The sequence below is a fragment of the Runella sp. R0.1_18 genome (assembly GCF_057652155.1).
Window position 1 is genome coordinate 263,918 of the sequence record NZ_JBYFCK010000004.1, and the last position, 57,671, is coordinate 321,588.

The 57,671-nt window shown below is 45.1% G+C and carries 54 protein-coding genes and 1 tRNA gene (1 of these 55 cut by a window edge); 19 read left to right on the forward strand and 36 right to left on the reverse strand.

The window, feature by feature from the left end; genetic code table 11:
- Positions 1–33: 33 nt before the first annotated feature.
- Positions 34–891, reverse strand: a complete 858-nt coding sequence (locus tag AC23P2_RS08950; RefSeq protein ID WP_487772876.1) for an alpha/beta hydrolase fold domain-containing protein — start codon at positions 889–891, stop codon at positions 34–36.
- A gap of 204 nt (positions 892–1,095) precedes the next feature.
- On the opposite strand from AC23P2_RS08950, the gene AC23P2_RS08955 reads away from it, so the two are divergent.
- The 6 genes from AC23P2_RS08955 (at position 1,096) to AC23P2_RS08980 (ending at position 9,800) form a co-directional block, all read left to right on the forward strand.
- Positions 1,096–1,749: an RNA polymerase sigma-70 factor gene (locus AC23P2_RS08955; protein ID WP_487772877.1), complete on the forward strand. Its 654-nt coding sequence runs from the start codon at positions 1,096–1,098 to the stop codon at positions 1,747–1,749.
- Positions 1,750–1,803: 54 nt separating this feature from the next.
- Positions 1,804–2,811 carry a FecR family protein gene (locus AC23P2_RS08960; RefSeq protein ID WP_487772878.1) on the forward strand — a complete coding sequence of 336 codons (1,008 nt, stop codon included), beginning with the start codon at positions 1,804–1,806 and terminating at the stop codon, positions 2,809–2,811.
- A gap of 123 nt (positions 2,812–2,934) precedes the next feature.
- On the forward strand, positions 2,935–6,408 hold the full coding sequence (locus AC23P2_RS08965) for a SusC/RagA family TonB-linked outer membrane protein (protein ID WP_487772879.1): 3,474 nt from the start codon (positions 2,935–2,937) through the stop codon (positions 6,406–6,408).
- A gap of 21 nt (positions 6,409–6,429) precedes the next feature.
- Complete coding sequence (locus tag AC23P2_RS08970) at positions 6,430–7,866, forward strand: RagB/SusD family nutrient uptake outer membrane protein (RefSeq protein ID WP_487772880.1); 1,437 nt, start codon at positions 6,430–6,432, stop codon at positions 7,864–7,866.
- A gap of 57 nt (positions 7,867–7,923) precedes the next feature.
- Entirely contained in the window at positions 7,924–9,603 is a 1,680-nt protein-coding gene (locus tag AC23P2_RS08975; RefSeq protein ID WP_487772881.1) for an FAD-dependent oxidoreductase, read from the forward strand.
- Positions 9,600–9,800, forward strand: a complete 201-nt coding sequence (locus tag AC23P2_RS08980; protein WP_487772882.1) for a hypothetical protein — start codon at positions 9,600–9,602, stop codon at positions 9,798–9,800. Before AC23P2_RS08975 ends, AC23P2_RS08980 begins: the two co-directional genes overlap by 4 nt.
- Before the next feature lie 11 nt (positions 9,801–9,811).
- Here the strand turns inward: AC23P2_RS08980 and AC23P2_RS08985 are convergent, their stop codons facing one another.
- Complete coding sequence (locus AC23P2_RS08985) at positions 9,812–10,342, reverse strand: DUF2911 domain-containing protein (protein ID WP_487772883.1); 531 nt, start codon at positions 10,340–10,342, stop codon at positions 9,812–9,814.
- A 244-nt stretch (positions 10,343–10,586) separates the two neighbouring features.
- On the opposite strand from AC23P2_RS08985, the gene AC23P2_RS08990 reads away from it, so the two are divergent.
- From AC23P2_RS08990 to AC23P2_RS09010, 5 genes are all read left to right on the forward strand, one after another.
- Positions 10,587–11,987, forward strand: a complete 1,401-nt coding sequence (locus tag AC23P2_RS08990; RefSeq protein WP_487772884.1) for a glycosyl hydrolase — start codon at positions 10,587–10,589, stop codon at positions 11,985–11,987.
- 642 nt (positions 11,988–12,629) lie between these two features.
- Positions 12,630–14,078: an oxidoreductase gene (locus tag AC23P2_RS08995; RefSeq protein WP_487772885.1), complete on the forward strand. Its 1,449-nt coding sequence runs from the start codon at positions 12,630–12,632 to the stop codon at positions 14,076–14,078.
- Between the two features lie 89 nt (positions 14,079–14,167).
- Entirely contained in the window at positions 14,168–14,482 is a 315-nt protein-coding gene (locus AC23P2_RS09000; RefSeq protein WP_487772886.1) for a type II toxin-antitoxin system HigB family toxin, read from the forward strand.
- Positions 14,470–14,829: a helix-turn-helix domain-containing protein gene (locus tag AC23P2_RS09005; RefSeq protein ID WP_487772887.1), complete on the forward strand. Its 360-nt coding sequence runs from the start codon at positions 14,470–14,472 to the stop codon at positions 14,827–14,829. The genes AC23P2_RS09000 and AC23P2_RS09005 overlap by 13 nt, the downstream gene beginning before the upstream one ends.
- A gap of 3 nt (positions 14,830–14,832) precedes the next feature.
- On the forward strand, positions 14,833–15,603 hold the full coding sequence (locus AC23P2_RS09010; protein ID WP_487772888.1) for a 3-ketoacyl-ACP reductase: 771 nt from the start codon (positions 14,833–14,835) through the stop codon (positions 15,601–15,603).
- A gap of 8 nt (positions 15,604–15,611) precedes the next feature.
- Here AC23P2_RS09010 and AC23P2_RS09015 read toward each other — a convergent pair whose 3' ends face one another.
- From AC23P2_RS09015 to AC23P2_RS09070, 12 genes are all read right to left on the reverse strand, one after another.
- Entirely contained in the window at positions 15,612–16,442 is an 831-nt protein-coding gene (locus AC23P2_RS09015; RefSeq protein WP_487772889.1) for a hypothetical protein, read from the reverse strand.
- A gap of 354 nt (positions 16,443–16,796) precedes the next feature.
- Positions 16,797–17,330, reverse strand: coding sequence for a collagen-like triple helix repeat-containing protein (locus AC23P2_RS09020; protein ID WP_487772890.1), 534 nt, complete (start codon positions 17,328–17,330; stop codon positions 16,797–16,799).
- A 19-nt stretch (positions 17,331–17,349) separates the two neighbouring features.
- Positions 17,350–17,748: a hypothetical protein gene (locus AC23P2_RS09025; protein ID WP_487772891.1), complete on the reverse strand. Its 399-nt coding sequence runs from the start codon at positions 17,746–17,748 to the stop codon at positions 17,350–17,352.
- A 4-nt stretch (positions 17,749–17,752) separates the two neighbouring features.
- Complete coding sequence (locus AC23P2_RS09030) at positions 17,753–18,106, reverse strand: hypothetical protein (RefSeq protein WP_487772892.1); 354 nt, start codon at positions 18,104–18,106, stop codon at positions 17,753–17,755.
- A gap of 29 nt (positions 18,107–18,135) precedes the next feature.
- Positions 18,136–18,330 (reverse strand): hypothetical protein, encoded by a 195-nt coding sequence (locus AC23P2_RS09035; protein ID WP_487772893.1) that lies wholly within the window; start codon positions 18,328–18,330, stop codon positions 18,136–18,138.
- A gap of 71 nt (positions 18,331–18,401) precedes the next feature.
- Positions 18,402–19,991 (reverse strand): DUF6345 domain-containing protein, encoded by a 1,590-nt coding sequence (locus AC23P2_RS09040; protein ID WP_487772894.1) that lies wholly within the window; start codon positions 19,989–19,991, stop codon positions 18,402–18,404.
- Between the two features lie 48 nt (positions 19,992–20,039).
- Positions 20,040–20,447 carry a hypothetical protein gene (locus AC23P2_RS09045; protein ID WP_487772895.1) on the reverse strand — a complete coding sequence of 136 codons (408 nt, stop codon included), beginning with the start codon at positions 20,445–20,447 and terminating at the stop codon, positions 20,040–20,042.
- A 68-nt stretch (positions 20,448–20,515) separates the two neighbouring features.
- Complete coding sequence (locus tag AC23P2_RS09050; RefSeq protein WP_487772896.1) at positions 20,516–20,977, reverse strand: hypothetical protein; 462 nt, start codon at positions 20,975–20,977, stop codon at positions 20,516–20,518.
- 58 nt (positions 20,978–21,035) lie between these two features.
- Positions 21,036–23,783 carry a CHAT domain-containing protein gene (locus AC23P2_RS09055; protein WP_487772897.1) on the reverse strand — a complete coding sequence of 916 codons (2,748 nt, stop codon included), beginning with the start codon at positions 23,781–23,783 and terminating at the stop codon, positions 21,036–21,038.
- Positions 23,784–23,786: 3 nt separating this feature from the next.
- Entirely contained in the window at positions 23,787–25,613 is a 1,827-nt protein-coding gene (locus tag AC23P2_RS09060; RefSeq protein WP_487772898.1) for a S8/S53 family peptidase, read from the reverse strand.
- 24 nt (positions 25,614–25,637) lie between these two features.
- Complete coding sequence (locus AC23P2_RS09065) at positions 25,638–26,351, reverse strand: tetratricopeptide repeat protein (protein ID WP_487772899.1); 714 nt, start codon at positions 26,349–26,351, stop codon at positions 25,638–25,640.
- Positions 26,352–26,364: 13 nt separating this feature from the next.
- Positions 26,365–26,964 carry an RNA polymerase sigma factor gene (locus AC23P2_RS09070; RefSeq protein ID WP_487772900.1) on the reverse strand — a complete coding sequence of 200 codons (600 nt, stop codon included), beginning with the start codon at positions 26,962–26,964 and terminating at the stop codon, positions 26,365–26,367.
- Positions 26,965–27,113: 149 nt separating this feature from the next.
- On the opposite strand from AC23P2_RS09070, the gene AC23P2_RS09075 reads away from it, so the two are divergent.
- Entirely contained in the window at positions 27,114–28,415 is a 1,302-nt protein-coding gene (locus AC23P2_RS09075; protein WP_487772901.1) for a Gfo/Idh/MocA family protein, read from the forward strand.
- A gap of 52 nt (positions 28,416–28,467) precedes the next feature.
- Here AC23P2_RS09075 and AC23P2_RS09080 read toward each other — a convergent pair whose 3' ends face one another.
- From AC23P2_RS09080 to AC23P2_RS09135, 12 genes are all read right to left on the reverse strand, one after another.
- Positions 28,468–29,286, reverse strand: a complete 819-nt coding sequence (locus AC23P2_RS09080) for a DUF6597 domain-containing transcriptional factor (protein WP_487772902.1) — start codon at positions 29,284–29,286, stop codon at positions 28,468–28,470.
- Positions 29,287–29,364: 78 nt separating this feature from the next.
- The gene (locus AC23P2_RS09085; protein WP_028525085.1) at positions 29,365–29,811 is read right to left on the reverse strand and encodes an ester cyclase; all 447 of its coding nucleotides are present in this window, start codon (positions 29,809–29,811) and stop codon (positions 29,365–29,367) included.
- Positions 29,812–29,838: 27 nt separating this feature from the next.
- Positions 29,839–30,453 (reverse strand): DinB family protein, encoded by a 615-nt coding sequence (locus AC23P2_RS09090; RefSeq protein ID WP_487772903.1) that lies wholly within the window; start codon positions 30,451–30,453, stop codon positions 29,839–29,841.
- A 17-nt stretch (positions 30,454–30,470) separates the two neighbouring features.
- Positions 30,471–31,244 (reverse strand): hypothetical protein, encoded by a 774-nt coding sequence (locus AC23P2_RS09095; RefSeq protein ID WP_487772904.1) that lies wholly within the window; start codon positions 31,242–31,244, stop codon positions 30,471–30,473.
- Between the two features lie 80 nt (positions 31,245–31,324).
- On the reverse strand, positions 31,325–31,843 hold the full coding sequence (locus AC23P2_RS09100; protein ID WP_487772905.1) for a DinB family protein: 519 nt from the start codon (positions 31,841–31,843) through the stop codon (positions 31,325–31,327).
- Between the two features lie 172 nt (positions 31,844–32,015).
- Positions 32,016–32,351, reverse strand: coding sequence for a DUF2853 family protein (locus AC23P2_RS09105; RefSeq protein WP_122933751.1), 336 nt, complete (start codon positions 32,349–32,351; stop codon positions 32,016–32,018).
- 86 nt (positions 32,352–32,437) lie between these two features.
- The gene (locus AC23P2_RS09110) at positions 32,438–33,151 is read right to left on the reverse strand and encodes a hypothetical protein (RefSeq protein WP_487772906.1); all 714 of its coding nucleotides are present in this window, start codon (positions 33,149–33,151) and stop codon (positions 32,438–32,440) included.
- A gap of 39 nt (positions 33,152–33,190) precedes the next feature.
- The gene (locus tag AC23P2_RS09115; protein ID WP_487772907.1) at positions 33,191–33,616 is read right to left on the reverse strand and encodes a gamma-glutamylcyclotransferase family protein; all 426 of its coding nucleotides are present in this window, start codon (positions 33,614–33,616) and stop codon (positions 33,191–33,193) included.
- 14 nt (positions 33,617–33,630) lie between these two features.
- Positions 33,631–34,464, reverse strand: coding sequence for a DUF481 domain-containing protein (locus tag AC23P2_RS09120; protein ID WP_487772908.1), 834 nt, complete (start codon positions 34,462–34,464; stop codon positions 33,631–33,633).
- A gap of 213 nt (positions 34,465–34,677) precedes the next feature.
- Positions 34,678–35,769, reverse strand: a complete 1,092-nt coding sequence (locus tag AC23P2_RS09125; RefSeq protein ID WP_487772909.1) for a hypothetical protein — start codon at positions 35,767–35,769, stop codon at positions 34,678–34,680.
- Between the two features lie 89 nt (positions 35,770–35,858).
- Positions 35,859–36,695, reverse strand: coding sequence for a nucleoside triphosphate pyrophosphohydrolase (gene mazG, locus AC23P2_RS09130; RefSeq protein ID WP_487772910.1), 837 nt, complete (start codon positions 36,693–36,695; stop codon positions 35,859–35,861).
- An 11-nt stretch (positions 36,696–36,706) separates the two neighbouring features.
- Complete coding sequence (locus AC23P2_RS09135) at positions 36,707–37,792, reverse strand: M20 family metallo-hydrolase (RefSeq protein ID WP_487772911.1); 1,086 nt, start codon at positions 37,790–37,792, stop codon at positions 36,707–36,709.
- Positions 37,793–37,989: 197 nt separating this feature from the next.
- Here AC23P2_RS09135 and AC23P2_RS09140 point away from each other — a divergent pair, with 197 nt between their 5' ends.
- Complete coding sequence (locus tag AC23P2_RS09140; RefSeq protein WP_487772912.1) at positions 37,990–38,322, forward strand: glyoxalase; 333 nt, start codon at positions 37,990–37,992, stop codon at positions 38,320–38,322.
- On the opposite strand, the gene AC23P2_RS09145 is transcribed toward AC23P2_RS09140, so the two are convergent.
- From AC23P2_RS09145 to AC23P2_RS09155, 3 genes are all read right to left on the reverse strand, one after another.
- A complete protein-coding gene (locus AC23P2_RS09145) occupies positions 38,319–38,525 on the reverse strand; it encodes a helix-turn-helix domain-containing protein (protein ID WP_028525096.1) in 207 nt (68 codons plus the stop codon). The genes AC23P2_RS09140 and AC23P2_RS09145 overlap by 4 nt on opposite strands.
- 2 nt (positions 38,526–38,527) lie before the next feature.
- On the reverse strand, positions 38,528–39,478 hold the full coding sequence (locus AC23P2_RS09150) for a DUF2975 domain-containing protein (RefSeq protein ID WP_487772913.1): 951 nt from the start codon (positions 39,476–39,478) through the stop codon (positions 38,528–38,530).
- Positions 39,479–39,556: 78 nt separating this feature from the next.
- Complete coding sequence (locus AC23P2_RS09155) at positions 39,557–40,363, reverse strand: alpha/beta hydrolase (protein ID WP_487772914.1); 807 nt, start codon at positions 40,361–40,363, stop codon at positions 39,557–39,559.
- A gap of 193 nt (positions 40,364–40,556) precedes the next feature.
- On the opposite strand from AC23P2_RS09155, the gene hflX reads away from it, so the two are divergent.
- Positions 40,557–41,792: a GTPase HflX gene (hflX, locus tag AC23P2_RS09160; RefSeq protein ID WP_487772915.1), complete on the forward strand. Its 1,236-nt coding sequence runs from the start codon at positions 40,557–40,559 to the stop codon at positions 41,790–41,792.
- Between the two features lie 115 nt (positions 41,793–41,907).
- Positions 41,908–41,979, forward strand: a tRNA-Arg gene (locus AC23P2_RS09165).
- Between the two features lie 393 nt (positions 41,980–42,372).
- On the opposite strand, the gene AC23P2_RS09170 is transcribed toward AC23P2_RS09165, so the two are convergent.
- Together AC23P2_RS09170 and AC23P2_RS09175 are read right to left on the reverse strand one after the other, a co-directional pair.
- The gene (locus tag AC23P2_RS09170; RefSeq protein WP_487772916.1) at positions 42,373–43,671 is read right to left on the reverse strand and encodes a serine hydrolase domain-containing protein; all 1,299 of its coding nucleotides are present in this window, start codon (positions 43,669–43,671) and stop codon (positions 42,373–42,375) included.
- A 74-nt stretch (positions 43,672–43,745) separates the two neighbouring features.
- Positions 43,746–45,299 (reverse strand): S10 family peptidase, encoded by a 1,554-nt coding sequence (locus AC23P2_RS09175; protein WP_487772917.1) that lies wholly within the window; start codon positions 45,297–45,299, stop codon positions 43,746–43,748.
- A gap of 197 nt (positions 45,300–45,496) precedes the next feature.
- On the opposite strand from AC23P2_RS09175, the gene AC23P2_RS09180 reads away from it, so the two are divergent.
- Positions 45,497–46,504, forward strand: a complete 1,008-nt coding sequence (locus tag AC23P2_RS09180; RefSeq protein ID WP_487772918.1) for a YpdA family putative bacillithiol disulfide reductase — start codon at positions 45,497–45,499, stop codon at positions 46,502–46,504.
- 8 nt (positions 46,505–46,512) lie between these two features.
- Here AC23P2_RS09180 and AC23P2_RS09185 read toward each other — a convergent pair whose 3' ends face one another.
- From AC23P2_RS09185 to AC23P2_RS09205, 5 genes are all read right to left on the reverse strand, one after another.
- Positions 46,513–47,103 carry a helix-turn-helix transcriptional regulator gene (locus AC23P2_RS09185; RefSeq protein ID WP_487772919.1) on the reverse strand — a complete coding sequence of 197 codons (591 nt, stop codon included), beginning with the start codon at positions 47,101–47,103 and terminating at the stop codon, positions 46,513–46,515.
- A gap of 288 nt (positions 47,104–47,391) precedes the next feature.
- Entirely contained in the window at positions 47,392–48,405 is a 1,014-nt protein-coding gene (gene mnmH, locus AC23P2_RS09190; RefSeq protein ID WP_487772920.1) for a tRNA 2-selenouridine(34) synthase MnmH, read from the reverse strand.
- A 12-nt stretch (positions 48,406–48,417) separates the two neighbouring features.
- The gene (locus AC23P2_RS09195; protein WP_487772921.1) at positions 48,418–49,353 is read right to left on the reverse strand and encodes a methylenetetrahydrofolate reductase; all 936 of its coding nucleotides are present in this window, start codon (positions 49,351–49,353) and stop codon (positions 48,418–48,420) included.
- A 96-nt stretch (positions 49,354–49,449) separates the two neighbouring features.
- Positions 49,450–51,102, reverse strand: a complete 1,653-nt coding sequence (locus AC23P2_RS09200; RefSeq protein ID WP_487772922.1) for a S41 family peptidase — start codon at positions 51,100–51,102, stop codon at positions 49,450–49,452.
- Between the two features lie 116 nt (positions 51,103–51,218).
- Positions 51,219–52,112 carry an OmpA family protein gene (locus AC23P2_RS09205; RefSeq protein ID WP_183975402.1) on the reverse strand — a complete coding sequence of 298 codons (894 nt, stop codon included), beginning with the start codon at positions 52,110–52,112 and terminating at the stop codon, positions 51,219–51,221.
- A gap of 320 nt (positions 52,113–52,432) precedes the next feature.
- Between AC23P2_RS09205 and AC23P2_RS09210 the strand changes: the two genes are divergently transcribed.
- From AC23P2_RS09210 to AC23P2_RS09220, 3 genes are all read left to right on the forward strand, one after another.
- On the forward strand, positions 52,433–53,437 hold the full coding sequence (locus AC23P2_RS09210) for a pyruvate dehydrogenase complex E1 component subunit beta (RefSeq protein ID WP_487773127.1): 1,005 nt from the start codon (positions 52,433–52,435) through the stop codon (positions 53,435–53,437).
- Positions 53,438–53,569: 132 nt separating this feature from the next.
- Positions 53,570–54,307, forward strand: coding sequence for a hypothetical protein (locus tag AC23P2_RS09215; protein ID WP_487772923.1), 738 nt, complete (start codon positions 53,570–53,572; stop codon positions 54,305–54,307).
- 84 nt (positions 54,308–54,391) lie between these two features.
- Positions 54,392–57,671: the 5' portion of a translocation/assembly module TamB domain-containing protein gene (locus AC23P2_RS09220; RefSeq protein ID WP_487772924.1), read on the forward strand. The gene runs 1,478 nt beyond the window's last position; only the first 3,280 of its 4,758 coding nucleotides appear in the window; the start codon lies at positions 54,392–54,394; the stop codon falls past the right edge of the window.

Sequence of the window (57,671 nt, forward strand, 5' to 3'; positions counted from 1 at the left end):
ATGTTTGTCTCGGTCAGACGATAGTCAGACCGACTACAATACCCCCTTCAAAAACCCCGCCATCTTATCCATCAATTCTTTCTTGGCATACTCTGGGCTAGAATGGCCTGCGTTCGGAATAAACTCAATCTGGACGGGTTGGTTTTTGCTTTTATAAACACTCATCAGTTCAATTGATTGATTGATAGGTACTTGGATGTCTTGTTCGCCGTGTACAATAAAAAGAGGAGGAGCATCGGCGGTCACCTGATAAACGGGGCTGGCGAGTTTGGCTAAATCGGGGACTTGCTCGACAGGTTTGCCCAATAAAATAGCCAAGGCAGGCAAGCGTACGTTCAGTCCGTGCGGCGTGGACTGATTTAGAATGGTTAGGAAGTTGGTGGGGCCAAAGAAATCAATACAGGCTTGAACCGACGAAGAGGTGGAGGTGTATTTGCCCAGCGTTCCTTCGAGTGTCGGATGGTTGTTGGTCGTAGCAACTAATGCCGCCAAATGCCCGCCCGAAGAGGCGCCCCATACGATGATTTTATCGGCTTTATAGCCATACTGGGCGGCATTGGCCCTCAAAAAACGAATCGCGGCTTTGATGTCATGTACGGGCGCAGGAAACGCTTTCTCAGTACTCGCCCGAAAATCAATACTTGCCAGCGCATAACCGTGTTCCAACATCCCCAAAGGCGGGTTTTCTTTACTGCCCGAATGCCAAGCGCCACCGTGAATCCAAACAATTAGGTAGGGAGAAGGATGCTGCTTGAGTTTATAAATGTCCAGTTGAAGCTTTTTACCGTCGGCTTCGGCATACACGATGTTTTTGACTACGAGCGTGTCTTTCTGAGCCTGTGCCCAAAACGTAAGAAGGCAAACCCAAAGGGTTAAAAAAGACTTTGTCATTATTTGTGGTATGGGCATGAATTTTCAAAAATTATCACTTCCAAATAAGGTCAAAGATAAACAGTAATAACAAGGTTTTGTGAGCAGCAGCGCTACCATCGGCATATTAATTTCAAAATTTCTCAAATGGACTAAGGGGAGTTTTTAGAAAACTTGTCTCTGTTATATAAAGTGTCTAAGAATTTTTTATCCAAAACCCATAAAATGCAATCGACCTTACTGGATAGTGCGGGTGATGAAGCACCGAAACCGAATGTGCATTCATTGCTGAACGAAGGGGCTACCAACGAGGAATTGGCCAGTGAAAAACGGGAATGGAATGACAACGAACTGTTCATCCGACAGGCTTTTGTTGAAGATCCTTCCAAGGGCTGTGCGTTGTTGTTTCGTCGATACCACAAAATGCTCTGTAGTCATGCGGTTCGATTTGTGTATTCCAAAGACATCGCCGAAGACTTAGTGAGTGATGTGTTTTGTCGGTTTTGGAAAACCAAAGCCTACGAAACCGTCACGAGCTCGTATCGCCTTTATTTGTTCAGAAGTGTACGCAATGAGGCCCTTAACTACTTACGTTGGGAGTTCAAAGAAACCGAAAATATTGAGTTGGCAGAGTACCGCGAATCGCCTCGCGGTCAACAACCCGACCACGCCACGCAGTACGAAGAAGTTGTCAAAAAAGTGGAAGAACTCGTCAATACCTTACCGCCACAATGCCAAAAGGTATTTTTAATGAGCCGTTTTGAAGGGAAAAAATACCAAGAAATAGCCGACGAAATGGCCATTTCCCTCAAAACCGTCGAAGCACATTTAGGAAAGGCATTGAGTATCATGCGAAACGGACTCAAAAACCACCTGTGACTAAGGGGAGTTGGCCTATTTCTTATCTAAATAGTAACACACTATCTGAAACTAATGAAACGAGACATAAGCAAGGAGTTGATATTTAGCCATTTTGCCCATAAATCTTCGCCCTTACAACGAAAGATGATTGACGAATGGCTGCAAGACGAAGCCAACGAAGAACAGTATTTTGTGTGGCTGGAAGAGTGGGAAAATACCCATCCACAGTACTTGCCCAAAAGCGAGGCGGCCTTGGAAAATTACGAGGCGTTTTTGAAAGCCAATCCGCATTCTCAATTACCAGCTGAACTACCACCGTCAGAACCTGCAATTTCTTCCACCCGTCGCTATTGGTTTCGATGGTTAGCGGCGGCATCTGTTGTTTTGGCACTGGGCAGCGTGGGGTGGTTCTTGCGGGGTAGCTTTTTGTACCAGACCTACCAAACGTCGTTTGGTGAAACCAAGTCGGTACTGTTGCCAGATGGCAGTAAAGTAACCCTCAATGCTAATTCGTTGCTACGGTTCCCGCGTTTTGGTTTTGGGACAAAAAATCGGGAAGTTTTCTTGAAAGGGGAAGCGAGTTTTTCGGTGACGCATACGCCTGACCACCAAAAGTTTGTGGTCAAAACCAATAAGCAATTTGAGGTGGTGGTGTTAGGAACCGAATTTTCGGTCTATGCCCGTCAGCGGATTTCTAAGGTGGTATTGAGCAAAGGAAAAGTGCAGGTGCGGTACCAACAAGGCCGTACCCAAAGACAAATCATGCTTAAACCAGGTGATTTGGTGACACTCGACCGCCAAAATAATATGGATAAAAAGGCCGTGTCGCATCCCCAAAACTACGCCGCATGGGAGCAAAAACGATTTGTGTTTGAAGAAACGAGCTTGCAGGATGTTGCCTATCTGCTGCAAGAAAACTACGGATTGGAGGTCGAAATCAAAGACAAAGAGTTATCCGAGCGGGTCATTATGGGGTCGTTTCGAGCCGAGAATGTCGATCAGCTTTTACAATCCATTTCGGAGCTTTTGGATATTAGCGTAGTGAGGCAGGGAAATAGAGTGCAACTGTCTGATAAATAAGTGAAATAGGAGACTTTCCAAGTTTAAAAATCTATTGATTGTCAAAGGGATGAGCTTGAAACTTGGAAAGTCTATAGTGGTGTAACTGTTTAATTAACTAAACGAATTTAACTTATCGAGAATATGAAAAAACGATTATCTAATTCCTCTAAGTTTGGGCTTCTCCTCACTGTGATTTTACTGGGAAATCAGTTGGGACGAACGCAGACGTTTGCCAAAGCCCAAACAGTCATCAAAAAAAATAACGAAAGCGCGCGCATGACCGCACCACGTCCGCTCAAAGAGGCGCTCAGCGAGTTGATGAAAAAGTATCAGGTCGAGATTATGTTTGAGCGTGATGCGGTCGAAGGCTTAATCGTTCAAACAACCCCTGTCAATCAACAGTTGAAGCTGGAAAAAAACTTAGATAACCTGCTGCGACCGTTGGGGTTGAAGTACAAAAAAGTAAATAGTAATTCTTATTTGATTATTGGCGAGCGTAAAAAGCCTTCTAAATCGTCGAGTGGAGTTTCGGAGCGGTTTCCCGATGCAATCGTGCCTGGGCAAGAAGTCGAGAGGGAGGCCACGACCGAAGTACTGACGCCGTTTGAAACAAGGGCTGTGGCCGAGCAAGTACTCAAAGGTAAAGTAACTGACGCCGAAAAAGGGGAGGTATTACCAGGGGTCAGTGTTTTGATAAAAGGTACGAATAAAGGCACAACCACCAACGCCAATGGGGAGTATTCGCTCTCAATTCCTGACAATGACGCTGTTTTGGTGTTTAGTTTTGTCGGATACGAGCCGCAAGAAATTGCCATTGGTAATCAAACCCAGTTGAATGTAGTCCTCAAAGCCGACATCAAATCACTGAATGAAGTGGTTGTGGTAGGTTATGGTCAAGTCAAAAAGAGTGATTTGACGGGGTCAGTAGCGACAGTCGCCGTTGAAGAAATAAAAAAAGTAGCAGTTACCTCGCTCGACCAAGCCTTGCAAGGACGCGCAGCGGGGGTGCAAATTACCCAAAATTCAGGTTCGCCAGGGGGCTCTACCACCATCCGAATTCGCGGAGGAAATTCAATTCAAGGAGACAACGAACCGCTCTACGTTATTGATGGGATTCCGTTCAAAAACGATGGCGCGGGCAGCGGGTCTAGCTTTAACGTGTTGAGTACGCTCAATCCCAGCGATATAGAGTCGATGTCAGTTTTGAAAGATGCTTCTTCGACGGCCATTTATGGTTCTCGCGGAGCTAACGGTGTCGTGATTATTACCACCAAACGAGGCAAAGCAGGCAAGTCCACCATCAACCTTGAAAGCTATTATGGAGTGCAGGAAGTCCGTAAAAAATACGAGGTCTTAAACGGCCGTGAATACGCCCAGTTTGTCAATGATGCAAATACCAACGAAGGACGCGCTGCCGTTTATACCCCAGATCAAGTGAACGCTTTTGGCGAAGGTACCGACTGGCAAAATGAGATTTTTCGCTCGGCGCCCATTTCTAACTACCAGCTTTCGATGAGCGGGGGAGACGAACGAACCCAATACGCGCTTTCGGGCGGGTATTTCAAACAAAACGGTATTGTAACCAACTCCGATTTTGACCGTTATTCACTCCGACTTAACCTCGACCGAAAACTCACCGACCGCCTCAAAGTAGGAAACAGCCTAACTGTTAACCGTACTGTAACCAATCAGTCGCGTACGGACGGCGACTTAGGAAGCGCAGGCTTGGTGACGATTGCGGCTTTGCAGTTTCTGCCAATTTTGCCCGTTTATAACCCTGATGGAACCTACCTTATGACGCATCCAGCTCTGTCTTTTACGGCCGATAACCCCGCAGCGTTGGCCAGAGAAAGCAAAAACCGAAATACGGCCTTGCGTACGTTTGGGAATGTGTTTGGAGAATACCAAATCATGGAAGGGTTGAATCTGAAAGTGTTGTTGGGAGCAGATGCCATCATCCAAAAGCAAGATTCGTACCTGCCGCGTAGCGTAGCAAGTGGTTTGGCACAGGGTGGTGCAGCTTCTATTTTCAACGGACAATCCGTGACTTGGTTGAATGAAAATTTATTGACCTACACCAAATCATTTGGAGTTCATAACCTCAGCGCCTTGATAGGTTATACCCAACAAGCCAACCGTACTGAAAACAATACGGCGGCGTCTCGCAACTTTGTAAACGATAACCTCAACTCTGGTAATTTGGGCTCAGGTTCGGTGCCGTTGGTGCCTTCGTCGGGCATTGGTACGTGGGGATTACAGTCGTATTTAGCTAGGGTCAATTACGGATACAAAGACAAATACCTCTTTACAGCGTCTTTTCGGGCCGATGGTTCATCGCGCTTTGGAGCTAATAACAGATACGGCTATTTTCCTTCGGCCGCGTTGGCATGGCGGGTTTCGGAAGAAGATTTCCTGAAAAATGCGCGCGTAATCAGTGACTTGAAACTACGGGCTACTTATGGCTCTACAGGAAATCAGGACGGCATTGGCAATTATCCAGCGTATTCGTTGTTAGGTACGCAAAATTATATTTTCGGTAATGCTGTTTCAACGGGCATTGGGCCTTCCCAAATCGCCAACCCCGATTTATCGTGGGAAACTACAACCCAAGCGGATATAGGTGTTGATGTTGGTTTCTTCAACAACCGCATCACGCTTGTGGCTGATTTGTATCTCAAACGTACCAAAGATTTATTGCTCAATGTGACAGTGCCAAGTACATCGGGTTATTCGAGTGCCATTAAGAACCTTGGAAAAGTAGAGAATAAAGGGATAGAATTTAGCCTCTCGTCGCGCAATATCGACAAGGCGTTTAAGTGGAATACTGACTTTAATTTTGCTTCTAATCGCAATACAGTTTTGGACATTGGTGGTGCGCCTCAAATTTTTGCTGGCCAAGTGGCTAACATTGCCCAAAACGTTAACTCTGGAATCATTCGAGTGGGCGAACCGCTGGGGTCGTTTTATGGATATGTTACCAATGGGTTGTATCAAACGACAGATGAATTGACGGCACTGAGCGATCCACAAGCTAGAAAACCAGGCGACCGTAAGTACGCCGATTTGAACGGTGATAAGAAAATTGATGACAATGACCGAACGATTATTGGCCGTGCTCAACCCAAATTTTTGGGAGGTATCAGCAATTCGTTTTCTTACAAAGGCTTTGAGTTGACGCTATTTTTGCAAGGGGTGTATGGAAATAACATTCTGAATGCCAATCGTTTTGAATTAGAGTATTTGAACGGAACCAACAACCAAAATCGAGATATGCTGAACCGTTGGACTCCTACCAATACCAATACGGATATTCCAAGGGCTTCAACCACACGGCCTGCCAACCGTATTTCGTCGCGTCAAATTGAAGATGGCTCTTATTTACGGTTGAAAAATGCCCAGTTAGCCTATAACCTGCCCGCTTCCGTGATAAAAGCACTCAATATCCAGTCGTTTCGGGTATATGTGACTGCCCAAAATTATTTGACTTGGACCAAGTACTCAGGCTATGACCCCGAGGTGAATCGCTTCGGACAAGATAGTCGCAGTCAAGGGTTTGATTACAGTAGCTACCCTGCCGCCAAGACGTTGTTATTGGGCATCAATGTTGGTTTTTAATTCATTAAACTCATGAACAAAATGAACGCAAAACATATACTTACGGGCCTTTGCCTGACATTTACTTTGGCTGCCTGCGATGTGTTGGACCAAACGCCAGAGTCGAATTTTACCCCTGAAAATTTTTACCGAAATGCCGATGATGCAAAAGCCGCAGTAAGTTCGGTCTATGACTTGATGAATACGGCTGAGATGTACAACCAAATCGTGTGGATTTTGCAGGACCAAGCAACCGACGACTCTGAATGGGGCGGTGGGCGCTCAACGGCTAACCAAGCCAAAAACGATTTAGATAAATACACTTTTACGCCAGCAACGAGCACATTTCAATCATTTTGGACGGCTACCTACCGTGCCATCAATCGGGCTAATACGGTCATAACCCGTGTACCGACGGTGGCGATGGACAGTGATTTGAAAAATCGTATGGTGGCCGAAGCCAAGTTTATGCGTGGGTTTTACTATTTCAATTTGGTACGTCTGTTTGGAGGAGTGCCGCTAGTGACCAAAGAAACCACTTCGCTCAACGATTTGGCCGTAGCACGCGCTTCGGTCGATGAGGTATATCAACAAATTATCCAAGACTTTACAGAAGCGGAGGCTATTTTGCCAACTACTTACGCAGCAGGCGACCGTGGCCGTGCTACAAAAGGGGCCGCAAAGGCATTTTTGGCCAAAGTCTATTTGACCCGTCAAGAATGGCCCAAGGCATCGGCCAAGGCCAAAGAAGTGATGGACATGGGGGTGTATGACCTTTGGGCTAACTATGCCGACGTGTTTGCGATTGCGAACAAAAACGGGAAAGAAGCCATTTTTGAAGTACAAGCGCTGGGTGGTGGAGTTGGAGAAGGGAGCTTTATGCAAGGTTACATGCGTCCGAATTTTGACCGTGTCAATGGAGTTTCAGGGTTTGGAGATGATCCCGTGACGGAGAATTTGTACCGTTCCTACCGCGCTGATGATAAACGACGAAACATTAATTTGAGACTTTATACGTCCACAGGGACTCCCGCAGCGCCAGCTAGTGTGGCCTTTCCTTGTTATGTTTACAAATACTTAGACCCAGCAGCGACTGCCAACGGCGAGGGAAGCAATAACTTCCCTGTGCTGCGGTATGCCGATGTAGTTTTGATGTATGCCGAAGCCCTCAATGAGCAGACGGCGGCTTCTGCCGAAGCCTACGCTAACGTCAATCGGATTCGTAGTCGTGCGGGGATTCCTAACTTGACGCCTAACCTTACTCAGGCACAATTCAGAGACAGTTTGCTGTTGGAAAGACGCTTAGAATTGGCCTTTGAGGGACATCGGTGGTTTGACTTAGCCAGAAGGAAAAAATTGGTGGAGGCTATGAAAATCCAGAATCCAACCATCAAGGTGGAGGAGCGGCACTATTTATATCCTATTCCGCAAACAGAGAGAGATACAAACCCCAAGCTAGACCAAAATCCTGGTTATTAGCATTCTGAACATTAAAATAGCGAGTTATCCTCCTTTCTCCGATTAAAGACCCTCATCATGAAAAGATACAGTATTGTTTTTATTCTGATTTCGTTTTGCTTTTTCCTCCCAAGCTACACGTTTGTAAAAACAAAACCCACCAAAACCTACCAGGCCGATGTCATCATTTATGGTGGGACATCTTCGGCGGTTACGGCAGCGGTGCAGGTGGTAAAAATGGGTAAAACCGCGATTGTTGTTTCGCCCGATAAACACCTTGGCGGGTTATCATCAGGCGGGTTAGGGTTTACTGATACGGGCAATAAACAAGTCATTGGAGGGCTCTCGCGGGAGTTTTATCACCGTTTGTATGAGCACTACCAAAAGTCGGACTCGTGGCAATGGCAAAAAAAGGAGGAGTATGGCAACAAAGGCCAAGGAACACCCGCGTTGGATGGCGCTAACCGCACCATGTGGATTTTTGAACCCCACGCTGCCGAACAAGTTTTTGAAGACTTTGTCAAAGAAAACAAATTGGTGATTTATCGTAATGAATGGCTCGACCGCTCGACCAAGGGGGTTACTAAAAAGGCGGGAAAAATTACTTCGATTCGGACTTTGAGCGGCAATGTTTATGAGGGGAAAATGTTTATTGATGCCACCTACGAAGGCGATTTGATGGCGGCTGCGGGCGTGAGTTACCACGTGGGGCGTGAGGCCAACAGCGTGTATGGCGAAAAATGGAACGGAGTACAGGTCGGAGTTTTTCAGCACGGCCATTACTTCAAAAAACCAGTAAGTCCGTACAAAGTTGAGAACGACCCAAAAAGCGGACTCTTGCCCGAAATCTCCGCCGAACAACCAGGTGAAAATGGGTCGGGGGATAAAAAACTACAAGCGTATTGTTTCCGAATGTGCCTGAGCAACCACCCCGACAACCGCGTTTTTTTTACGAAACCCGAAGGCTATAATCCCGACCGCTACGAGTTGGTAGCGCGGGTGTTTGCAACGGGTTGGCGCGAGACGTTCGATAAGTATGACCCCATTCCGAACCGTAAAACGGACACCAACAACCACGGGCCTTTTAGTACCGACTACATTGGCAAAAATTACGACTATCCTGAAGCCAGCTATGAGCGTCGCAAGGCCATCATCAAAGACCATGAGTTGTACCAAAAAGGCTTAATGTATTTTTTGCAAAATGACCCTCGCGTTCCTGCCGACGTGCAAGAAAAGATGAAACAATGGGGCTTGCCAAAAGATGAATTTAAGGACAACGGCGGCTGGCCGCATCAATTGTATATTCGCGAAGCACGCCGTATGAAGGGTGTTTTTGTGATGACTGAGGCCGATGCTTTGGGGAAAACCAACGTTCCGCAACCCATCGGAATGGGGTCTTATTCGCTTGATTCCCACAATGCCCAGCGTTTTGTTACAAAAGAAGGCTACGTGCAAAACGAAGGAGACATCGGCGTTCATCCCGATAAGCCGTATTCGATTGCCTATGGTGCTATTTTACCAAAAGAAACCGAATGTGCTAACCTCTTAGTCCCTGTGTGTGTATCAAGCTCGCACATTGCGTATGGTTCTATCCGCATGGAGCCTGTATTTATGATATTGGGTCAGTCGGCGGCGGCAGCGGCGGTCTTGGCTATCGAAAACAACGTTTCCCCACAAAAACTACCGTATGAGAAGCTTCGTCAAATACTTGAGAAGGAGAACCAGCGTTTAGATTGGGAAACAAGCCAAGGGAAATGAAAAGTAAAAACGTACAGGATGATTTGAGCCGTGTCAAAGCATCTTTTGACGAATATCAAAAAACGCAGCACCAAAAGGTAGTGCTCTACAGGACATTTGCTAAAAACCCACTTTATTTCTGGAAGTGGCGTAGCTATCTCTGGGATGAGAAGTATGAATATCCTTACAAAGAACTACCTCTTGGGGTGCGGTTTTAGAACATTCAAGGTTACTGATTTACACTAAAAGCTACTTCCATGTTTTCCCACAGCAGCGAAACCTTGCCTTTGGAAGAAATGGTGTAAAGCAGTTTTTCGTTGAATTGCGACGATTTTTTAGGTTGGACACTCACGCGCAACGCATCCTGTTTTTCGTCGTACTTAAAAGCTCCCCATTGAGCCGCTACTTTGTTGAAAATGAGCGTCCATTTCCCTTCGCTAGGAATGACAAAGAAACCGTATTTACCCGCAGGTAAGGTAACTCCTTCGATGGTAACGTCTTTGTCGATTTCAAATGTAGTAGCCTCGTTGGCACCTGCCCGCCACACTTGTCCGTAAGGCACCAATTCCCCCCATACTTTGCGGCCTTTGACCGAAGGTTGACCGTAATTGAGACTAATCGTAATTCCGCCTACTTCCCGAGACACTTGAGCGGGCGGGCTAGGGCGAGTGCCTTTGTCTTGGGCAAGGGTGTTGAAACCAAGAAAATAAACCAAAGTAAAGGCAAAGAATGTCAGGCTGTTTTTTAGGTACGATTGCATAGCTTACAATAGATTTGAATGGTTAATAAAAATGACTGCGACAAAATTGCGGAACCCTTCAAAAACAACCCGTTCAAAAGCAGTTCAAATTGGTGCAAGTTGATTCAAGGAAAACTGGGGAGAACTTTGTGGGAAACTCAAGTAGATTTTAGTCAAAAAACGGTTTATACTACTGACCAAAAAGAAACATTTCTGCTCGGAAAGCGGAACGTTTTCCTCGACTATTAACCGTTGACTATACCGAATGATTCAGATTAACTCCACCCTTACACCTTCTGATTTATCAGCTAAGCTAAACGATTTCTGGGCGCTTTCGGCGCAAAAAATCAGCTCAATCGCCGACCACTACGATGTCGCCAAAGGCTCTCCCGTCTTTACCGTAAAAGGCCAATACACCACGCGTGGCTGGACCGAATGGACGCAAGGCTTCCAGTTTGGGTCGGCTATTTTGCAGTTTGACGCTACGGGCGACGAAGCGTTTTTGGACTATGGTCGCAAAAATACGCTCTCGGTCATGGCTCCTCACGTGAGCCACATCGGCGTACACGACCACGGATTCAACAACGTCAGTACTTACGGCAACTTGCTGCGATTGATGCACGAAGGCAAAATTCCGTTTAATGAGTGGGAGAAAAATTTTTACGAATTGGCGCTGAAAATCTCAGGAGCCGTGCAAGCAAGCCGCTGGACGACCATTAAAGGCCGCGATGGCAGTCCGAGTGGCGGGTTTATTCACTCATTCAATGGACCTCATTCGTTGTTTGTCGATACCATTCGCTCGTGCCGTGCCTTGGTGGTAAGTCATCAATTGGGGCACGTATTTCAAGGCGAAAACGACGTTAAAATAAACCTCCTTGAACGCGCATTACAACACATCAAAGCTACGGCCGATTATGCGGTGTATTACGGTGAAGGGCGCGATTCGTACGATATATGGGGCCGAACGGCGCACGAAAGCGTTTTTAATACCAAAGATGGAAACTACCGTTGCCCTAATTCTCAACAAGGTTACACAGGATTCAGTACTTGGACGCGTGGCTTGGCTTGGGCGATGTGTGGTTTTCCTGAGCAGTTGGAAGCCCTCACCCATATTTCGGATGAGGCATTGGAGCCGTTGGGAGGGCGCGCTTCTATCGAAGCCACGATGCTCAAAGCTGCCCGCGCTACTTGCGACTTTTTTATCGAACATACCCCTACCGATGGAGTGCCCTATTGGGATACAGGTGCGCCGAATTTACACAAATTAGGCAACTACCTCGACCGTCCTGCCGAGCCTATCAATGACCACGAGCCCGTCGATAGTTCTGCGGCGGCCATCGGCGCACAGGGGTTGTTACGTTTGGGTAAATATTTGATGGATAGAGGAGGCGCCGAAGGCGAGGTTTACTGGCAAACAGGGTTAACCGTGATGAACACATTGTTGCAAACGCCTTATCTAAGTACCGACGCTGCGCACCAAGGACTATTGCTACATTCGATTTACCACCGTCCAAACGGTTGGGACTACGTACCAGAAGGCAGTAAAATTCCGTACGGGGAGTCGAGTATGTGGGGCGATTATCACATTCGTGAAGCGGCATTGTATTTACAGCGCATTATCAACAATGAGCCGTACTACGCCTTTTTAAACTGTGTAAAGCCCTAAGGTCAGACGGCAGTCAGACCTCAGGCGAGCACAAGCGATAAAGAGTTCTGTCTGACTATCGTCTGACAGGTTAGACGGCAGTCAGACCTCAGGCGAGCGTAAGCGATAAAGAGTCCTGTCAGACTATCGTCCTAAGGTCAGACGGCAGTCAGACCTCAGGCGATCACAAGCGATAAAGAGTCCTGTCTGACTATCGTCCTAAGGTCAGACGGCAGTCAAACCTCAGACGAGCGTAAGCGATAAAGAGTCCTGTCTGACTATCGTCCTAAGGTCAGACGGCAGTCAGACCTCAGACGAGCGTAAGCGATAAAGAGTTCTGTCTGACTATCGTCTGACAGGTTAGACGATAGTCAGACCTCAGACGAGCACAAGCGATAAAGAGTCCTGTCTGACTATCGTCTGACAGGTTAGACGATAGTCAGACCTTAGACGAGCACAAGCGATAAAGAGTTCTGTCTGACTATCGTCCTAAGGTCAGACGGTAGTCAGACCTCAGACGAGCGTAAGCGATAAAGAGTTTCTGTCTGACTATCGTCTGACAGGTTAGACGGCAGTCAGACCCCAGACGAGCAGAAGCGATAAAGAGTCCTGTCTGACTATCGTCTGACAGTTAATCCAGCAATCACGAACAATAAATCTCCCATGAGCAGCGGAAAATATAAACCCAAATATACCCGAGTCGCCCAGTTAAAAACAGCGGCTGATTTAAAGAGACATTTAGAAACTAGCCAAGTTGATTTGGCGTTTGATGAAACCCTATTACCCCCTTCCGAAAGCCCTTTTGGGAAGAAAATAGTTCTCAAATCAGGGAAAACGATTGGCAATAGCCTGTGTATTTTACCCATGGAAGGCTGGGATGGAACCCTTGACGGAAAACCTTCTGAATTTACGAAAAATCGTTGGGTGAAGTTTGCCGTCAGTGGCGCCAAATTGCTGTTTGGCTGCGAAGCCGTAGCGGTGTGCCATGAGGGTAAAGCCAATCCTAATCAGTTGGTGATGAACGAAGCAAATTTTGAGGAGTTTGTTCAATTACGTCAATTGATTTTGGACAAACACCGTGAGAAATTTGACACAACCGACGACCTAGTGATTGGCCTGCAACTCACGCACTCGGGGCGTTTTTGCAAACCCAATAACCACAAAAAATTTGAATCAAAGATTTTGTATTCGCATCCATTCTTGAATAAAAAATTTGGTATGGAAGCCGACCATCCCGTATTGACGGACGATGAAGTCGATGAAATCATTGACATGTACGTAAAAGCGGCGGTGTTGGCTCAAAAAGCGGGTTATGATTTTGTGGATATAAAGCATTGCCACGGCTACTTGGGGCATGAGTTTTTAAGCGCCATCGACCGCGACGGAAAGTATGGAGGTAGTTTTGAAAACCGCACTCGCTACTTACGTAGCATTGTAGCGGGCATCAAAGAGGCTGCGCCAGGGCTAGAAATGGGGATTCGTTTGAGCGCGTTTGATTTTATTCCGTTCAAAAAAGGAACAAATGACCAAGGCGAACCTGAGCAAATGGAGGTGTATCCGTACGCATTTGGCGGGCAAAAAGACGGTCTTTCCATTGATTTAGAAGAACCCAAAGCCTTCTTGAGACTGGCGCAAGAGCTTGGTATTCAGTTGATATGCGTAACGGGAGGGAGCCCTTATTACACGCCGCACCTTACACGCCCCGCGTTGTTTCCGCCTTCGGATGGCTACCTGCCTCCAGAAGAGCCGTTTACGGGAGTGAAACGCCAAATTGACGTAACGGCAGGACTGAAAGCCGAATTTCCTGAATTGGTAATTATTGGTTCGGGGTACTCGTATTTGCAAGAATGGTTGCCAAATGTCGCGCAGTATGTGCTTCGTAATGGTATGGCTGATAGCGTAGGTTTTGGGCGGATGGTGCTTTCGTACCCTTCGATGCCCGACGATATGTTGCAAGGAAAAAGCCTAACGCGCAACCTCATTTGCCGTACTTTTTCCGACTGCACCACGGCCCCGCGCCACGGCTTGATTTCGGGATGTTTTCCTCTTGATCCATATTACAAAAAACGCCCCGAAGCCGAGGAGCTAAAAACGATTAAAGAGGGGTTGTAGGAGAAAGGAACGGAGTGCCAAAAAAGCTAAAATGATAAATTAAAACAAAAGTTCGCATTTTGCGAACTTTTGTTTTAATTTTGCAATAGATGAGAATACACGCCTTAAAGACATTAAAACAGTTTTGGGAAAAATACCCTGATTCAGAACCTAATTTACGGCATTGGTATGGCAAGGTAGAAGGAAGCGTTTATAAAACACCCCAACAAGTAGTTGCGGATTTCAAAAATGCAGATTTTGTGGGGAATGAAAGAATAGTTTTTAACATAGCACGAAATAAATACAGGCTGATTGTAGCCTTTAACTACGAATTTCAGTTGTGTTTTGTGAAATTTATTGGTACACACACAGAATATGATAAAATAGATGCTAAAACGATAGATTTTAACTCATGGAAACAATAAAACTTATTAAGAGTGAAGAGGATTACGAGAACGCATTGAAACAATTAGAAACAATTTTTCATGCAAAACCTAATACTCCCGAAGGCGATTTATTAGAAGTGATATCATTATTAATTCATGAATACGAACAAAAGCATTATAAGATTACACCTCTTACACCATTAGAGGCATTGAAATACGAAATGGAAGAACAAGGGTTGTCCCAGTCTAGTTTAGCTAAGCGAATGGGAATAAGTAAAAGTACAATTTCTGAGGTACTTAGTGGTCGAAAACAAATGAGTACTAATTTCTTGAAATTTTTACATAATGAACTAGGGATTCCAGCACACATTTTATTGGCCTATTAAGAAATGAAAAAAACAGCGTTTGTGACGGGCGGAAGCCGTGGAATAGGTTTGGGGATTGCGGAGCATTTAGCCCAAAAAGGATTTGATTTGGCGATCAATGGAGTACGCCATGAAGCAGCGGTCAGCGATGTCTTGGAACATCTGCGAACGTTGGGTGCCGAGGTCATCTATTGCCAGGGAGATATTGCTTCGGCGGAGGCGCGTGCTAGTATGTTGGCCAAAATAAAAAGCCATTTTAGCCAACTCAATGTATTGGTCAACAATGCGGGAGTTGCCCCAAAAGTTCGGGCTGATATTTTGGAAGCCACCGAAGAAAGCTTTGATTATGTGCTCAATACCAACCTAAAAGGAACGTATTTTTTGACGCAGGCCGTGGCCAATTGGATGGTGGAACAAAAGCAGTCAAACACTGATTTTGAAGGGAGCATCATTACCATATCGTCAATTTCGGCAACAGTAGCGTCGGTCAATCGTGGTGAGTACTGTGTAGCGAAGGCAGGTTTGGGGATGATGACACAGCTGTTTGCGGCTCGATTGGGAGAGATGGGCATACCTGTCTATGAGGTACGCCCAGGAGTTATCAAAACCGATATGACGTCGGGCGTGGCGGCCAAATACGATAAACTTATCGCAGAGGGGCTTATTGTGCAGCCTCGCTGGGGGTATCCCGACGACATAGGCAAAGCCGTGGCGGCCATTGCCGAGGGGGCATTTCCTTACTCAACAGGGCAAGTATTTGTCATCGACGGAGGGCTGACCTTGGCACGGTTGTAAAAGCCTTGTTAATATTGGTATTCGTAAAATACTTTCGTGCCATCGCTTCGTTGAATGGTCATTCGAGATATATGTCCGTTGGCATCAAATGTATAAGAAAAGTCGAGGGTAAGGGTGCCAGATGAGGCGCCTGAGGCCGCGTTAATGGTTATTTTTTTGACCAAATTGGCGCTGTATTGACCCAAAAAATCACCCCGCATAGAAAAATGAGGCGTAATCCAGCTACTTATTTCCTGACGAATGGTGTTAGGCGTATCGGTATATTCGTAGGTGGCATTGGTGGCTAACCCTTGGTGATTTAGGCCACTCCACGACAGTAAATTCCCCTTACCGTTGTACTCAAATTTGGTGAGTTTGGTATCATTAGCCATACTGACCAAAAAGCCATTTTTGTAGAAATAGCGGGTATTAACTTCCCGTTTAGGTGTGGTAGCGGAGTTCCCTTTTGAACTTTCTGCCAGTCCCTCAGCACTCAACTGAAACGTTGTTACTTCTCCATTCATTTTACTAGAAGCCGTTTTAGAGGTACGATTGGTCGTTGCCTGAAAAATCGTGTCTTTGTCGGTAGTGATATAAAGCAGTTCATTGGTGGCGCTGTACCTAAAGGAATAAGTGCCAATAAATAGCTGGTCGATAGCCACTTTGACAGAGGTTGGTTGCGCATTGGTTACCACAAGAGGAGTAATGTCGGGATGAGCTTTTGCGTAGCGTTCGGCTTGCTCCGTTAAGGTAGGCTCTACGGGTTTTTGCGGTTCGGGTTCTGTTTCAGAACTGATTTGGTGACAGGAAAAACTTCCTAGTGCCACAACCAAAGCAATGAGTAAAAATGGTGCTTTCATAGAAGTAAAGATAGAAACGTTTTGGATGTCTGTTTCTAACTAAAACGCTCTATGAAAGCGAGTTGATATATGAATATTGGTTTTTTTGGGCTAACTTTTTTCCAGCTTCGGATGACCTAAGCACGCCACCAATTACTTCTATACATTCAGGTTGAACGCATTAAAATATAGACTTTAACCTGCTACCCATTTGACATGAGTTATTTTTAATAGTAAATAGCTATTTTGAGTATTGTGGTTTTGAAAGCCCTAAGTATTTGTCCAAAAATAGACTTTCCAAGTTTGAAATTATTGAGCTTTAAACCTGGAAAGTCTAAAATAATTTTGCTTAGTTGTCTAAGATGAATGAAAAAATCAATCAGGGAGGTTGTAGTACTTTTTGACGGCATTGTAGTCTGAAAAATCAATATCAGGCAAGCCAATACGGCCATTGATGAGGTTATTGGCAGGGATGATAATAACTTTTGTCATGCTTACGGAAGAAACGTATGTACCCGATTGTCGCCTAATCTGAAAACTACGGCTGGACGGGTATAAAATGTATCTAAAATCGTCTCCTGCAATCATGCCAGGGATTGGATATAAATTGTTTGGATCATTGCTTGTTCGAATATATACCAATATCGCACTTGAATTGAGGATATCCGTGGTGATTGCTGACGGAAAAGTAAATGATTTATATTCTGTGGCATTAAATGTTTGATTAAAAGTGACTTGTGTTACGTTGGCGTTGCCATTCTGCCCAGCAGGGCCTTGTGGACCTGCTACACCTTGCGGCCCCGCAGGCCCCTGTGGGCCAGGTTCACCGCTAGTAGGTGTACAGGCAATTGATAAAAATAAAAGAGAGGCACTGAGAAGTACTACGGAAAAAGAATGTACTGCTTTCATGAGATGAGAATAATTACTTTTAAACTGTTTCTATTTCGGTAAATCCTGTGTTGATTTTAGGGCAAATACGGCAGGCATCCGCCCCGTCTTGCATAAACCAACGGCAGCTGTCTCGGATACTACAAGCTGGTAATGTAAATTGGCTAAGTGGCTCAACGTGTGCTAATTGACGGGCAATGTCGAGTACCATACAATGATGCCCCGACCAATTGGCGCACCCTTTGGCAGCGCACGGACTGGCAAACCGAAAGCGTTGGCCTAAGTCGCGGCCTTGCGAGGCAGTTTCGATGAAGGTTTCGTCTATCTCTATACGTTGAGAGAGCAAGTTCACTTCTCCATTCTGCTGTACTACGCCTAGTAGTACCGCGCCAGCCTTTGGCTCGGCACTGGGACAAGTGGCTTTTTGGTCGGGTTTCATGTTGTCAAGGCATTTGAAGTTGGTTTAATTGGAAAGTTTGTGCAATGTCAGGCCGTGTTATTTGGCTTAGTATGGAGGCTTCAATCCGCTGATTGTTTCGTAGTCGCAACAATTTTTTCCCAAACCACCATTTTCTGTTTCGTAGTAAATTTGGTTGTGGATTAGGGTCGCCGTTGGGGTCTGGATGTGGTGTAAACTCATACACATCTTTCAAAAAGCCACTATCTAACTTCGCCAAAAACTGCATGGTTGCTTGCTGAATGGCTTTTTCGAGCTCTTTGGCTTGTGGCTCTGTTAGGTCTATTCCTCCCAAATTGACCTCGAAGGTGGGTGACAGCACCATTGGTTGTTCTTTCATTGTAGTAAGAGTTTAAAGGGTGGAAAAAATTATTTGATTAAAATATTGAGAAACTCGCCTCGGCTGAGTTCGTGGGGATAGTTGGAAGAGCTACTGGTACTGGCATATTTGAGTTCTTTAAAATTGCCCGATACCATGTTGTAGGCTTTGTCGTAGGCAGTGATTTGAATCGAGCCACTTTCAGGGGAGAGTTTCCAATAGTTTGAACTTTCTTTGGATGTCATCAAGTAGCCCGTTCAGAAATATTTACAAAGAGACTTTGAAAGTTGCGAAGTGAACACATTATTAAGATTGTTTAGCAGAGTGTCCACATGGCACATAACGAAGTAGGGTCGGTGGGGTCGGCAGCTATCGAGCCGTGCCCCCAAGCGTGGTCGTTGAAAGGGTCTGCTCCCGAACGGCTTGCCCACATCGCGCCAACGTAGATGTTGGGACCATTTGGCGCGCCATATCCATTTGTAGCAGGCTGAACTTCTTGGGCGGTTCTGAACCAAGCGTTGATAATCGTTTGTCCTTGTTTGGCATACTGGGCTACTCGACGCCCTTCTTCGGTGTTATCGAACGTAATACCACCGTAACCCATCAAGATGTGCATTCCGTCAAAAACTCCATCCCATCTATCAAGGACATTACCACCCCCTGCATACAATAATTCATCTTGAAGTGGACCACAAGCAGCGATAATGGCCCATTCCAAATCGTTTTGCCCCCACAAGTCGCCAGGGTTCTCGGGAGCATTGCCCACTTCTGTAAAATCTAAGCTGCCATCGTCGGGATTGGCCAGTGTCCAGCCATTCATGTTGGCATGGCCAGTATAAAACACAAAATCTGTAGCATCTATCCAAGTGTCGTCGTTGCGGCGCCAGTCAGATTCCCAAGCGTTGGCATCGCCCCAATTGAAGTTGATACGCCAACCGTCAGCACGCCATTCGTCCACGAAGCCTTGAGCATTGGCTTGGCTTCCACTCAATCCCCCAGACACACCAATCCACGAAGTACCAGCTTCCCATCTTTGAGAAGTGCTCAAACTTTGTGCTTGATAATTGCGCCGTAGTTTGTCTTTTTCTTTCAGGTCATTAAGCAGTCCTGACCGTAAGTTCCTCTTTTTCTGAGGTAAATGTTTGGGCTGTTTGGGGCCAAACTCAGTAGCTGGTATGATGATGTTGCGAAGATTTATCTTTTCTTTTCCTATTTTGGCCGTGGCCTTAACAACATAGACTGGATACAAATATTCTTGTTTGTCAAATACATGCCCAGCATGATACGCTAAGTAGGTTTCAAAAGATTCGATAGAGAGAGTGTTAGTAAGTTCTTTAAAAGTTTTTTTGATTCTTTCCTCTTCAATCATTTTTACTTCAAACGACTCAGCTACCGCAATCCCTGCTCCCGAAAAGCTCGTCATCAAGCCTTTATCGCCCAGCGTAACAGCGAAGTCGCCGCGCCCACCTATAATGGGCAGTCCATTTACCAAAATAGGAAAAACAACCTTTCTATCTAATTGAAAATCGGTACGTTGTTTTTTTTCAGATTGAGCAAAAAAAGTCCCGCCCAACTGAGGTTTACCATATTCAAAGGGTTTTGCGAGTTTTGGTAGTAGTTTTTTCTGTTCAATGAACTGTTTGGCTGCTTTGAGAGCGTCTTTTTCGCTAAGAAGTTGTGGGCGGATTTTGGGGTTTAAGTATTGGGTAATATCAGAAGCCCAGATGTCAAGACCAGCATTAGCACTCTCGACATTAAATTGAGAATTGTTAAGGGTATGTTTACCCTCTGATTTTGAAATTTGGAAGTCGTCGCCAAACTCAAAAAGTTTTTGAGCAGCGCTTATTGTGTGCGAAAATTCAGTTTCGGCATGTGCGAGCCTAAAAACTGGTAAGACATCTGACATAACGGTTTTTATTTAAAAGGTGAAAAAATTGAATAATAAATAACTATTCTACTGCTTTGCCCCAGTAAAACTAAAATTTAGGAAAGGGCTTGAAGTGGTGAGGCGATAGCTGCCCGTAATGTTAAGCGTTTGACCATTGACCGTAACGCGCCCACTATAACTTATACCGTTGCGGTTTCCACTAACCGCTCCATCATTATAAAACCCCGTTCCTGTCAAGACCAACTGATACGTAGGAGAGGTAATGCCTACCGACGACACGTACAAGCGATTATCCAAAGTTGAGGTAGTCACATTAGCACGGGCATTCTGTATGATGGCCGTGTTGTCTTGCATGGTGCCTACATAGGTCCCCGCCGCATTGGCGAGAGGGTCAGGGTCCTTTTTCTTGAATAAATTGCATGAACTAAGCCCAAAGCAGATAGTGAAAAATAATATTGGAGAAATCGTTTTCATGTGTTTTTTGCTTATGTTCTTTTAGTCGTACCCAAGAACGCGGAGGGAAACAATTCTTTCCATTTTTTTTAAAAAGAAGAAACCGACGACGGCCGTAGCGATAATCGGTGCAAGACAAATTCGGCAAAACCTCGTTCGTAGCGGCTGTACCCGTTTGTTCGTTGAGAGGCAAATGCCAAAATCTTTACTTCGGCAAAAGATGATTTTCTTTCGCCCGTTCGACGAAAAATTTCTAGGGTGTCTCGGTGGTTTTGGGCATCTACGTGAAGTTGTACCCCAAAAGAATCGCCCGAAGGCAATGTTTGTGGCAAAGTGTAGAAAGTACTGTCATCGAGCAAACGTACTTTTACCCAAACAGAATAGCGTGATTTTTTTGGTAAATAATCGTGTAGCGCAATTTTGTAGCTTTCTCCCACAATAAGGTCAGAAAGGCGCAGTTGATAAGCGTTGATGTCGTCCGACTGATAGGTCGATTGCGCATGGCTTGCCAAGGAACAAATGCTAAAAACAGTGATAAGTAGGGGCTTCATGATTGAAAAGTGGTTTTCAATCAGTTAGTCGAAGCAAAGTAAATTCAGGGAAACAAACTTATTTCTGTTTCCGCCACCACCAAACTCCACCCAAAACTCCCAGCCCCAATAACCCTAAACCCAAAACAATAAACTGTAAACCGTCCATTACCAAAGGGGCAGTGTCGCCGACCAATATCATGCCAGCCCATTGCGATGGCAGCGCATCGGCGGCTCCGCCTTTTTCTAACCAGTCGAGTTTGGCTTTTTGGAGGGCCTCGTCTTTGGGGAGGCCTTGGTCTAGGTAGTGGTAAAACAGTTTGGTGAGTTCGTAGGTCGGTTGATCTTCTACGCTCCACAGCGTGGTGATGGTACTCGGAATACCCAATGCGGCAAAACCTCGGGCCAAACTAAATACGCCTTCGCCGCGCTGGTTTTGACCCACGCCCGTTTTACAGGCCGAAAGCACCAACAATTGCGCAGCAAAGCGGTCGGCTTGCGTAAGTTCTGACAGACGTAGTGCGGCATCGTGGAAGTACACGCGTGGCTCGACGGCATCGGTGCTATCGGCATCAGCGTGGGTAAAAAGCTGAATGACTCGGGCGTTAGGGGCATCTTGCATAAACTGCGCTTTGGTAGCCTCTGTACTTTTTCGCAATTTCCCCCACCAAAAATTTTTGCCCACTTCTTCCAAAGCTGCTACCGAACCTTTAAGCGATGGTTGACGAAGCGACGGCTGAAACGTCTCAGGAGCAAAACCCACGAAGCTATGGGTAAAATTCCCCCGTTGGGGGGTAGGGGGCTTTAAATACTTAGCCGAATACGTGTAGCTAATGGCGTGGTGTTTGAGCAGAAAATCGTTTTGATTTGGCTGGACAAGCAAGGTTTCAAAGGGTAAAAACACGCCATCTTGCGAGATAATCACCCGAGGGGCTGTAATGCCCAGTGGCTTCCACAACAGCGTATAAAGCCGATGAGCCAGCGCACGATACTGCGGATAATGAGCGTTGAGGCGGGAGCGGTCGGCACAAAGCGAAAGAAACTCGTTGGCAAGTGTTTGGTATTGGGCAGGATGAAGTGAAAGCCGAACAAGGCGCGCTTTTTTATCCAAGCAAAAGGCATAAATGGCACTATCGCCAACGAAATAAGAAATAAACGCCCGCTCTCCCTGCGAAGCGCCCATTCCAAGGGATGATTGTTGAAATTCGTCGGTTGTAACCGTGCTGTTGTCGTATTTGTAGCGGTAATAGGCGGGATTTGTCGATTCGAGCTGTTTACGAAAGGCTTCAAAATCGTCGTTAAATTGCTCCAAACGTCGTTGAATAGCCCCTCTTTTAGCATCGTTGGCAGGCAGACTAGCGAGTTGGTTTTGCAAATTGGCAATGCTGTCGCGGAGGGAGCGTTGGCGTTTGGTGCTGGTTTCGGTGAGTTGCTGATTAGCTCCTAGTTCATTCAATTTATCGGCGAGCAAAACAGCTTTTGATTTTTCAAAAAAACGAAACGCAGCTTCGGTATCGCCCGCTAAATAACTGGCTTCGATGGCGCGCTCGTACATGCCTCGCGTTTTTTGCCGCCAAAACAGCTTTGACCCTTCTCCTACGTGTTCGTAACGCATAAAATCAATCATGCTGTCGGCGAGGGCATAGGTTTTGAGGGCGTTAGTTAGATGGCTTTTGATTTTGGTCGCTTTGTAGTAGTCAAGCCACGTGTCGGCTTTGTCTTGGATAAGGGAGTAGCAATATCTTTTTTGTGCGGAGATTTGGATTGTTTTAGCCGCAGGCAGGTCTGATATATTTGTTGGTTGAAAAGAAGAACTGAGCATAGAAAGCCCTTTTTGGAATTGTGAAAGAGCTGTTGGGTAGTCTTTTAATCGGACGTATGTTTTTCCTATGTGATTATACAAATTACTTTTATTAAACAGACTGTTGTCAATTTGAATGGCTTCATTGTAATATTCAATCGCTTTTGGATAATTTTTTGTGTCGTAATAATACAAGCCGATGGCATTAGGGAAATCAGATAAGTTTTGAGGTTTTTTCTTCGCTATTTCATACGCAAGCAGTAGCTCTTTAAGACCACTTTTAGGGTCATTCAGTTTTTCAAGTAGCCCGCCTAAAAGACGATGTTGAATAGCTTGAGAATAGATTTGTTCGGGATATTTATGAATGATTTTTAGTGACTTTTGTAAAATAGTAACGGCTTCGTTTAACTTCCCTAATTCTTCTAATGCCTGGGCTTTTTGGTGTAGAATTTTTGAAAGTGTAATTTCATCCTTATCCTCCAAGGCCATTTGCTCTCCTATGTTACTATGGTAAATGGCCTGCTCATAGTCACCTTGGGTAAAATGAACAAAAATTAGGTATAAATGAGCGTTGCTCACCCATTTTCGAGCGCTTTTAAGTTGTGCTCCTGTTTTTGTAGCGTTATCCAAAGCTTCTATGGCGAGTTGCCATTGGCCTGCTGCATTGTAATAAACCCCTAATCTATAGTAGGTTTTAGGTAAATCTGCTAAACGAAGATTTGGTTGTTTTTTCGTGTTTAAGACGATAGCCTGCTTAGAAATAGTTATTGCCTGCGAAATCTCTTTTTTGTAATAGTAAACCAAGGCCAACTCTTGAAGGGCGTCAGTATAAGTAGAGTCTAGTGGGTATTGACATTTTTTCCATTTTTGAAACCACTTTTCTAATTGAGGTTGTTGAGCTATTTCTGGTTGTATACCACTGATTTTTTGTAAATTACCCCATAAAACAGCATAAGAGGGACATTGTGCCCCTCCTGTATTTGCTAAAATGATGGAAAACAGAAATATAATAACTCTTTTGTTCATACATTAATCCTCTGTATTAACCAGCATAAGGCGTCCGTTATTAACTGTGCTCCTTAAAGTATCACTTTGTCTTCCTGAAGAAAGTAAGTCAATTAAAGAATTGCGATTTCCGTTATAAGGAAGATGTACTGTCATCATGGCCGAAACATAAGCGGTTGCAATAGAGGTGCCTGTAAAAGTTTCAGAACCGCTATAGAAAGGTGATGGCAGTTCATCTGTTTCTATATCTGAATTGCCGACAGCTAAATGCACGACCTGAGGTGATATGTTGTTGGTAGAGAACCAGTTAGTGTCCCTGATTATAGATAAGTTTTGGGGAGACGCCAGCAATGTTAAAGCGGGGAGATTTAAGATAGCTTGGCGTATGCTAGGGGCAAGGTTCTGCTCATAATTCGTTGGAGAGTTGTTCCGATTTACTAGATAAGGGATAGTCGCAGTTCCAACAGTAATCATCTTGTCTATTGAAAAGCAAGCAGGATATTTCTTATTAGAATCCAAATTAACATCTTCATTACCTGCTGCTGCTGCTATCCAAATACCTAAACTCGCGATTTCTTGAAATTTTTCTTCTAAAAAATTTAGTTCTTGACTTCCTTCTAAGAAAGACCCTACAAAACTAGCATTAAGAGCTTGAATATTTAGACCAGCTTTTTTTTGTCCTATAACATAGTTCAGTCCACATAATAAATCAAAAAAAGTGCCAAGCCCCGCAGCATTAAAGACTTTTACTGGTAATACAGGCCAATTATTCTTTTGATTAATAATAGCCGAGATAATAGTACCATGTCGTCCTACTTGGTGTTTGTAACACCCAGCTTCATCAATTTCATCTACTAAATTGTCATCGTAAGGGGTATTTATGATATCTTCTCTTGTCAATTCCATATTCTGGATTTTTTTGAAAACTTCGCCATAGAAACCAGAGGCGATATTGTTTGGGTCATAATCTAAAATAGCCGCTTTATAGACTTTTAAATAGTCTGTAACCGCATTATAACCTAAACTATCGCTTTCTAATCCGCAGGTATGATGGGGCTTCGCAACTTTAAAATAAATAGACTTGCCTGACCTATTCTGGTATTTAGCTCCTTTCGTGCTATATTTTAATCCCGTATCCAAGACTGCTACACAATGACTATCAGAAGTTATACCATTCCTGTATTCATTTATTTGAGTTACGACTTGTAGTTGACTTGGGTAAATATGGGTAATTTGAGAAGGAGAAGATTCTGTGGCAGATTTGATAGGGTCGCCAGGGTCTCCAGCGGGGTCGGGGCTTATGATTAAGTTAGTGAGTTGGCTAAATTGAGATATAGTGGCTATATTATCAATTTCAGCAAAAGGCGGGATTTGGTCATTGTCTTCCCATTCAATAAGTACTATGGTTGTCTCATGACCATCAGCATCCTTACCATTGGGGCATTCGCCAGCACGTACTACTTCTGCTGTATATCTAGGTTGCTCGAATAGAAATCCAAGGCATCCTTTGGGTTGCTTGAACGAGATAGAAATTTGGATTATATCAATACATTTCTTTCTATCCTTCACATTGCATTTAGATATCGTACTTTTTTCTCTTAAAGTATTATAGTCAGATGTTTTGAGAATGAGTATTTTCTGGTTCTTTACGGCGAATTGCCCATCTGTGGTTATATCAACAGGAGATAAAAATCCATTGAAATTGTTTTGTTCTTGCCCTTTAGGGGGAGAGCATACGGAAATTTCGGCTGGGGCTGTGATGCGGATATCAGCTAGGTCGATTTCTGGTATTGGGTCTTGAGGATTGTACTCTCTTCTATCAACGAATTGAATTTTAATAGGCGCTGCCATAGAGAAAAAGGGTTATTATTAACATCACTCCACTTCCTTCCACCCCTCTAATTTATCCCTCTTTACTTCGTTGAGCAAATTTTGTGCTGACTTTTGAGTTAACGGTTCATTTTTCATCAAAAGCGCGAGCGCTTCGTAAAATTTGCCAGGATTTGAGACCAAATCGGTGCGGGTGCCAAGGCGGTGAAAGTGTTCAATGGCTTGGTCGTATTCCTTGAGGCGAAGGGAAACAAGACCCGCATTTTTTTCTGCTTCGGCATTGGTGCTGTCGCGCTGGAGGAGTGCTTCAAAGATAGCCTTGGCCTTTTGTAAGTCGCCTTCATTGTAGCTTCGGATGCCCCATTGCAGGCTATCCGTTTCGGCATTTCCTAGTTTGAGCCCTTCGAGGGTTGAGAAGTTTGTTTCGATGTATGTACTTGCCCATGCTTGGTTGTAATCACTCTCAACAATCGACTTTCGGAGCCATACGTACCAGCCAATGCCCAAACACAAAACCACCGAGGCTGCTGCACTCAAGGCATAATAAAGACTGCGGCGGCCTTTTTGTTGGAGCTGTTGCCCTAGCTGCGTCAACTCTTCCTTGCGTCGAGCGCGCGCTTCTGCCTCAGCCGCCGCCCGCGCCTGCAACCAAAAAGCAACTTCTTCGGCCAAGGCGGGATTGCTTTTGAGTGCTTGCTCAAATTGTATTCGCTCTGCTTCCGAAAGTGTATGATTAAAATACGCTTCTATCTGTTCCATAAAATATAAGCCCCTAACCCCCGATGGAGGATTTGTACTTTTCTTTTAATTTCTCTAAACATCTTAATCGGCTTGTTTTGGCTACTGCGGCGGTGTTGTAGCCCATTGTTTGGGCAATTTCTTCGTCGGTGTACCCTTCACCCCACGCCAAAATCATCTCACGACACTTGTCGCCCAGTGCCCGTAAGCGTTGCTGTAAAGTTTCTATTTCACTTTCCACAATGAGCTTTCGTACCGCCGACTGCGTTTCGTCGGGCAGCCAAGCGAGCGCATCCTCCAACCCAATGCTGTTGGTATGAACCTCCGCTTTGTTAGTCGTATTTTTTCGGATACTATCAACACATTTGTTCGTAAATATCTGAGTTAGATAGGTTTTTAACTCCGAACGTCCTTCAAAACGACGACTGACGACGTGCTCAATGACGATCAAAATAGCATCAGAATACGCGCTTTCGGCATCGTCTTGGCTGATTTTGTGCTTGAAACAGGCTTCCCGAACGAGGTAGTGGTATTTTTCGTACAGTTTATTTTCATAGAGCCGCCTTTGGGGAGTTCCTGCTTGAAGACCTTGCAGGAGGGCGTCATCTCTCAAGACTTTATTAAAAATAAACATTCAGATAGGGATAAGTGGATTTGCTTTCACTAAAGTGGTAAACGATTTCCAGAAAAACAAGTATTTCTTTCCCCGAATAGTCTTACTGTGCGTAGCTGCTGTACTTCTTTCAAACGATCATGCAGTTCATTTCAAACCCTTGACCTCCAATGAAACACACACCTTTTTCGCGCCGTTCGTTTATCAAAACGGCGGCGGTGGGCACGGCTTCGCTGTCGTTGCCAACGATTATTCCTGCCAGTGCTTTTGGCGCCAATGACCGCGTGCGCGTGGCCGTTATCGGTATCAATGGCCGTGGAAAAGACCACATTTCGGGCTTTTCAAAATTACCCAACGTAGAAGTGGCTGCTTTGTGCGACGTTGATAACGTGGTGTTACAAGAAAGAGCGGCTGATTTTGAGAAAAAGAACAACAAAAAAGTCAAGACGTTCCAAGATTTGCGGAAGGTCTATGAAGATAAAGACATTGACGCTGTCAGTATCGCTACGCCTAACCACTGGCACGCGTTGGCGGCGATTTGGGCGTGCCAAGCGGGGAAAGATGTCTATGTAGAAAAACCTGGTTGTCACAACATTTATGAAGGCCGCAAGCTCGTAGAAGCCGCGACCAAATACAATCGGATTGTACAGCACGGCGTGCAGTTGCGCAGTTCGGTGGCCATTCAGGAGGCCATCAAACACCTCCGCGAAGGATTGATTGGAAATGTCTATATGGCGCGGGCGTTGATTTATAAATGGCGTCCCGATATTGGAAATCAACCCACGTCGCCTGTGCCTGCGGGGCTGGATTGGGACTTGTGGCAAGGACCTGCCCAAGCCCGTGCTTTCAGTAAAAACTATGTACATTACAACTGGCACTGGTTTTGGGACTATGGCAATGGCGACATTGGCAACCAGGGGATTCACGAAACCGACCTCGCGTTGTGGGGCTTGGATGTGGGACTGCCCGAAGAAATCACGTCGGCAGGTGGGAAGTTTTTGTGGAACGACTGCAAAGAAACCCCCGAAACGTTGACGTCAACCTACATTTATCCCAAACAAAAAAAGGTAATTGAGGTAGAAGTTCGCCCGTGGATGACCAATAAAGAAGATGGGGTGGAAGTCGGAAACTTGTTTTACGGCGATAAAGGCTACATGGTTATCAACGGTTACAACGACTATAAAACGTATTTGGGGAAAGAGCGTACGCCAGGCCCTGCTCGCAAAGAAGGTGGCGACCACTATCAAAACTTTATTGATGCTGTGCGTGCTCACGACAAAAAACTCTTGAATGGCCCCGTAGAAACGGCGCATTTGTCGGCTTCGTTGGCGCATTTGGGCAACATCGCCTACCGCCTCGACCGCAAACTCAAGTTTGACCCAACCACCGAAAAGTTTGTAGGGGACAAAGAAGCCAACGCGATGCTTTCGCGTAAGTACCGCGCTCCGTTTATTGTGCCAGATAAAGTGTAAAATCGTAGATTCAGAATAGCCAAAGCCACCTCACGGTTCAGTTGGGGTGGCTTTAATTTTTTAGATAATTGGCCAGTTCAGTGTTATTTTTTACGTAAAGCGAAGGGGCTTTTCCGACAAATTCAGTAAAGTCTTTAATAAAATGCGATTGGTCGTAGTAGCCATAATGATAAATAAGGTCTTGCCAATCGTCTATTTTCCAGCGTTTTTGGGCTAGTTCATTGCACAAATGCCCTATCCGACGAATGCGAGTGTAGTATTTAGGACTGACGCCTACTTTTTGCAAAAACTTCCGTTCAAACTGTCGGCGGCATACGTAAAGCTCGCTGATGACATCGTTGATGTTGATAAGTCCGCGTTTATCCACAATCAGGTTCGCGGCAAAGTCAGTACGGTCGGCAACGGGGCTTTTACGGAGAAATTGCACGTTGACAAATTGCTCCAGTAGCGCCAAACGCTCACTGTGCGACGACGCATCTTCTATTTTATCGCTGTATTCATCCACGCATTTTCCCAGCACATCACGCAGGTTGGTTCGCTCGTCCGAAAACTCATACATCGGCATCCCAAACAGCGTATGTAAGCCCGCAGGCCGAAATACGATACCCACCATGCCAATTTGCCCCGAAAGCTGCAACTGATAACTTTTGGTGGCTTGTCCCGTCAGGAAGTTTTTGGGTACGAGCCCGCCGTTTAGTTTTTGGGAAGTAACGCGGTAGGGAGTGCCGTAGTTAAAAACAATTGACGCAAAACCCGTAGGCGGCGACTCAACGGTGAGGGGCTTGGCTAGTGTTTTACTGTATTCCCAAATGTAGAAACATTCGACAAAGGGTTGTAAGTGCGTAGGTGGAGGAAACTTTCGGTAAAACATGGGGTTAGTCACGATTTACCGAAAGTTAAGAATTAGTGGAAAAAACCTCAAAAACAACAACTATTATTTATCGAACGGTTAAGCACCCGTCAATTGAGCCACAAAATTTTCGTGGTTCCAATTGATACTTAGATCCGTGATTTTGTCATTTTCATCAAAACGAAAAACAAAAATATGGTCGCTGTTGAATTTCAACCCCTTGCTAGGAAGCCCCATAAATTCTTTTTCTTGCGTTCCAAAAATCGCCACTTTGCAAGTAACAGCGTCGTCTTCAGAATACATACTATCAACGGTGTTGTCAATGTCGGGAAAGCAGTCCATTAGTAAACTCCATACCGCCTTGCCAAACTCGCGGAATAACCCTTTGCCATCTTCGCCTAGTGGCTGAAACCACACGGTAGCCTCGGGCGTTGCAAGGTTAATCATACGTTCGGTATCAAGGTCTTGATAGGCTGAAAAAAATTCGATGCAAGTACCTTTGCGGGTTAATTCCGCGATTGATTCGGTCGTCTTTGTTGTTTCCATCTTTTTTATTGTGAGGGTTGGAATGAGTTATTTCGGATAATTAGGGTGCGTTTTTACTTTACGGATTTGGCGTAAGTGGCGATCGACGTGTCCCCATTGAAAAATCAACACTTGGTGCATATTTCGGGGGTTGGGAGTGCCCGTAAATTCAAAATGCGCCCGCAAATCAGCTTGAGTACTTTCAATAAAGGCAAGATTGATGGCGTGGTTTTGCAAAAAGAAAGTCAAGTTCTTTCTGCCATCAATAAATCCCGTTGGTTTCGTGTAGTCGGGCGAAGTATGTTTAGCTTCTTCCATGATAAACTCATGGTAATAGCTGTCGGGGCGGCTCGTAGCGTTAAGTTCAGGCGTGGGTTTATTCCGAACCCCAATACTGACTTCTCGACTCCAAACAATTTCCCATATAGCCAAATGCTCCACAATTTCGCCGATAGACCAGCGGTCGGCTGACTCGTGAAACGCCCATTGCGCTGGGGTAAGGTTTTGGGTTTCTTTGACCAACTCATCCCGCGTGCGTTTCATGTTGTCGATTGTGTATTGGCGATCGGCTGCCGTCCATAGTTTGGCTGTCGTATTTTCTTGTGCGTGTAAAAAAGTGAGAGCTGTTCCTACTAAAAATAGAGAGGAAAATAGTGTTTTCATAAAAAAGGGGGATTAGTTTAGTTCGCCTTTGCAAATACTTCTCTTAGTTTTCCTTCCCAGCCTTCCTGAATGAATTGGCCGTCTTTGAGCGTAATTTTATGTGTTTTGCTACTTCCTCGTCTCGACATATTCCAGCTCCATAGCTCGTTGGTTTCAGTGAGTGTTTGTCCGTCAAACTGATAGCGAGCCACCCCCCCTCCGTCAAATTTTTTATTGGCGGCGTCGTAATAAGCAAAAACAACCAGTGGATAGGAGAAGATTTTAATCACTGAGAAGCCTTTGTATTTGCCTTCACCGAAGCGACTTGTGCCACTCCAGTAGCCTTCTTGCATGAACCATACTCCCTCCAACGCCTTGTTTTTGAGTGGCTCCGAAGCCCTCAAGCGTGTTCGCACTTCGTTGACATCGTAGTTAGGCCATTTGACGGAGTTCATTTTTCCGTATTGATGGTATTCTTCTTTGGTGATTTTATAATTCATGGTATAAAGACTCCCTACGGCGGTAGAGTCCCACGAGTAATAGTCCACATACTCATTGTATTTGCCATTTTTTAGGTCATAGCGCCCGCCACAAATCCCGTTGAGTTCCTTATTGCCAGGTCGAAGTTTTGCGTTAAACCAGTACCCATTTTTAAATACCTTAACGTCGAGGCTTTCGTCGGCGATTGTCCATTCTTTGGCGTCACCGTATTTCTTTTTTGTCATTTTAAACGAACCGTTCAGTGCCCCAACGGGGTCGTCGCCGACAAAAGAAAAACAAACAGGAAGGAAAAGTAAAAGCAGCTTTTTCATGTGTCTTTGATAATGAGGGTGATTATAATGACACAAAATTATGGCTGCTTTTAGGGCTATAATTGTAAAAAAACGACTTTCTAAAATAACCCTTCAGCTGGTGGTTTAATACCTTTGAGGCGGAGATAAATGGTGGTTTGTCCACGGTGGTGGCAAACGTGTTCAAACGATTTTGCAAAAACACTTTCAACCGTTAATTCTTGTCCAAAGACTTTTACTTTTTTCTCAAAATCAGCATCAGGTACTCCTTTCAGTGCCTCAATGGTGAAATCAATGCTTTGCATGACGGTCTTGGTGACGGTAGCTTTTGAATGATCGGCTGATTTCTCGGCCGAGCCTTGGTAGGGGCTGGTCTTTCCACTAGCGGCAGAGGCAAAGGCAAAGTTGGCGTCGGCAATGTGCATCATTTGTTGGGCATACGTACGAATCTCTGGCGTAGGTTTAAAGCCATAGTCATCGTCGGGCATGGCGGCGAGGTATTCGGTCATAAATTTTTTGCCCCGTTCCCAATCGGCCAGCAGGCGTGATTTGGCATTTTGGGCATAACTAAGTTGGCCTAACGAAGCCAAAACAAACAGAAGTAATAGTGATTTTTTCATGGAATTGGTACGTTTTAAATGTGATGGTTCAAAAGTAGTGGGCAGATTTTTGTCGTCATTGTAAAAATACGACATATTGTTAGAAAAGAATATGGAGTTGTGGGGAGTTATATACAGCAAGAGGGCCGACTTTTCATAAAAATCGGCCCTCTTGCTGTCATAAAAAAGTGTTTTAGGAATAGATGGCTTCTTTTCCGAACTTTTTGACTAAAAGATAATAAACTACCACGCGAAGTTTACGGTTTACGCCTTTGAGCGTAGCCATCGTTTCGGCAATGGCAGCGTCGAGTTCAGGGCCATCGGTCAAGCCCAATTTTCCAATCAAGAAGTTTGTTTTTACGCGCTCAAGTTCTTCGGGGTCAGAGGCAGCGACCAACGAAGAGTCTTGGTTGTAAATAGAAGGGCCTAAGCCTTTGGCTACAGCTGAGACAAGCGCTTCGTCAGCAGCTACACCTACACCCGTAAGTTGCTCGATAGATTTCTCTACTACTTCGGCAAATGCACTCATGGTAATAAAGTCTTTTTGTGGTTAAATTGAATTAGGATACGCAAATGAATCGAATAATCGGAAAAAGCTTTGAAAAGTACAACTATTTAGTGCCTTTTTTTGATTCTTTTATATACATTCCAACACTGCAATACTTCATAAGTAAGGTCATAATCGGTGGAAAGAAGTAAAAACTCTTCGGAAAAGTCGCAGAAATACCGAAAGCGTTCTAGGTTTTCGCCGCTTAGGTCGGTAGCCTGCCCCGCAATCATCCCAAAACGGTAATTGGCCAAATCTCGTCGGCGTTTTTCTTGCATGAGCATGGCCACTTTGCGGTCTTCTTTCGCCGATTTGCTAAACAACTCGTACAACAAAGTAATGGGTGATTGAGCCAAAGACACTGCTTCCCCAAACGATAAATTCTTTTTAGCTTCGGGTTCAGACAATACTTGTTTTATTTCTTTTTCGAGTTGTTGTTCACGTTTGGTAGCTACTCTCACTTCGGGAAGCTCAATGGCTTTATCTAACTTTTTTAAGCGAAACACGATTTCTTCGGCATTGCCATTCCAACGAAAAGCGCCTCGTTCGTGGGTGAGGCTCGCGATTTCAATCGAATCTCCCACCGAAGCATCCAAAAAGAAAACACCTTCTTTGTTGGTGCGGGTCATATCGCGGGTTTTAAGATTAGTAATGGTCGCTAAGTTGACGCCTTTTCCAGTCCCAATCTCAAGAACTTTACCTAAAACATATCCCTTTTGGGCAAAGCTTTGTCCAGTTAATATACAAAAGAAAAAACAGTAGTAATATTTGAAGTAATTCACAGGTGTAAAAGGTACGGAAATAGACTTAACGCCTGAAAGTTACAAATGTTGTTTGTTGTCTAAAAGCCATTGGCGATAATCGCCGTGTTTAATTTGGACAAAAGTGTCTATGGGTTGGCAATACAAATAGACCCAAGCTAGTTGTACCTGCCCAGTTTCGAGTAAAACGGAAATAGGCGCGCGTACGTATTCGGGTTGAGAATCATGAATGCCTTCATAGTAGTCGAGGCTGGGAATGACGGAGTCAAAGGCTGTAATCTCCCATACTTCGCCGTGGACTAAGCCTTCATAAGATGGGAGGAATAGGGCGCCAGGATAACTGCCTAAATCGAATAGCTGTCCAGGAAACGAAGCTTTCCCTCGCCAAATGGCATTTTTTCGTAATTTTTTGGCAAACGGATTGGAAAACCCTTGCATCAATGTTCCATAGGCAAATAAGAGCGATGGGGAGTTCTCTACTTTCATTGATTGGTAAATGGTTAATTTTCAATGGAAAGCCCAAAAGTCCAGCGAAAATCGTTTGATTTTCTTCCAGGCACCACATAGCTTTCGTAAGCATCTTCAAATTTGGTGCGCAGGCTAATGTTTTTGTTTAAGCGATAGGCCAAAACGAGGGTGCTGCTCCAGCGAAAATTGTTGCGCATCGAAATCGCAGGTTGTAAAAACAAGACGCTATTGATGGTGAAACGCCCCGACGACCCAGGGGAAAATTCTCCAAAAAAACGAGTTGAATTTCGCCATACATCAATGTCGGTACGTTCGATAAAATCGGTGTTTTCGTGTAGAATCAAATTGGTTATCGAAAGATAAGCGCGTTTTTTCTGAATGATTTTTACCCCTACACCCGCTCCTTGCGACCAGCGGTTGTTGATTTGCCGCAAGTTACTGCGTTCCCAAGCTACAAAACCAAGCCCATAAACGACTTTTTGGTGCCAAAGCGAAGCGCGTAAATCGGCGTTAAACTCTCGTTCGGTGAGCTGGCCGCCTTGTTTTCCATAGACAAACGACGGACTACTCGATAGCTTGAATTTCGAGTTAGGCTTCCAGTCTAGTGCACTTGAAAATTGAAGAAGTAACCGCTGGACGTTGCCCGTCGAAGCGGTTCCGTCGGCGTTAAATTTTTGATAAAATTGGCTACTGCTGTCTTGGTCGGCTTCGGCGACGGCATAGTTGGGGTCTTCGTCCTCTTCATCGCCCGTCGAAGTAGCGGGCTGAGTAGGTGGCGATGTTTGTAAAGTGTCAGGGACTTGGGCAAAAGAAGGCTGTGTGTACAGCCCTAAAATGAATAGGGAAAAATAAATGATACGATTCATGTGGTTCAAGAATGAACTACAAAAGTAACTCAAAACTTGAAAGTTGGTTTGCACTTGTTGCTTTGTTATGCTTCCGCACGGGCACCCCGTCCTAAAAAATCTTCTACAAACGTTACGCCTCTACCGAGGCTATTTCTACAAACGTTGCGCCTCTACCGAGGCTATTTCTACAAACGTTAAGCCTCTACCGAGGCTATTTTGAAATCCTTAAAATTAGGGTGTGGGGGTTAGCCAGAGTTTGGTGTTGACCAAAGGAAGATAATTTGTGCTAACTAACCAGTAAAAACCTTCGGGTACGTTGGTTTGGAGAATGTATTCATCAAAACCTGTCGAAACCCAACGAAATGGAATCTCTTGTCCCATTATCGATACAAGTTTTAAGTCGGAAGGGTGAAGTTTGTGCAGCCGAACACGAATAGATTGGGCCGAAGTAGGGTTTGCAAATACCCAAATTTGGGGTTGCTCGGAATCTATTTTAACCGCAATGATTTTAGAAAATTCCGTACTTCCATCCAAATCGGTTTGACGGAGGCGATAATAGTTGATGCCAGTCAAAGGGGAAAGGTCAGTAAACTGATAACTGGTTTTGGTCAAATGGTCGCCTGTGGAAGCTAGTCGGCCAATGGTTACAAATTCTTTTAAGTCCGAACTGCGTTGAATATCAAAATGAGAGGAATTGCGTTCCCAAGCCGTTCCCCAGTTGAGTTCAATGTGATTGGAGAAGGGCTTGCCTTGAAAATGAGTCAGTTCTACAGGTAGTGGATTAAGAATGACCATGCCGTTGATGCGCAGGTTGTCGAGGCGAAGTGCCCCTTGGCTGCTGGTGGCGGCATAGCCATAAATGCGAAAGGTGATGGTGCCTTGGGCGTCGTTAATAAAAAGAGGAGCGTTTAATCCCGCAAAACCCGAACCCACGGCAGATGTACCGAGGTTGTTGGAGAAATTGTCTTGACTAGAACGCACCGCGATTTGGTTGGGCCCGTCGGTGGTGCGGTTGAAACTAAAGGAAATCGAAGAAAGCGAAAAACGGTAGTTGGGAGACGTCACCGAAACTTCAGCATAATCGCTCGGGCTTAGCTCTCCTGTTGGCCAAAATTGAAGACTCACAGCATCGCCCGTTTGCCCAGAAGGGTAGCCCAAAAGCCGTACGCCAGCAATGTTTAAAGAAGAAACGCTGATGTTGGGGTTATTGCTATTTCCGTTGGAGTTGTTTTCAAAATCCCACGACGCCGTAAAAGAAAGCTGTGCCGACGAAACATACGACAACAAACATCCGAGAATGAGTAAGTAGCTCTTAGAACGCATAAATCAAGTCGTTTTAACAAGAAGAATCTCTACCTGCTTAAAAGACTTGATTCTGAAAGAAAAGTAACGAAGTGCTTGAAAAACAACGCTTACAATTTTTTGGCTTGGTTCCAGTACTCGTCCATTTCGGCGAGGGTCATTTCGTGGAGTTGTTTGCCATCGGCCCGCGATTGACTTTCGAGGTAATTGAAGCGCTTGATAAATTTCTTATTGGTACGTTCGAGGGCTGTTTCGGGGTTGATGTCAATAAAACGAGCGTAATTGACGAGCGAGAACAGCAAATCGCCAAATTCGCCTTCGGCTTTTTCGGCGTCGATGACAGAGTCGTCCTCGGCATTAAAATGCTCCTTAAACTCGGCCATTTCTTCTTCCACCTTTTCCCACACTTGCTGTTTTTCTTCCCAGTCAAAACCTGCTCCCCGCGCTTTTTCCTGAATCCGCATGGCCTTCACCAGCGCAGGCAACGACTGAGGTACGCCACCTAATACTGATTTCTTGCCGTCGCCTTCTTTGAGTTTGATTTGCTCCCAATTCTGCTTTACTTTTTCCTCCGTATCGGCCTCTACGTCGCCATAAATATGAGGGTGACGAACAATAAGCTTTTCGCAAATGCCGTGCAAAACGCTCTTAATATCAAAGTGATAGGTCGCGCTGTCTGCGATTTCAGAGCCGATTTTGGCGTAAAACACCATGTGAAGCAACAAATCGCCGAGTTCTTTTTCGATTTCGGGCAAGTCGTTCTCCAAAATAGCGTCCGAAAGCTCATAGGTTTCTTCGATCGTTAGGTGACGCAGGCTTTGAAGCGTTTGCTTTTTGTCCCACGGGCACTTAGCGCGGAGGTCGTCCATGATGTTTAGCAATCGGTCGAAAGCGAGCAGTTGCTCTAAGCGTTCGGGAGAAATATCAGCAAGTGTACGGGTTTCCATAAGTTAAAAGTCTATAAAATCACCTCTTCCAACATCTTGATGTACTGAACAATGCCCTCCTCAATTTCGTGGAGGTAAATAAATTCATCGGCCGTGTGCGAACGCCCTGAGTGGCCTGGCCCCATTTTGAGTGATGGGCAGTCGATGAGCGCTTGGTCGGAGGTGGTTGGAGAACCGTAGGTAGTTCTTCCCAAACGCACGCCCGCTTGCACAATAGGGTGCTCCATCGGAATGCTCGATGGGCGCAAACGTATCGAACGGGCGGCAATTTCGGATTTGATGTTTTTATTGATAATGTCAATGATTTCTTCCAAAGTGTATTGGTCAGTGACGCGCACATCAATGGTAAATTTGCACGAGTCAGGAACTACATTGTGCTGCGTACCTGCGTTGACAATCGTTACTGACATTTTGATGGGGCCGAGCGTAGGAGATACTTTGGGGTACTGGTACGAACGAATCCACTGAATGTCGTCAATGGCTTTGTAAATGGCATTTTCACCTTCTTCGCGCGCCGCGTGTCCCGATTTTCCGTGGGCAATGCAGTCGAGTACCAAAAGCCCTTTTTCGGCTACTGCCAAGTGCATTTCGGTAGGCTCTCCCACGATGGCAAAGTCGATAGGAGGAAGGTCGGGAACAATGAGTTCGAGGCCCTCGCGTCCCGAAATTTCTTCTTCTGCTGTGGCCGCCATCACAACATTGTAGGTCAAATGAGGGTTATCATAAAAGTAACAAAACGTTACGATAAGCGAGCACAACGAGCCACCTGCGTCGTTGCTCCCTAATCCAAAAAGCTTACCATCTTGTTCGAGCGGTTCGTAGGGATTGAGCGTCCAAGACGGATTAGGCTTAACAGTATCATGGTGAGAGTTGAGTAAAACGGTGGGCTTGCTGGCGTCGAAATAGCGGTTATAGGCCCAAATGTTGTTTTTTTTGCGGTGGAATGGAATCCCTTTGCGTTGAAAGAATGCTTCAATCAAAGCGGCAGTTCCTTCTTCTTCTCGACTAAACGACTGAGTAGAAATCAGTTGTTTAAGTAATGCGATGGCCTCTTGCGCAAGCGCGTTAGGCGATAGAGTCATGTTTGTTTCAGACATAAAAAGCTGTTTTGTCTGCCGCAAAGTTACGCAAAGGGAATGTATAGTTGACAGCTTACGGGTTAAAATACAATGAATACAGCGGTCGTCGGGTTTTGAGAAACCCTCAACACAGGCGCGCATCGGGTTTTGAGAAACCCTCAACACGGGGTGCGTCGGGTTTCTCAAAACCCGACCTCTAATCAATTATTTAAAAAATGAACCAAATAATTTCCTCTGCCGAGCAGTTTCAGAACGAAACGCTTCGGCCTATTCTCAAAGCACAAAATGAGTTGTTGGTAGCGTTATTTCGCCATTACTTACAAAAGCGGAAAATCGCATTTGAGCGGTTTTCGCCCGAAGATCAATTGGTTCATATTGAGCAGATTATTCGTAAAGATTTGCAATTTAGGAGTCTATTGTTGGGAACAATTGTAGGCCATTTAAGCCCAGCTCAATACCTGATTTTTCTTCAAGACGAAGAAGAGCTCAACCGCCGAACCATCAATATGCTGATTCGTAGGTTGCAGAGTCAATTGGTCGTGAGTTAGTCGGGGACGTATTCCAAAATATCTCCAGGTTGGCATTGTAAAGCTTTACACAGTGCTTCCAAGGTCGAAAATCGAACCGCTTTGGCTTTACCTGTTTTTAGAATGGAAAGGTTGGCGAGCGTTATGTCCACTTTTTCGGCAAGTTCGGTAAGCGACATTTTACGCTTTGCCATCATTACATCTACGTTTACGACAATTGGCATGATCAGATAGTGAGTTCTTGTTCTTGTTGAAGTTCGTGGCCTTTGCGGAAAATTTCGGCTAAGATAACGATAGCTAATCCCATGAAAAAGTTAGAGTTGAACAGTAAAAGTGGATTGAAGGTAAAGTTATAAGTATTATCTATGCGAACTTTGAAGGGTGTTGGAATGGAGAGATGATTACGATACACCTCAAAATTTGTAGTCATTCTGCCAATTTCATTTTCCAATAAATGGGAGCGAAAGCCATCAATGAAGCCCAGCAACGAGAATACCAATAAACTAATGCCGATCCATCGTAAACGGCGAAAGTTGACCGTAGTAAAAATCTTGTATTTGCGAATATCCTGTAAAAATAGGCTGATGCAGAAAAGAATAAATAGCAAAAGTACCGATTGGACAATTGCTTTGAACCAAGTGCAAACTACAATCAGCCAACCATTGGGCATATTGCTTGCTTTTAGTTGTAAAAAGCCTTTTGCTTCTTTGGGGGTGACTATTTCAAAGTAACTCTGTGAGTCTGTAGAGGCTTTTTCTGAAGCCAAAGTAAAAGTAGTAACAATCGTATCGGAGGGAAAGATAAGTCCTTTTTGGTAACGTTGAATAAGACTTTCATTCCGTTTTTTGAGTGACTCCGCGTAATGATTATCATCGAAATCTCCCTTTGTTTTTACTTGGTATGTTTCGGGCAAATACGAAGAATTAGCCTTTGAACGAAAAACAATGGTCGTGTCCATGAATGATTCTTGTAAATCAAGAATGACAGGAATGTTGAACACGGGCTTGGAAAAACTTCCTTGTGACAACGTTATAGTATCGTCAACTCTTAGCGTCCCCTTCTTATCCGATAATTGTAAGAAAAGAATAAATAAAAAAAAGGCCCCAATAAAAGCAATGCACAGGTTGCAAATCCAGTAGAAGACGGAAACGATTTGGGTAAATAATTTTCGTGTCATGGTTGTACGGTTTTAGATTTGCTTCAAAAGTAGTAATTTTTTATTGAAAAACAATAAATAAATGATTTTTATCAATATTTATTTTCTTTTTATTAATAAATAATCTAGCTGTCTTTGATACACACTAGAAGTGTCCAAGCCGCGATGTGCGCCGTTGGGGATTGTAGTAAGAGTAACCTTAGAAGAAGTAGGAGCTTGAAGCAGAAGCCGACTATTAGCGTAAGGAACGACGCGGTCGCTGGTGCCGTGAAAAAGCTGAATGGGGCAGCGAATGTACCGAAAACAACTATCGGTACGGAACTTATAACGCGTCAGCCATTCGTAGGGGTAAATGGGCGCGTGCGTGTGGAAAAGGGTAGGGATATTGGCGTAAGGCGCTTCTAATATCAGTAGCCGAGGTCGATGATTGGCGGCTACGCGGGAGGCCATGCCAGTGCCGAGTGAATAACCATAGACAATCACGGAGTCTTCGGGACATTGTTTGGTGACAAAATCATACACATAAGCGGCATCGTCGTGCAAGGCAGCTTCGGAACGAGTGCCTGTGCTTTTGCCGTAAGTGCGATAGTCGTACATGAGTACGTCATACCCGCGTTCAGTAAAGCGGGTGGAATATTCGCGCCCCCAACGAGTGAGGTTATCCCGATTTCCGTGAAAAAATAAAACGACTCCTCGCCTTGGTTGGGAAGTTGTCCGAAACCAGAGTGCGTTGAGCTGTACGCCAGCGGTAGGTTTGAGGGTAAGTTCTTGAAAAGGTTGGGAAAACGAATACCGAAAATCGGCAGGTAATGTAGTAGGTTGAAACAAAATAAACGGGTGAATCGCCCACAAAACTAGCCCAATAAGCAAGTAAAAGGTAACGGAATAGACTAGAAAACGAAGCATGAGAAAATGGGCTAGGAAAGACGAATTCGACTTTTTTGGGTACTTTTCGACTGGACAAATTACAAAAAATCAGCGGAATGTCTTAATTTCGTCTTTTTCCAAGAAACTTTCTGAGAATCAACACCGTTTTCTTTTATCCGCTGCAATAACAGCGAAAACTATCATCCTGATGATTCGGGAACAACTATTGTAAATGAATTCAACTGCAAAAAAACAAGAAACAGCGGTTTTGGTCGCTGTCACTACCCAACGACAGTCGCCCGAACAGACTCAAGAGTATTTAGAAGAGTTGGCGTTTTTGGCTACCACGTTGGGTGTCCAAACTGTCAAGACTTTTACCCAAAAATTAGAACACCCTGATAACCGTACGTTTGTAGGAAAAGGCCGCTTGGAAGACATCAAAATCTTCGTGACGGACAATCCTGTGGATATGATTATCTTCGATGATGAGCTTATTCCGTCGCAGGTGCGTAACCTTGAGGCCGAGTTTAAAGAGATCAAGGTGCTTGACCGTAGCTTGTTGATTCTTGATATTTTTGCGATGCGGGCTCAAACGGCTCAGGCAAAGATTCAAGTGGAATTGGCCCAATATCAGTATATGTACCCACGACTTACCCGTATGTGGACGCACTTGAGCCGTCAGAAAGGTGGGGTAGGGATGCGCGGCCCTGGGGAGAAAGAGCTTGAAACTGACCGTCGTATCGTTCAAGACCGTATTGCGTTTTTGAAGGATAAATTGAGCAAAATCGACAAGCAAAGCATGACACGCCGCAAGGAACGGAGCCGATTGGTACGCGTGGCTTTGGTAGGATATACCAACGTAGGAAAGTCAACCTTGATGCGTCGTTTGGCCAAGGCAGAGGTGTTTGCTGAAAATAAACTCTTCGCTACGGTGGACTCGACGGTGCGTAAGATGGTACTCGACAATATTCCATTTTTATTGACCGACACAGTTGGGTTTATTCGTAAGCTACCCACAACCCTGATTGAATCTTTTAAATCAACGCTTGATGAGGTTAGAGAGGCAGATATCCTTTTGCACGTAGTTGATATTTCACATTCGTCGTTTGAAGAGCAAATTGAGATTGTGAATCAGACCTTGGCCGAGATTAAAGCGGGCGATAAGCCAACGATTTTGGTGTTCAATAAAATTGATGCCTACCAGCCTAAATTAGAGGCGTTTGATGAGGTAATTGAGACGGAAGAGGGCGAGGTAGTGGTGGAGCAGACCAAAGAGAGCGTGTTGGAGAAGTTAAAGCAAAGCTACTTAACAGGGAAGTCAGACCATGTCGTGTTTATTTCGGCCCAAAACAAAGAGAATTTGGAGGAGCTTCGGGCCAAAATGTTCGATTTGGTAAAGGAGAAGCACTTTATGATTTATCCTAACTGGCTTGAAATGCCGTTCACAAACTTTGATTTTGCGGAATAGTTTTTAGAAATTCGCGCAAAATTCAGCTGACCCCGTAGTTCAACGGATAGAGCGGAGCGCCGCCCGATAAGCGTTTCCTAAACGCTTGATATGGGAAGAAGTAAAAAATAGTGTTGACCCCGTAGTTCAACGGATAGAATAAGCGTTTCCTAAACGCTTGATATGGGTTCGATTCCCGTCGGGGTCACAACTTCTTTTGCGTTTCCTAAACGCTTGCTATGGGTTCGATTCCCGTCGGGGTCACAACTTCTTTTGCGTTTCCTAAACGCTTGCTATGGTCGGAGTCGCGTTCGACTTCGCTTCCCGTCGGGGTCACAACTTCTTTTGCGTTTTCTAAACGCTTGATATTGTTTAAAGTTTGATTTCGTAAGGTGTCCCCTTCCACCGTTCCAAAAGTTGTTTTCCCGCCTCAGTGAGCCGTATCACTCGTTCGATTCATTCGTCAGAAATGATATAAGGGTGCATATGTATTCCATTAGTTCGCTACTGCAAATACCTAAAGAAAATAAAAAACACTACGCCTAAAACACGAAAAAAGCCTCTTTCGGAGGCTTTTAAAGTAAAATGAATAGGGTTTTTGCTAATCATCTATCGACTGATAAATCATTTGGCGGAACAAATTATTGAGGTTATCGCCGCTGCTTTGGGTCTGTTTCATAATCACGCCAATTATTTTTTCTTTGGGGTCGGCAAAATAATTGGTATTAAAATAACCACCCCACTCAAACGTCCCTGCGCTACCTTTGGCTCCTTTGTCCTCCCCTGCCTTGTTGAGTAGCCCAAAAGCCAGACCATGAGAGGAATTAGCTTTCTCTCCTCCCAGTAAATCTCCTACTTGATTGCTCAAAATAGTTTGTATGGTAGTGCGGCTTAAAAAACGTTTTCCACCTAATTCCCCGCCGTTGAGATACATCATCAAAAAAGTAGCATAATCTTTGGCCGTACTTGATAGACCCGCGCCTCCCGAGAAGAACGTTTTTGCCCCTTTGATCGGGTAGTCGGTATCGTAGAACGTATTAGGGTAGCGTACCCATTGGCCATTTTGTGGTTTTTGAATCGCCACCAAACGCCCTGCTTTCGCGTCGGGGAGGTAAAAGTAAGTGTCTCCCATGCCAAGTGGCTCAAACAATCGTTTTCGCAAAAATTCATCGAAGGGCATTCCCGACATCAGTTCAATGAAGTAGCCCAACACATCCAAACCTTCCGAATAGACGTACTTCTCGCCTGGGTGATGATGGAGTGGGAGTTTGGCCAGTTTCTTGATATTGTCGCCAATTTTGACGGGTTCAGTCGTGAATAAATCAACAATGCCCGCTTTGTGGTACATCGCCTTGAAACGCTCGTCGGCATCAATGACCCCGTAGCCAAGTCCTGACGTGTGCGTTAGCAAATGACGGATGGTGATTTCAGATTTTACGGGTTCTGTGGTATAAGTGGAGTCCTGAAATTTGAAATTTTTGAGAACCGTTTGGTTTTTAAATTCAGGAATATACTTCGAAATCGGGTCGTCGAGTTGAAACTTCCCTTCTTCCCACAGCATCATCACGGCCGTGGAGGTGATGGCTTTACTCATCGACGCAATCCGAAAAATATCGTCTCGCTTCAAAGGGCGATTTGCCGCATTGTCGGCCATTCCAAAGGCTTTGTAATAGACAATTTTACCGTTCCGAACAATGAGCGCAGATACGCCTGGGACGCTGCTTTGGGTGACTGCATTTTGCAAAACACCGTCAAGGCGGTTGAGCCGCTCAGACGACATACCAACCGTTTCGGGGGCGGCTTCGGCTAGGGGAGGAGAGGTTCTAAGGGATTTGGTTTGGGCCTGAACTAGTTCAGTGGCGAGTCCAAAAAGGCTTAAAAAGAGGAAAACTTGCTTCATAAGGTTCTTGTAAGTTTATCCCCTTATGAAGCAAGTTTTTACTAAATTTTACTGATGATACAACCGCCTATTCACTAGTACTTGGCAGGTTGGTTGGACTTCGGTGTTGATTTTTTGATAAAATCGCGAATATCATCATTCGATTTCTGAAGGTCTTCCTTGCGCAAATACATCATGTGACCGCTGCGGTAGCCTTTCCAGCTCATGCGGTTTTTGAGTTTTCCAGCAGGATCCATTTGCCACATGTTGTATTGGGCATTGAAATAATCGCAAGCACCGTCATAGTAACCCGACTGAACCAATAAATGCAAGTACGGGTTTTGGGCCATGGCCTGACGGAGGTTTTCGCCCGTTTGGTCATTAGAACGATCCCAAGGGTTTACGGGGCCAAACATATAGTACTTGAGGTCGGTCTTGTAATTGAGTTCGTTGCGAAGGTACATGTTGATGGCAGGGGTAAACGAGTGCAACCACGACGTCAATTCGGCGTTAAAATCTGGGCGGTCGCCAGCGTCTTTGCGGTCGATGCCTTTGTAACGAGAATCCAGGCGCCCTACTGTGTAACCTTCATCGCGCAAAAGCTCCTTCCAGAAGTACTGAAGCGGCATGTTGAGGTTGTTTTGTAACACTTCTTTTTCCGAAACTCCCGTATAACGGGCCAATTTGGCAGCAATGGCTTTGCGTTTGGCGTCGTCCAAAAAGCCGCCCATGCTCACGGCAGGGAGAAGCTCGTTGATGGTAAAGTTCTCTACCTCAGGTAAGAAATCGGTCAAATCCTTTTTCTGTAAATCCGCAGGCAGTTTTTTGTGATACCAAGCGGTAGCGGCACAATAAGGCACTTTCAACGCCGCCTCGGAAGCCTCCCCGCGTTCGATACCGAGCGTGGTAGGCGACACCAAAATTACGCCGTTGATGTACATCCATTGGTTGCTTTGTAGCTCCAATGCCAAGCCCGAAACGCGTGTTGTTCCGTAGCTTTCTCCGATGAGATATTTGGGCGAATCCCAGCGGTTGTTACGAGTCACAAACGTGCGAATCCACTCGGCTAGATATTTAATGTCAGCGTTTACGCCAAAAAACTTTGAAGTAGGTACATCTTTGCTAGTAGGACGAGAATAGCCCGTATTGACAGGGTCAATGAACACAATGTCGGCAACGTCTAAAATCGAATATGGATTTTTCTTGTAGCCATAAGGTTGTAGCGGATATCCCTCATCGTCGATGTTGAGCAGGACTGGGCCTGTGTAGGCCATGTGCATCCACACCGATGCCGTTCCAGGGCCTCCGTTGAATGAGATAATCAACGGGCGAGTGCCACGGTCTTTTACGTCGCTGCGTTCGTAGTACATGTAAAACAAACCAGCGATGGCTTTGCCCCCTTCGTCAAAAACGGGCATGGTACCAGTGGTGGCTTTGTAAGGAACACGTTGTCCTTTGACGGTTACTTCGCTTTCAGTAACGACAAAAGAGTCAGGGTTAAACGGAATGCTTTCGCCCGATTTGTCTTCTTTTGAGGGAGCCGTAGAAGTGGAGGCTTGGCGCTCGCCACCCCCAGCGGGGCGCTGTTGGGCTTGGGTGAGGTAGCTTCCTACGAGCAAGGCTGCTGCCAAGAGTAATGGTTTTTTCATTTAGGTTTAGTTTGATTGAAAGTTATAATTGACCAGACACGCAATGTGAACGCTTATGCAAGAAAGCATTCTAGGCTACAAATGTAAAATTGTATAGCTTTAAAAGCCTAAAATGTCGCTATATTACCTTATTGATGAGACTACTTTTAGGATGAAAGCCGTAATTTTGGGACTTCACTAAGTAATCGTAATCCACCATGCAATTGTACGATGTATTGATAGTAGGCGCGGGGCCTTGTGGGCTGGCGGCTGGGATAGAGGCTGCGAAGGCAGGATTGAGTCATTTGATTCTTGAAAAGGGGAGCATCACGGAGTCGATTCGTCGGTATCCCAAACGAATGCGTTTTTTTTCTACTGCCGAAAATATTGAGATTGGGGGCATCCCGTTTCCCATTTCGGACGTTAAAGCCAACCGCAGTGAGGCATTGCAGTATTACCGAAAAGTAGCGGGGTATTATCACCTCAACTTTAAATTGTTTACGGAAGTAGCTCAGGTAGTGAAACAAGACGATGAAGTGTTTGAAGTTCAGACGATAAGTGGGGAAAATTACTTTGCCAAAAAGGTTATTATCTCGACGGGTTATTTTGATTTTCCTCGTTTTTTGGGGATAAATGGGGAAGAACTTCCACATGTTTCCCATTACTATGACGAACCGTTTCAGTACTCTTTTTCCAAAGTTGTGATTGTCGGTGGGGCAAACTCTGCCGTGGAGGCTGCACTGGAAATGTACCGTCACGATGTGGACGTGACCGTTGTTCATAGAGGGGAAGATTTCCGCCCGACGGTGAAGTATTGGTTGATTCCTGATGTAAAAAATCGGGTGAAGGAAGGAAAAATAAAAACGCGTTTTAATAGCCTCACCAAAGCCATAGAGCCCAAGCGGGTGTTAATAGAAAATACCCAAACGGGTGAGGAAGAATGGCTTGAAGCTGATTTTGTGTTGATGCTCATTGGGTATATCCCAGATGGGGCATTGCTTCAGCGCTGTGGGGTGGAGTTGCGCCAACCAAGTATGGTGCCAGTATTTGACCCAGAAACCTTTGAAACCAATGTTTCTGGGCTGTACTTATGTGGCACCGTAGTGGCTGGGATTCATACTGAAAAAGTATTTATTGAGAACGGACGCGATCATGCTGCCGCTATCATTGATCATATTGCAGGCCGTAAAGTGCGTAAAGTGAAAGACCTGATAGAGCGGATTTAGCAAGCCCGCTACCGTCGGTTTATTTTACCATAAAACTGGAGTTGGTATTTTTTGGGAGTGATGTGAAAGTACTTCTGAAACATTTTATTGAACTTAATCGCCGAGGAAGCACTGTAGCCAATCATCGCTGCTACTTCGTTTGCTTTATAACCTTTTTTCAAGAGCGAAGCAGCTTGCTCCATTCGCTTTGTCGTGTAAAGTTGATAAAATGGCTGTCCATATACTTTTTTAAACAGACTTTTAAACAATGCGGGTTTAATGCCATGGATTTTGGTGATTTCTTTTTCTGAAGGGGGAACATTGCTGAAATCTCCTTGGAGATATTCAGCATGGATTTTTTTTACAATTTCAAGGTACTTATCGTTAGAAACAATGACTGGCGGCACTGTTGGTTGCTCGCTTGTGGTTACTTTGGTAGGAGCAATGCCATTGTATTTTACTTCAAAAGCAATCTGTTGGCGAACCAATTCCAAACAACATTCTTGAAAGTCTTTTGCATTTAAGACAATCATGATTTTTGTGCTTTCAGTTTGAGGAAGCACCGATTTTTCGAGCACATTTACTTCCTTGGAAGTGCTTGGTTGTAGGTACATATTCATAATGACGTTTCGGGTAAAAATGAGTAATCGATACTGTGCGAAAACAGTCAAAAATTGCCCCAATGTTTAGTAAAATCAATCCTTTTATCGTTAACTGGCCACTAAATACAATCAACTATCTAAAAACTGCTACGTCGTGGTGGGTTTATTGTCTTTTACGACGATGGAGTTAACGGTTTTATTGACTAGTAAAAAATGTAAAATTTTGATTTACTGGTAGTTGTTAATAAAATTATTTAAAATGAAATGAGTGTTGATATGCTTTTGAGCATGAAAATGGGTATCTCTCTACAGTGCCTTTAGGATAGCTTGCGCTGTAGCCGTAGGGTTGTCGTCGGTAGGGTGGAGGTGATGAGAAATGGCACGTTGAGATAATTCGTAGAAGTAAGCTTTGTCGTAGTAGTTGAGGGAAATATCGGCCACCGTAGCGTAGTCGTGGCGTTGGAGGGCCTCAATGGCGGCTTTGTAGTGCTGGCCGCCAAGGCGTTTTTTGATGCGCTCGGTGGCAGCTTGTAGTAAAGCGTGGTCATAGCAAGCGTATTCGCGGACGAGGCGTTGAATACGGAGGTCTTTAGGAAGGTCAACAAAAACAAATTCTGTCGGCTGCTGCATTTGTTGCCAAAAAGCCAGCGGAATAAAACAGCCTCCAATATGCCGACTTTCGCTTTCGAGCCAAACCCGTTGGCGTGGGTTAAGCAAACGCCATTGTTGATGCAACAGGTTTTCAAATTGCTCAGACGAAGGCTGCGGCGCTTGGCCAATCGCACCGTAAGCCGAGCCTTTATGGTGGGCAATGGCCTCCAAATCAATAACCTGTTCGCCCATTTCGGCCAGCGCACGTAGAATGTCGGTTTTGCCGCTCCCTGTGGGACCACCTAAAATGGCCATGTTTTGTGGTTGGCTAAACGACTCTAAAACGTGATTGCGGTAGGCTTTGTAGCCGCCTTCGAGGGTCGATACGCGGAAGCCCGCAGTTCGTAATAACCACGCAAAGCTTCCACTGCGCATTCCTCCGCGCCAACAGTGAACCAGCACTTCCCGTTGAGGGGCGACTAAGTCGGCTTTTTTGACGAATAAAGCGAGTTTAGGTCCTACCATTTCTAGTCCTAATCGAACGGCATTGTCGCGTCCTTGTTGTTTGTAACAGGTGCCTACTTTGGTGCGTTCGTCGTTGCTAAAAAGTGGGATATTGATGGCGCCAGGAATGTGCGCGTGGCTATATTCGCCTGGCGACCGCACGTCGATGATGGGCAAGCGCTGGGAGGCTTGCAAAAAATCAGCGGGAGAGAGTGCCGTCGCCATGAAATTTTCAGATTAATTATTTCTTAGTCCTTTTGCTACAAGCCGCTCACGTAGTTGATTGACCATGTAAATAGATGCTTCTATTTCGTCTTTACGAATGGCCACACTTTCGATGTTAAACCCAAAGGGAATGGTGTGTTCGGAACAAAACGCAATAAGTTCATCCGCAATTTGTAAGCAAAGGTTCATCGACGTTTCGAGGATATTTTCAGATTCTAGCAAGGTTTCTTTTACCGAGTCAGGTACGTGAATACCCAGCCATTCCATAAAGTGGAGTGTTTTTTTTGATCCACAGGCGGTAATGGTAAATACAAACGTAGGAAGGGGTAATTGTTGCGCTTGACAGGTGTTGACGACGGCCGTAAGCATTTGTTTGGCATAGGCTACGTTGAACACACACTGTGAGACAAAATAACTGACCCCGCTCGCGACCTTATCGAGGATGCGTTGGTCTTCGTCGTTGAGAACAGCATGTCGTTCTGGAATCGTTACTGCGCCGATGATGGAATTTTGGTCAAACTCCCGCCAAACTGCGTAGGCGTCGGGTAGGCTGGTGATGGGCGTAAAATCAGGCGAAGGAACGCCCACAAACACAGGATAAAAGCCTTGTTGGGTCAAATCGCTCACCCACTGACGAAGCTCGTCTTGGGTAAATTTTCCAGCTGGACGATAGATAATTTTGGGAATTGTCAGAGGTACCAAGTGCTGACGGGCAAAATCAAAGGGGTCGAGGGCGGTGATAAATGGAAACGGCCGTTCTTCCGAAGTGCGACTCGATTCATCTTGGACGTCATACACAATGAGGGCGTCAATGTCTAACCCTTGCAAACGGGCCAGTGTTTTTTCGGCAATCTCACTTACTTTTTCAGGAGCGGTTTGTGATTTGGGAGGAGTGATTCCGTAGAGCAATAAACCCGACTCTTTTGATTTGATTTTCGTTAAAAACATGCTGCAATTCGTAAATGGAGTTGCAAATGTAGGAAATAGGGGGAAAATACCGAATATATCGTGTGTCGGGGTGTGAGCACCCCGACACACGGCGGTTTATTTCTGTCCTTTCAAGATTTTTTCGTAGCGAGGCATGTCTTTAAACAAATCAAGCGCTGCCTTTACTTCGGCATCTGTGCGGAATACGTATTCGCGCTCTCCTTTTTGGAGGTAATAATGCGAAACAATCTCCCGTTCTAGTAAGTGCTTAATGTCCTTTTTGAACATCGCCAAATCACTCTCTTTGCTATGACCGAGCTTGGTTTTGAGCGCTTTAAGTTGTTCTTGGATAACATCAAAATACTTTTCTTTTTTGGCCGATGCCTCAAGCGCCCCGAGGTCTTTTTCTACCTGTGTCACGTAGTCGTATTCTTTGTCTTTTAACCAAGTCGAAAAAGCTTGATAATCGGCATCGGTCAGCTCAAATTCTTTGGCAGTTTTGATGGTCGGGTGTGCAGCGCGATAGTGCAAGGCATAATCAAACAATAACCCTTTGGCGTTCAGACTTGTCACAATTGTCGGCAAGGCAGGCAGTTCGGTAGCTACATCAGGTTCTACCCCACCTCCGTCATATACCACGCGGCCGTTGCGGGTCTTGAAGGCCACTTTGAGCGAGTCAGGTACTTTGGCCACGCTGCCGTCGGGGTTACGGTGGCTATAGTCAATGGCCTGAATACAACGCCCGCTTGGGATGTAATACTTTGCAACAGTTACTTTTAATTTGGTGTTGTACGACAAATCGCGGGTGGTCTGGACAAGACCTTTGCCGTAGGTTCTTTGCCCCACCAACACACCACGGTCGTAATCTTGCATCACACCCGACACAATTTCAGAAGCTGACGCACTGCGGCCATTGACCAGCACCACCAACGGAATATCGGTATCTACAGGGGCCATCGGGGCGGTGTAGGTTTTGTTCCACTCGGTTACTTTTCCACGGTTCGATACCACTTCGGCATCCTTGGGAATGAACAAATTGCAAATCAATACCGCCTGGTCAAGCAAACCACCAGGGTTTTCGCGAAGGTCAAGCACCAATTTTTTCATGCCTTTTCCTTTGAGTTCAACTAGCGCATTTTTTACCTCACGAGCGGCGGTTTGGTTGAAATCCTTGAGGTCGATGTAGCCTACTTCGTCGCTGAGCATTCCATAATAAGGTACATTTCCTGTCTTGACAAACTCACGCGTTACATTGACTTCAATCAGGTCTTTGGTACCCACGCGGCGTACGGCGAGTTTCACCGACGAATTGGCTTGCCCTTTCATGAGTTTGTCGGGGTTGGCATCCTTACGGGTGGTGATGTCAATTCCGTCGATTTTGACAATTTCATCACCTACGTGAAGGTTTGCTTTGGCGGCAGGAGAATCTTCCAGAATGGAATAAATGATTTGTTTGCCTTTGTTGGGGGTGATTATTGCCCCGATGCCCGTGTATTGGCCCGTGGTCATGGTGCGATAATCTTCAATTTCGTCTTCGGCGTAGAAGTTGGTGTAAGGGTCGAGGTTTTTAAGCATAGATTCTATGCTCATTTTAGTCAACCGATTGGGGTTGATTTCGTCCACATAATAGCGATTAAGCTCCTTAAACAGCGTGGCATAAATGTCTAAGTTACGGGCGATTTCAAAAAAGCGTTCGTCATTGCGGAAGGCAAAAAAACCTACGGACACAACGCACACAGCGGCAAGAATGAGTTTACGGAAATGTTTCATGGTGGTCCTTTTTATCAAAAACGCGTAAAGTGTCACGAAGTTATGAGATTTCCCCAAAAAAACGAGCGATGCCTCGAAAGACATCGCTCGCCATGGTTGGGAAAGGTTTTTAGACCTTATTTTCCTCCTTCAAACATTTGGAAGAATTGGTCAAGTTTTGGAAGAATGACGATTTCAGTACGACGGTTTACGCTGCGGTTTTTGCTGCTGTCGTTCGCTACTTTTGGTACATATTCTCCACGGCCACCTGCGGTCATACGCTCAGGTGCTACGCTGTATTTTTTCTGAAGTGTACGTACCACTGACGTTGCACGCTTGGCACTCAAATCCCAGTTGTCTTCCAACACCGATGCGCTGTTGTACGGTACGCTGTCTGTGTGGCCTTCTACCAAGATGTCGAAATCTTTGCGGTCGTTTACTACTTTAGCAATTTTGCTCAACACAGTTTCAGCTTGTGGCGTGATTTCGTAGCTGCCGTATTTGAACAACATTTTGTCTGAAAGCGAGATATACACCACGCCCTTTTTCACTTCGATGTTTACGTCTTCGTCGTTCACATTGTCAAGTGAGCGCTTGAGGCTCATCACCAACGCCAAGTTGAGTGAATCCTTGCGACGCAAGTTTGAGTTCAAATCTTGGATGTAAGAGCTCTGACGGTTTAAGGCATCCAATGATTTTTTGATGCTTTCTGCTCCATCTTTACTTACGATTGACAAGTCAGACAAACGGTCAAGAAGGTTGGTGTTTGTACGTTTCAAGTACGCCAATTCATCTTCCAATGCTTTGAGTTTAGCACGCTCGTTGGTAACATCGCCATCTTTCAACTTGATTTGGCTTTTCAAATCGCTGATGTCATTGTTAAGTTTTGAGGTCAACGCGTCGCAATCAGCCTTGTTTTTGTCCAACAATGCTTGGAGTTCAGCTTTTTCTTTGTTGAGTTGGGCCAGTTGTTTCTTGTTGCAAGATGCAAAGAGGAGAACAGACAATGAAAATAAAACAATTTTTCTCATTTTTTATGAGGTTAAAAGTGGATTATATAGTTAGGTATTTGCTACAAACTTAAAGCGTTTGCTTCAACTTTTCGCTATATAAACTCAATTCTTTGCAATTTTTACCACTGTAAGGGCAATTTTTTTTCAAAAAAAGCGATTTGGAACCTTTTTGAACCGTTTTGGAGTAGTAATGTAGGAAAGCCTCTTACATGTCTAAGTAGGTTATGTAAGGGACTTTCCATAGAAATGAAAAACAGGAAGAGACGTAGGGGAAGTCGTGGCCAAATGACTAGATTTACGAAAAAATTCCTATTTTTACGCCCGTTTTCAACCCCCAAATCCAGAATTTTACACATACAATGAGACAAATACTTTTCCGTGAAGCTTTACGTGAAGCCTTGAGCGAAGAAATGCGTCGTGACTCACGCGTGTTTTTGATGGGTGAAGAAGTAGCCGAATACAATGGAGCTTATAAAGTGAGTCAAGGAATGCTTGACGAGTTTGGGCCAGAACGCGTTATAGACACACCTATTGCAGAATTGGGTTTTGCTGGTATCGGGGTAGGTGCTGGAATGAACGGTTTGCGACCTATCATCGAGTTTATGACATTCAACTTCTCGTTGGTAGCCATCGACCAAGTGATCAACTCTGCTGCTAAAATCCTTTCGATGTCAGGCGGACAATACAGCTGCCCTATCGTATTCCGTGGGCCTACTGGGAACGCGGGTCAGTTGGGCGCACAGCACTCTCAAAACTTTGAAAACTGGTACGCTAACACGCCAGGTTTGAAAGTGGTTGTTCCGTCAAACCCTTATGATGCGAAAGGATTGTTGAAGGCATCTATTCGTGATAATGACCCCGTTATTTTCATGGAGTCAGAATTGATGTATGGTGATAAAGGCGAAGTTCCAGAAGAAGAATACATCATTCCACTTGGAAAAGCGGAAGTGAAAAAGACAGGTACTGACGTAACCATTGTTTCTTTTGGTAAAATGATTCCGCGCGTTGTTAATCCTGCCATTGAAGAATTGGCCAAGATGGGTATCAACGCCGAATTAGTCGATTTGCGTACTGTGCGCCCTATTGACTATGCAACGGTGATTGAATCTGTCAAGAAAACCAACCGCTGCGTAGTGGTAGAAGAGGCATGGCCATTATCGTCTATTGCTACCGAACTTACGTACATGATCCAGCGCAAGGCATTCGATTATTTGGATGCTCCTGTAGTACGTGTAAACAGCATGGATGTGTCGCTACCTTATGCGCCAACCTTGATTGAAGCCGCTTTGCCAAACGTAAAACGTACGATTGATGCCGTGAAAACGGTAATGTATCGTAACTAATAAACAGTGCGTACTGTAGATAAAAACAAAAAAGCCCCCGACGGGGCTTTTTTGTTTGGCACGATTTTTTAGTGGTATCCTATCATAAAACCATTATTTTTGGAGTTATTCATCCAAACGTCTTTTTTAACGATGAAACAGCTAGTTGTAACCTTATTTTTAGCCGCTGTGGTGAGCACAGGGCTTTATGCGCAGACTTCAGACGCAAAGGCAGATTCTGTCTTTTTAAAGTATTATACAGCCACAGGTGGCAAAGCATTGTGGGATTCGGTTCAAACTTACACCCTCAAACAAGCCTACCGTGCAGGAACGGCCAACGACTTTGATTTGGACATCAAAGCCTCAGTGCCCTCGCAGGCAATGGTGAAGGTGCGTACCATTTTAAAACGTGATTTTATCTATGGCATCAAAGCAACTGATGGCTGGCTCAAAATCCCCATTGGTAGTCGTGACAAGGTAACACAGTACCAAACCAGCAACTTGAGTGATAAAGAACGCGAGAACATGCGTCGCGAACTCACGGATATACTTATCCCTTTTGATGATTATACCACCAAAGGCTACATTGCTACGGTCGTTGGAACGGAGCAAATCAATGGCGCTGCTGCCACGCAAGTAGAGTTGGAAGGAAAAGGCGTGAAATACAACCTGTATTTTGATGCAAAAACGGGCTTGCTCCTCCGAGAAAAGTTGACATTGGCAACGGGCGAAATTCAAACCCGTGACCATGCCAAATACGAAAAATCAAAGTATGGTCTTTCGTATCCTTCAGAAACGACGTATGTAAGTAGCATTGATAAAAAAACGATGAAGGTCACAACGGTGGCGGACTTCAACGTGAAGTTTGCCGAAGATCCGTTTGTGAAATAGAACTTTTTGGTGCATCGGGTTGTGAGTAACCCGATGCTTTTTTAGTGAATCAACATTCCCTCGCGGGGGCTAAGGGGCTATTGAGTGAAAAAAGTAGGTAGAGGCATATTGTTTGTTGTACTGGGGCTACTGCTAGTGGTCGGTTCGGGGGTGGTTTGGCTTCAAACTACTTCGGGCCAAGACTGGCTGACCCAACAAGCAGTGTCATACCTTCGTAAAAAGCTTAATACAAAAGTGGAAATCGCCCAAGCCCGCTTTTCATTGCCCGACTGGATTGAACTACGTGGGGTGTATGTGGAAGATTTGCGGCGTGATACGCTACTGGCGGGAGGACGCCTATACGTGGACTTGGACGTGTGGGGCTTGCTCCAAAGTCGGGTGGGTATTAATGAAATCCAACTCGAAGACATTCGCCTCAAAGCCTACCGAACCCTTCCTGATACTACCTTCAATTTTGCTTTTGTTACCAAAGCGTTTGCATCGGAAGATACCACGCCCGATACCACGACAGCACCGCTGGATATGCGACTGGATGCCATTCAGCTTCGCAATGTGCGCGTATCGTACCAAGACGTGCTCATCGGCACCGACGCTGATCTGTCGCTGCCCGATGCGCGTTTTCAATTTTCTGCATTTAATCCGTCATTGAACCGCTATCATTTATCTAAAACCGACATTCGCTCGGGAAAGGTAGCGGTGAAAATGTACCAACCCCTTCGCCAAGATACGACTCAAACTGCCGCTACAACGCCTGCTTCTGATTCGCTTGATTTGAAACTGGGCATGGTTCGCTTGGCAGACTATCGGGTGACGTATGAAGACGAAAAACAACAGATAAAAACCGCTCTTGCCATTGGAAAAATAGAGGTAGAAGCTGAAAAATTGTTTTTGACCAAACCGTTGGTTGCCCTCAAAAAATTAGGCGTCGAGAATACCGACATTACGTTTCGTTCGGGTGATTTTGGCCTAGAGCTTCAGCAATTTCAAACCCAGTTAGATAGTTTTTTATTTGCCCCAGAACGTATTTCGGGGCAATTAAAATCAGGGAGTTGGTTAGAAAAACGACGGGGTGCTGTACGCCAACTTCGTGCTGATTTTGTCTATACGCCCCGCGAAGTATCACTACAAAATCTACTGTTACAAACCAACGAAACGCTACTCCAAGATCGGGTAGTGTTGCGTTATGCTTCGCTCGATGATTTTTCAAAAAACATCGGAAAGGTCGGATTAGATGTGCGTTTGACCAAAAGCCAACTTGGCTTTAAAGACATCCTTGCTTGGGTTCCTTCGTTGAAAAAAACACCTCCGTTTACCAAAAATCCTGCGGCCATCGTCAAACTCAATGGACTTGTTCAAGGGCGAATAGATGACTTGGTTTTAAAAGGTGTTGACATTAGTACCTTAGAAACAACACACTTACGGGCCGAAGGGCGTATCAAAGGCTTACCCGACCCTCAACGAATGATACTGGATTTAAACATCGCTGACCTGTCGTCTTCGAGGCGAGATTTACAGCGGGTTTTACCCGATAGCGCCCTGCCTGCTACCATCGAATTGCCCGAAAACCTGCGCTTATCGGGCAAAGTAAAAGGGAGCTTAGACAACTTGCAGTTGGATACTCAGTTGGCCTCCGACCGAGGCAATGCGACCTTTACGGGAAACCTCAAAAATTTTGTAAAAGGCCGTCAACAAAGCTACGATGGAACGCTCGCTTTGCTGGAGTTTGACGCAGGAAAATGGCTCAAACAACCGCCTTCGGAATTGGGAAAACTTTCGCTCAAAGCAACGGTGGTTGGACAAGGCATTGACCCTAAAATGCTCCAAGCAGACTTGACAGGTGTGGTCGAAAAGGCCGATGTGAAAGGCTATGTATATCAAAATTTGGCCTTAAAAGGGAGCGTACGCGAGCAAATCGCTGACCTAACGGCTGCTATTGCTGATTCCAATATTTCGCTAACATTGGCCGCCAAAGCAAATTTAAGCACAGACTATCCCACATTTTCATCGCAATTAGACATCCTAACGCTGCGCCTAAAACCGCTTCATTTATACGGAGAAGATTTAGAAATAAAGGGAGGAATAAACGCCAATTTTACCTCTACTGACCCCGAAGACCCACGCGGAACGCTCCAAATCACCAACGGAATTTTGGTGCAAAAGGGCAAAACCATTCCATTACAAAACATCCAAGTAATACTCGATAATCAGCAAGGAGAACGCTTAGCGCGGATAGATGCGCCCTTCTTAAAAGCCAAAGCTACAGGTACGTTTCGTTATGTTCAGTTGGCCGATGTCGTGTTGACTGAAATCAACCGCTATTTTTCCCTCCCCGATATTTCGTACAAACCTGTGACGAGCCCGTATCGCTTGTTGATGGAAGGAAAAATAGCCAATCACCCTGCGATTCAGGTATTTGCTCCTGAACTGACTCGGATGGATACGGTGCGTTTCTCGGTGAATTTGGACAGTCAGCGCGATACTACGTTGCTGGCGCGCATTTCGGCACCGCACGTCGAATATGATAGCATGGTGGTCAAAAATGCTGATTTTGGCGTACTAGGGGTCGAAAATCAAGCCAATTATGTAGGGCATGTGGACAGCTTTTTGTACGACACCTACCAAATCAAGCGGGCGGCAGTAGAAGGCCAAGTGGCGAATAGTTTGGTAGGTTTTAATGCTTCTTTCAAAGATTCATTATACCAAAAACAACACGAAATCGCAGGCTCGTTGGCAAGTGTGGATAACGCTTATCGTTTGCAGCTTGCCCCCAATGGCTTGTTGCTTGACTACAAAGCTTGGCAAGCAGCTCCCGATGGCTACGTTCAGTTTGGTAAAGAAGGGCTGCTGGTCAAACAATTTGGTTTGCAACAAGACCGCCAACGATTGCTCATCAACACCACAAATGATACGCCTAACGGCCCTTTGCGGGTTGAAATGGATAGCCTTGATTTGGGCGCACTGACCTCTCTGGTGATGGATTCGTTGCAGGTAAGCGGTAAGTTGGGAGGGAATGTGTTGTTACAAAACTATACCGAGTCGGCTGTATTTACGGGCGACTTGGGCATTGAAGGCTTTAAATATACCAACATTCCGATTGGAGATTTGAAAATCAAAGCAGCCAACGAATCGGCCTCTAAGATTGTGGCGGAAGCAACCCTCAAAAGCCCCCAAAACGATGTGCGTTTGACGGGTAATTACCTGCTGAAAAGTAAAACTCCGCTCGACTTGCAGGTGGACATTCGTAAGCTTGGAGCGCAGACGATTGAGGCATTTAGTGCGGGGCAGCTTCGTCGTGCTACGGGGGCTTTGTCAGGCAAAGCCACCATTCGAGGGGCAGCCGATAAGCCGCAAGTAGAAGGTGAGG

Coding starts and splice junctions, on each gene's coding strand:
- AC23P2_RS09100 (WP_487772905.1), bottom strand. CDS start 31,843: ATGAAAAAATCACTATTACTTCTGTTTGTTTTGGCTTCGTTAGGCCAA.
- AC23P2_RS09140 (WP_487772912.1), top strand. CDS start 37,990: ATGAACCAAATAATTTCCTCTGCCGAGCAGTTTCAGAACGAAACGCTT.
- AC23P2_RS08955 (WP_487772877.1), top strand. CDS start 1,096: ATGCAATCGACCTTACTGGATAGTGCGGGTGATGAAGCACCGAAACCG.
- AC23P2_RS09090 (WP_487772903.1), bottom strand. CDS start 30,453: ATGAAAACACTATTTTCCTCTCTATTTTTAGTAGGAACAGCTCTCACT.
- AC23P2_RS09060 (WP_487772898.1), bottom strand. CDS start 25,613: ATGGCAGCGCCTATTAAAATTCAATTCGTTGATAGAAGAGAGTACAAT.
- AC23P2_RS09040 (WP_487772894.1), bottom strand. CDS start 19,991: ATGTCAGATGTCTTACCAGTTTTTAGGCTCGCACATGCCGAAACTGAA.
- AC23P2_RS09215 (WP_487772923.1), top strand. CDS start 53,570: ATGAAACAGCTAGTTGTAACCTTATTTTTAGCCGCTGTGGTGAGCACA.
- AC23P2_RS08985 (WP_487772883.1), bottom strand. CDS start 10,342: ATGCAATCGTACCTAAAAAACAGCCTGACATTCTTTGCCTTTACTTTG.
- AC23P2_RS09105 (WP_122933751.1), bottom strand. CDS start 32,351: ATGAGTGCATTTGCCGAAGTAGTAGAGAAATCTATCGAGCAACTTACG.
- AC23P2_RS09020 (WP_487772890.1), bottom strand. CDS start 17,330: ATGAAAGCAGTACATTCTTTTTCCGTAGTACTTCTCAGTGCCTCTCTT.
- AC23P2_RS09120 (WP_487772908.1), bottom strand. CDS start 34,464: ATGAATCGTATCATTTATTTTTCCCTATTCATTTTAGGGCTGTACACA.
- AC23P2_RS09170 (WP_487772916.1), bottom strand. CDS start 43,671: ATGAAGCAAGTTTTCCTCTTTTTAAGCCTTTTTGGACTCGCCACTGAA.
- AC23P2_RS08980 (WP_487772882.1), top strand. CDS start 9,600: ATGAAAAGTAAAAACGTACAGGATGATTTGAGCCGTGTCAAAGCATCT.
- AC23P2_RS08995 (WP_487772885.1), top strand. CDS start 12,630: ATGAGCAGCGGAAAATATAAACCCAAATATACCCGAGTCGCCCAGTTA.
- AC23P2_RS08965 (WP_487772879.1), top strand. CDS start 2,935: ATGAAAAAACGATTATCTAATTCCTCTAAGTTTGGGCTTCTCCTCACT.
- AC23P2_RS09010 (WP_487772888.1), top strand. CDS start 14,833: ATGAAAAAAACAGCGTTTGTGACGGGCGGAAGCCGTGGAATAGGTTTG.
- AC23P2_RS09050 (WP_487772896.1), bottom strand. CDS start 20,977: ATGAAGCCCCTACTTATCACTGTTTTTAGCATTTGTTCCTTGGCAAGC.
- mazG (WP_487772910.1), bottom strand. CDS start 36,695: ATGGAAACCCGTACACTTGCTGATATTTCTCCCGAACGCTTAGAGCAA.
- AC23P2_RS09075 (WP_487772901.1), top strand. CDS start 27,114: ATGAAACACACACCTTTTTCGCGCCGTTCGTTTATCAAAACGGCGGCG.
- AC23P2_RS09030 (WP_487772892.1), bottom strand. CDS start 18,106: ATGAAAGAACAACCAATGGTGCTGTCACCCACCTTCGAGGTCAATTTG.
- AC23P2_RS09045 (WP_487772895.1), bottom strand. CDS start 20,447: ATGAAAACGATTTCTCCAATATTATTTTTCACTATCTGCTTTGGGCTT.
- AC23P2_RS09145 (WP_028525096.1), bottom strand. CDS start 38,525: ATGCCAATTGTCGTAAACGTAGATGTAATGATGGCAAAGCGTAAAATG.
- AC23P2_RS09150 (WP_487772913.1), bottom strand. CDS start 39,478: ATGACACGAAAATTATTTACCCAAATCGTTTCCGTCTTCTACTGGATT.
- AC23P2_RS08950 (WP_487772876.1), bottom strand. CDS start 891: ATGACAAAGTCTTTTTTAACCCTTTGGGTTTGCCTTCTTACGTTTTGG.
- AC23P2_RS09200 (WP_487772922.1), bottom strand. CDS start 51,102: ATGAAACATTTCCGTAAACTCATTCTTGCCGCTGTGTGCGTTGTGTCC.
- AC23P2_RS09005 (WP_487772887.1), top strand. CDS start 14,470: ATGGAAACAATAAAACTTATTAAGAGTGAAGAGGATTACGAGAACGCA.
- mnmH (WP_487772920.1), bottom strand. CDS start 48,405: ATGGCGACGGCACTCTCTCCCGCTGATTTTTTGCAAGCCTCCCAGCGC.
- AC23P2_RS09065 (WP_487772899.1), bottom strand. CDS start 26,351: ATGGAACAGATAGAAGCGTATTTTAATCATACACTTTCGGAAGCAGAG.
- AC23P2_RS09015 (WP_487772889.1), bottom strand. CDS start 16,442: ATGAAAGCACCATTTTTACTCATTGCTTTGGTTGTGGCACTAGGAAGT.
- AC23P2_RS09180 (WP_487772918.1), top strand. CDS start 45,497: ATGCAATTGTACGATGTATTGATAGTAGGCGCGGGGCCTTGTGGGCTG.
- AC23P2_RS09115 (WP_487772907.1), bottom strand. CDS start 33,616: ATGAAAGTAGAGAACTCCCCATCGCTCTTATTTGCCTATGGAACATTG.
- AC23P2_RS08990 (WP_487772884.1), top strand. CDS start 10,587: ATGATTCAGATTAACTCCACCCTTACACCTTCTGATTTATCAGCTAAG.
- AC23P2_RS09085 (WP_028525085.1), bottom strand. CDS start 29,811: ATGGAAACAACAAAGACGACCGAATCAATCGCGGAATTAACCCGCAAA.
- AC23P2_RS08970 (WP_487772880.1), top strand. CDS start 6,430: ATGAACGCAAAACATATACTTACGGGCCTTTGCCTGACATTTACTTTG.
- AC23P2_RS09135 (WP_487772911.1), bottom strand. CDS start 37,792: ATGTCTGAAACAAACATGACTCTATCGCCTAACGCGCTTGCGCAAGAG.
- AC23P2_RS09195 (WP_487772921.1), bottom strand. CDS start 49,353: ATGTTTTTAACGAAAATCAAATCAAAAGAGTCGGGTTTATTGCTCTAC.
- AC23P2_RS09125 (WP_487772909.1), bottom strand. CDS start 35,769: ATGCGTTCTAAGAGCTACTTACTCATTCTCGGATGTTTGTTGTCGTAT.
- AC23P2_RS09070 (WP_487772900.1), bottom strand. CDS start 26,964: ATGTTTATTTTTAATAAAGTCTTGAGAGATGACGCCCTCCTGCAAGGT.
- AC23P2_RS09080 (WP_487772902.1), bottom strand. CDS start 29,286: ATGTTTTACCGAAAGTTTCCTCCACCTACGCACTTACAACCCTTTGTC.
- AC23P2_RS09185 (WP_487772919.1), bottom strand. CDS start 47,103: ATGAATATGTACCTACAACCAAGCACTTCCAAGGAAGTAAATGTGCTC.
- AC23P2_RS08975 (WP_487772881.1), top strand. CDS start 7,924: ATGAAAAGATACAGTATTGTTTTTATTCTGATTTCGTTTTGCTTTTTC.
- AC23P2_RS09205 (WP_183975402.1), bottom strand. CDS start 52,112: ATGAGAAAAATTGTTTTATTTTCATTGTCTGTTCTCCTCTTTGCATCT.
- hflX (WP_487772915.1), top strand. CDS start 40,557: ATGAATTCAACTGCAAAAAAACAAGAAACAGCGGTTTTGGTCGCTGTC.
- AC23P2_RS09035 (WP_487772893.1), bottom strand. CDS start 18,330: ATGACATCCAAAGAAAGTTCAAACTATTGGAAACTCTCCCCTGAAAGT.
- AC23P2_RS09175 (WP_487772917.1), bottom strand. CDS start 45,299: ATGAAAAAACCATTACTCTTGGCAGCAGCCTTGCTCGTAGGAAGCTAC.
- AC23P2_RS08960 (WP_487772878.1), top strand. CDS start 1,804: ATGAAACGAGACATAAGCAAGGAGTTGATATTTAGCCATTTTGCCCAT.
- AC23P2_RS09055 (WP_487772897.1), bottom strand. CDS start 23,783: ATGAACAAAAGAGTTATTATATTTCTGTTTTCCATCATTTTAGCAAAT.
- AC23P2_RS09025 (WP_487772891.1), bottom strand. CDS start 17,748: ATGAAACCCGACCAAAAAGCCACTTGTCCCAGTGCCGAGCCAAAGGCT.
- AC23P2_RS09155 (WP_487772914.1), bottom strand. CDS start 40,363: ATGCTTCGTTTTCTAGTCTATTCCGTTACCTTTTACTTGCTTATTGGG.
- AC23P2_RS09000 (WP_487772886.1), top strand. CDS start 14,168: ATGAGAATACACGCCTTAAAGACATTAAAACAGTTTTGGGAAAAATAC.
- AC23P2_RS09095 (WP_487772904.1), bottom strand. CDS start 31,244: ATGAAAAAGCTGCTTTTACTTTTCCTTCCTGTTTGTTTTTCTTTTGTC.